Raw genomic sequence first — 55,803 nt, 5'->3', positions numbered from 1 at the left:
CTACTTCGGCGGGCTGGCGGCCCTGGCGGCCCTCGAACTCATCGACTGGCCGGTGGCCCTGGTCATCGCCGCCGGACACTTCCTGGCGAGCAACCACCACAACAAGCTGCTGGAGGAGCTCGGCGAGGCGATGGAGGAGGCCTAGCCGGTCAGCTCCCCGCGACGGCGTCGTCGAAGCGCAGGGTGACCCGGGTCCCGGCCGGGGTACGCAGCGTTTCCACGCCGTCGGCCAACCCGCTCATCAGCGTGAGCCCGCGTCCGCGGCGGCGGCTGCGCAGGCTGGCCGACGAATCGCCGACCCACCGGCCGGTGTCGCTGACGGTGACCGCGACGGTGCCCCGATGTAGGAAGGCCTCGATGGACACCGTCTGACGTCGCTCAGCGCGGCTGCCGTGTTCGATCGCATTGGTGACGGCTTCACCGGTCGCCAACAGGATGTCCGTTTCCCGGCGCGGCTCGACGACGATGGTGTTCAGCCAGTCCCGCAGCTGTTCGCGCGCGACGGGAATCTGAGCCGGCGCGGCCGGCACCACGGTGGCGAAGCTGCCCGCGGCCAGGTGGCTGGGCCGTAGCGCGAGCACCACGACGTCGTCGCGGTAGCCGGACGGCGGGGTCATCCGGGACAGCAACTCCGCACAGATCTGTTCCACCGGCAGCCCGGCGCACTGCGCCGCGGCCGCCCGGAGCCGCTCGAATCCGTCGTCGAGCGTTTCGCCGGGCCGTTCGATGAGTCCGTCGGTATAGAGCAGGATCAGCCCACCCGCCGGCAGCTCGGCCGTCGCGGTGTCGCGGGGCGGTTCGTCCGCCGCGCCGGGGGCGCCGTTTCCCGTCACCGACACCGGGGCACGCCGGCCGGACTCCAGATAGACCGCGCGACCGTCGGGCAGCACCAGCAACGGGTATGGATGTCCGGCGCAGCTGTAACTGACGGTGGCGGCGCCGTCCCGGGCCTCGGTGTCGATCTGCGCGTACGCCACGGTCGCGCAGCGCGCGCCGTCGACGCTGGCGGCGTATCGGTCCAGCGCTCCCAGCACCGCGTCCGGCTCGCCCGCGGTCAGCGCGGAGGCGGCGACGGCCGCGCGCAACCTGCTCATCACGATCGCAGCGGCCAGTCCGTGGCCGACCACGTCGCCGACCGAGATCGCGATCCGGCCCGGATGGTCCAGCGGGGTGACCGAGTACCAGTCACCGCCGACCCGCATCGCCTCCCCCGCCGGCTGGTAGACGGCCGACACCACCGCGGCGGTGGAACCGCGATCCAGGTCCAGCAGGTGCTCTTGGAAGTCGATCGCGATCTCGTGTTCGCGCGCCATCAGGCGCACCCGGTCCGCGGCGGCGGACGTCAGCTCGGCCATCCGGGCGAAGGCGTCGAGTTCGGCGGCGTCGAATTGGCGCGGCGACGGCCACAACAACGCCAGCACGCCCAGGATGCGGCCGGAGCCGTCCCGCAGCGGGTGAGCCACGCAGGCGCGGATGCTGGCCGCGCTGTCCTGCACGGCGTGCTCGTAGCGCGGCGGCAGCTCGAACGTGTCGGTGACGACCATCGACTCACCGGTGCGCGCGACGTCTGCCCCGATCAACGGGGCGTCGAGCGCGACGACGTGGTAGCGGTCGCGGAACTCCGCGGGCAGGTCGCCGGCGTATTCGAACCGCAGGTACTGCTCGCCGTCGACCACCCCGATCGCGACGGCACCGGCGTCGCCGGAGCCGAAAGAGGAGCCCAGCAGGGCGTCCATGATTCCACCGACCGAGGTGGTGGCCTGCAGCGCCGAGTCGAGGTGCACCAGTTCCGACGCCAGGGTCGACTGCGCCTCGCGGCGCTGCCGGTCCCGCTCGCGGCCGACCGCGGACAGTCTCGACGCCAACCGATCGATCAGCTCCTGGGACCGAAACGGCTTGGGCAGGTAGTCGTCGGCCCCGCCTGCGTAGCCCTCGTTGACGGCTTCGGCGCCGGCCCGGGCGGACAGCATCAGGATCGGCGTCGCCGCCAAGTCCGGGTCGGCGCGCACCGCGGCGACGAATCCGAAGCCGTCGAGCCCCGGCATCATCACGTCGGTGACGATCGCGTCCGGGCGCAGGTTCCGCGTCGCGGCCAGCGCCGACTCGCCGTCGCCGACCAGAACCGTCTCCCACCGCGCCGACAGCACCCGGTCCAGGTGCGCCCGCATGTCGGCGTTGTCGTCGGCGATCAGCACCAGCTGGCGGGTCGTTCCGGGCGCGACGGGCTCGGCGATCGTCGTCACCCATTGACTGGCCTCGGCGACATACGGATTGGTCTCGTCCAGCCCGGCGGGCGACGGCTCGACGACCGCGCCGGAGACCGAGCGCGGCACCCGGATGGTGACGGTCGTCCCGCGGTCCACTTCGCTGTCGATCGCCACCGTGCCCCGTTGCAGTTCGACCAGCCCGCGGACCAGGGACAACCCGATCCCGGTGCCCTCGACGCTGCGGCCACGAACGTTGTCGGCCCGGTAGAAGCGCTCGAACAGCAGCTTCTGGTCCTCGGCGCCGATCCCGACCCCGGTGTCGCGCACGGCAATCACACAGTCCCCGGACTCGGCTCGCACCTGCACCGAAATCGTGCCCCGCAGCGTGTATTTGACCGCGTTGGACAGCAGATTGAGGACGATGGTCTCCCACATGCCCGGATCGAGGTCGGCCAGCGCCGGCGCGCAGTCCAGCTCCAGCTCGAGTCCCGCCCGGTGGCACAGCTCGGCGAACGACGACGCGATCTGCGCGGTGAGCGCGCCGACGTCGGTGCGCATCAGCTTCGCGTTGGCCCGGCCGGCCTCGATGCGGGAGAAATCCAGCAGCGAATCCACCAGGCGCTGCAGACGACGCGCGTTGCGTCCCGCGGTGGTGAGCCGCTCCGCGAGGACGCTTTCCGGCGCGGCGTCGGATAGCGCGTCGTCCAGCGGTCCGAGCAGCAGGGTCAGCGGGGTGCGGAACTCGTGGCTGACGTTGGTCAGAAACGCGGTCTTCGCCCGGTCCAGTTCGGCCAGCTCATCGGCGCGATGCCGTTGCTGCTCGTAGGAGGCGATCGAAGCGAATGTCGACGTCAGCTGGTCGGCCAGCAGCTGGCAGAAACCCTGAAACTGCGTGTCGAGCGGGCGCCGCGGGCTGGCCCCGATCACCAGTGCTGCCGCGGTCGAGGCCTCCCCGAGCGGCAGCACCAGGGCCTCCTGCGGACAGTCGGCGCCCAGGACGTCGTCGATGCCGGGGATCGCGTGCGCGACGTCGTCGATGACTTTGACCTCGGCGCGGGACCGCGCCGCATCCCACTCGGTCAGCTGCGCCAATCGGTCCGGCAACAGCGCCCGTACCGCCGGCGTCGCGCCGCGCAGCGTGATGCCGCCGCGCGCGCCGGCGTCGGCGTAGACGGCGATGAACGACAGGTCGGCGGGCTGTGAGGCGCACACCTTGACGGCGACACCGACCGCGTCGTCGACGCTGCGGCTACCGACGATCGCGGAGGCGACCGTGTTGAGCAGGTGCAGGCGGCGCTCACTCAGCACCCGATCGGTGGTCTCGTAGGAAGGGCAGAAGATGCCGAAGGGCTTGCCGTCGGCGCCCATCAGCGGGCTGTAGGTGAAGGTGAAGAACCGCTCCACGCGGCGCCCGGCGGTCACCATCGGCAACATCAGGTCCCGCGACCAGGTCGCCTCACCGGTCGCGATGACGCCGGCGAGCATCGGGCCGATCGAGTCCCAGATGTCCCACCACACGACGCGGCCGGGCTGGGCAAGGGAATCCGGCTTGTCGCCGAGGATCTCGATGTAGGCATCGTTGTACACCACGAACAGGTCCGCGGTGTCCAGCCACAGCACGAGCGGGAACCGAGACGCGAGCGTCGTGGCGACCGCCGCCCGCATCTCGCCCGGCCAGTCCCGCGGCGGTCCCAGGGGGTGGGCGTCCCAATCGAATTCGGCGAACCGCCGGCCCATCTCGCCGCCCAATGACACAGCAGCGGCCAGGTCAGCCGGGAGTCGCGACTCCATCACTGTCGTCTTCGTTGCAGCGCCGCGGACAGCGTCGGGTAGATGTCGAACACCCGGTCCAGCTCGGTGACCTGCATCGGCCGCAACACCTGGTCGTGGTCGGCGACCAGCCGGACCGACGTTCCGCCGGATTTCGCATCCTCGTGGCAGTCGAGCACCGCGTTCAGCGCCGCGCTGCCGAAGAAATCAACAGCCAGCAAGTCGATCACCACCGGTCGGACCGGCCGCGCCGAGGCCAGCCCGAGCGCGGTGGTCAAGTGAGCGGCAAGCTCACCGACGCTACTGGAGTCGACATCGCCTTTGACGCTCACGATCACTACGTCGTCGTGGGCCTCGTGCTCGACCGCCAACAACTTCATGCCTTTCGCCGCAGCCTACGTAGGGATCTGCTGCCGCTAAGCCCGACGACGCGGCGGAGATGCGCGGTCGCGCATCGCAGACACCCCGAGATTAACCCGTACCCGAACTGCCCGTTTACCGATTCGTTGGTTACCCAGTGGGCTCAGGGGGAATCCTCTCGTGCACTGTCAGCAGCAAATGGTCGAACTGGCTCTGCAGGGCCGCCGCCGGCGACGGAAGCGTGGCCACCTCGCGGAGTAACTGCTTGGCCAGCGCCCGCAATTTCACGTTGGTCTCCTGCGACCGCCACTGCAACACGCTGAACGCGTGCTCGGCGCTGACCCGGTACACATACATCAGCACGCCCTTGGCCTGTTCGATGGCCGCGCGGCTCTCGAACAGGTCGGGCAGCGCCTCGTCGAGCACCTCTTGGCGGGTCTCGTCGAACGTGTTGGTGAGGTCGATGTAATAACCCTCGGTGCCCAGCACGGCGCCCGACTCATCCAGCATGCGGTCGGCGACGACGATCGCGTCGTGCACCGCGCCCGCGGTGTCGATGAACCGGTGCCGGCTCGAGAACGACTCCTCGGATTGCAGGGCGTAGTCGAGCAACTCCTGGACATGCGCTCGGTCGTCGGGATGCTTGTGCGACAACAGCAGTTTGGTCGTCGGTACGACCTCCCCCGGCTCGTAGCCGTGCATCCGGGCGACCTCGTCGGACCATTCCCAGCGTTGCCCCACGAACCAGAAGCGGAACGCTCCGATGTTCAGATACCCGGGGGCCGGCTCGCCAGGCTCGGAAAATCGAACACCGTCCCCGTTTGATGACGATTCCCCTGTTCGCCTGCGCTGTTGCACGTTTGCATTTTTCCACTCCGGGGATGCCCTCGGCTACTGCCCCGGCGGAAATGCCCGTCAACCATGTCACTCGGTCCGGGGTGGGGGTAACGTCGCGTGCGGACCCATCCATACGACGCGGGAGCGCACGCCGAGTGCGCTGAGAGGACGGCTCGGGGCCGTCGACCGTAAGAACCTGACCGGGTAATGCCGGCGTAGGGAGATAAAAATGACTGACGTCCTTTCCGAAACCGTCGACGCTTCGGTGACCACCGGCTCGATCGCGGGCAGCAGCAAGGCCTACCGCGAGATCGAGGGGCCGGACGGCGTGACCCTGCGGGTGCCGGTGCGACGCGTGCACCTGTCCACCGGCGACGACTTCGACCTGTACGACACCTCGGGGCCCTACACCGATCCGGGCGCGACGATCGATCTGCGGGCCGGGCTGCCGGGGCGGCCCGGCGTGGTCCGCGATCGCGGCACCCAGCTGCAGCGCGCCCGCGCCGGCGAGATCACCGCCGAGATGGCCTACATCGCCGCCCGCGAGGGCATGCCCGCCGAGCTGGTGCGCGACGAGGTCGCGCGGGGCCGCGCGGTGATCCCGGCCAACCACAACCACCCCGAGATCGAACCGATGATCATCGGCAAGGCGTTTGCAACCAAGGTGAACGCAAACATCGGCAACTCGGCGGTGACGTCCTCGATCGCCGAAGAGGTCGACAAGATGGTGTGGGCCACCCGGTGGGGCGCCGACACCATCATGGACCTGTCCACCGGCAAGAACATCCACGAAACCCGCGAGTGGATCCTGCGCAACTCGCCGGTGCCGGTCGGCACCGTGCCGATCTACCAGGCGCTGGAAAAGACCAAGGGCGACCCGACCGAGCTGACCTGGGAGCTCTACCGCGACACCGTGATCGAGCAGTGCGAACAGGGCGTGGACTACATGACCGTGCACGCCGGCGTGCTGCTGCGCTACGTGCCGCTCACCGCCAAGCGGGTCACCGGCATCGTGTCCCGCGGCGGCTCGATCATGGCGGCGTGGTGCCTGGCGCATCACCGGGAGTCGTTCCTGTACACCAACTTCGACGAGCTTTGCGAGATCTTCGCCCGCTACGACGTCACCTTCTCCCTCGGTGACGGGCTGCGGCCGGGCTCGATCGCCGATGCCAACGACGCGGCGCAGTTCGCCGAGCTGCGCACCCTGGGCGAGCTGACCAAGATCGCGAAATCCCATGGCGTGCAGGTGATGATCGAGGGCCCGGGCCACGTCCCGATGCACAAGATCGTCGAGAACGTGCGGCTGGAAGAGGAGTGGTGCGAGGAGGCCCCGTTCTACACGCTGGGTCCGCTGGCCACCGACATCGCGCCGGCCTACGATCACATCACCTCCGCGATCGGCGCGGCCATCATCGCGCAGGCGGGCACCGCGATGCTCTGCTACGTCACACCCAAGGAACACCTCGGGCTGCCGGACCGCAAGGACGTCAAGGACGGGGTGATCGCCTACAAGATCGCCGCGCACGCAGGCGATCTGGCCAAGGGGCACCCGCACGCGCAGGAGCGCGACAACGCGCTGTCCACGGCGCGGTTCGAGTTCCGGTGGAACGACCAGTTCGCGCTGTCGCTCGACCCGGACACCGCGCGGGAGTACCACGACGAGACGCTGCCGGCCGAACCCGCCAAAACCGCTCACTTCTGCTCGATGTGCGGCCCGAAGTTCTGCTCGATGCGCATCACCCAGGACGTCCGCGACTACGCCGCCAAACACGGCCTCGACAGCGAGGAAGCGATCGAGGCGGCCATGTCCGAGGGCATGGCCGAGAAGTCGCGCGAGTTCGCCGAGCACGGCAACCGGGTGTATCTACCGCTGGCCCAACAGTGATCGCAAGCGCGGCGCAGCCGGGCGCTGCGGGTCGCCGCCAATTAGCCGCGGTGATCGCAAGCGCGGCGCAGCCGGGCGCTGCGGGTCGCCGCCAATTAGCCCAGTGACGTTCCTGCCGCTGCCTGCGCCGGGCACGACGCCGCGGCGGGTGCTGTCCATTGCCGGATCGGACTCCGGGGGCGGCGCGGGCATCGAAGCCGACATGCGCACGATGGCGTTGCTCGGGGTGCACGCGTGCGTCGCGATCACCGCGGTGACCGTGCAGAACACGTTGGGCGTGCAGAGTTTTCACGAGGTGCCCGGTGATGTCGTCGCCGGCCAGATCGAAGCCGTGGCCGGCGACATCGGCATCCAGTCCGCCAAGACCGGGATGCTGGCGTCGCCGCGCATCATCGACACCGTGGCCACCACCTGGCGCCGGCTCGGGTTGACGGTTCCGCTCGTCGTCGATCCGGTGGCGGCTTCCATGCACGGCGATGCGCTGATGGCGCCGGCCGCCCTGGATTCGCTTCGCGACCAACTGTTTCCGTTGGCGACGCTGGTGACACCAAACCTGGATGAGGTGCGGCTGCTGGTCGACATCGACGTGGTGGACCCGCCGTCGCAGCGGGCGGCGGCCAAGGCGTTGCACGCGCTGGGCCCGCAGTGGGTTCTGGTCAAGGGCGGTCACCTGCGGTCATCGGATCGCAGCTGCGACCTGCTCTATGACGGCGCCGATTTCCACGAGTTCGACGCGGAGCGCATCGACACCGGCAACGACCACGGCGGCGGCGACACGCTTGCCAGCGCCGTGGCGTGTGCGCTCGCGCACGACTTCGCCGTACCGGAGGCCGTCGAGTTCGGCAAGCGATGGGTCACCGAGTGTCTGCGCGCCGCCTACCCGCTGGGCCATGGCCACGGCCCCGTCTCCCCACTGTTTCGACTGTCATGAATTTGGATCAGATCGCGGGCATCGCGCACCAACCCGACGGCGCACCGAAGGGCGTGGTGGTCCTGACCCACGGCGCCGGTGGCAACCGGGATTCCACTCTGCTGCAACAGGTTTGCGATGAATGGGCGCAGCGCGGCTGGCTTGCGGTGCGCTACAACCTGCCCTACCGGCGCCGCCGGCCCAGCGGCCCGCCGTCGGGTTCGGCCGCCACCGACCGGGCCGGCATCGTCGAGGCCATCTCGCTGTGCCGCGGCCTCGCCGACGGCCCGCTGATCGCCGGCGGACATTCCTATGGCGGGCGGCAGACGTCCATGGTGGTTGCGGCCGGCGCGGTCGCGGTGGACGTGCTGACGCTGTTCTCCTATCCGGTGCATCCCCCGGGCAAACCCGAACGCGCGCGCACCGAGCACCTGCCCGATATCACGGTGCCGACGGTGTTCACGCACGGCACGTCGGATCCGTTCGGCACGCCCGACGAATTGCGCGGCGCCGCCGCGTTGATCACCGGAACGACTGCCGTCGTCGAGATCGCCAGTGCCCGCCACGATCTGCGATCCAAGACGTTGAATGTGCCGGCGCTGGCCGTCGATGCGGCCCTGCAACTGCTCGGCCGCGATTAGACAGTTAAAACTGGACAGTTTTGACTGTCTAATCTAGGGTGGTGTCGTGGATGGCATCAGCGACTCCGCCGTGGCGGCGGCACGCGATATCCGGGTGGTGTTCAGCCGGCTACGGCGCCGGTTGAAGGACATCGCGGTCGACGGGCTGACCCCGTCGCAGACGGCGGTGCTCACCCGGCTGTGGAAAGACGGGCCGTCGTCGGCCAGCGCATTGGCCGGCGCCGAGCAGGTTCGCCCCCAGTCGATGGCCACCATCCTGGCCGCCCTGGGCCAACGCGGGCTCGTTAAGCGCGCGCCGGACCCGAATGATGGTCGGCGCCAAGTGGTTTCGCTGACCCCGGCGGGAAAGCGGCGCGCTGAAAGCGACCGCCGGGCCCGCGAGGAGTGGCTGGCCCGCACCATCCAGGAGCGCTACACCGAGACCGAGCGGCGGGTCATCGTCGACGCGCTGTCCCTGCTCGAGCGCTTGACCGAACAATGAAAGGACAGGTGCCACAATGGAAGTAGGACTGCACTTCATCGACTTTCTACCCGGAGACCCGGCCAGGCTGGGTCCGACGCTGGCCGACGCGGCCAAAGCCGCCGAGCAGGGCGGCGCGACGCTGTTCACGCTGGCCGACCACTTCTTTCAGATGGAAGCCATGGGACGCGCGGAGGATCCGTTTCTGGAGGGGTACACGTCACTTGGCTTTTTGGCCGGACAGACGGCGACAATCGAGCTGAGCCTGCTGGTCACCGGTGTCACCTACCGGTATCCGGGGCTGTTAGCCAAGGCGGTCACGACGCTGGACGTCTTGTCGCAGGGGCGGTCGATGTTGGGGCTGGGCGCGGCCTGGTACGACCGGGAACACGCCGCCCTCGGCTTTCCGTACCCGCCGGTGAGCCGGCGCTTCGAGATGCTCGAGGAAACGCTGCAGATCTGCCGGCAGATGTGGAGCGACAACGACGGCCCGTACCAAGGCAAGCACTATCAGCTGGCCGAGACAATCTGTGCGCCCCAACCGATTCGGCGTCCCCCGGTGCTGATCGGCGGGGACGGTGAAAAGAAGACGCTGCGTCTGGTCGCGCAATACGCCGACACCTGGAATTCCACGGTGACCGAAGTCGACGCGATCAAGCACAAGATCGAGGTGCTCAACCGTCATTGCGAGGCGGTCGGCCGCGACCCCGGCGAGATCCGCAAGACGGTCGGCTACTTCGTCAATCCGTTCGAGGATCTGGACGGATATTTCCGCACGGTCGAGGGTTATGCCGGACTCGGCGTCGAGCTGGTGAATGCCGGTCCGTTCCCCGGTAATCCGGATCCGGTCGGGTTCATCCGCCGTCTGGGCGACGAGGTGATTCCACGGCTCGCCGAAATAGGTTGATAATGATAGTGATTCGTTATCCGGGATAGCGGGAGTAACAGGCGTCCGCGTTGCCGGTCACGCCGCCGCGGAACGCCGCGATCCGGGTGAAGCCGGCCGGCACGCTGGTGCCGTCCGCGTCACTGGCCACCAGGCGGTTGGTGAGCAGGCCGGCGACCGCCTCGTCGAGATCGCCGGCGGTCAGCAGCAACTGGTTGTGCGAGGGCAGGTCGATCGGCTCGGCCATCTTGCGATGTGCCACACCCGTCAAGCATGCGGTCCGCAGCGCGGTCCACGGGCTCTGCATCGGCAGGCCGCGCTCGTGCTGCACCGCCAGCGCGTATCTCGACATCACGATGGACAGTGCGGTGTCGTCGCCTTGCGGCAGGGTCTGCTGCTTTTCGTCGGCGACCGTGCCCATGGCGGCGAGCCCGGGCAGGTCGATCACGATGGTGTTGCTGCCCGGGCAGTAGGACGCCGGCGGGGTGGCCTTGGCGTCCGGGCAATCGGCCGGCTGGTAGGACAGCGCCGGCGGGTTGGTCGGGGCGAAGATCTTTCCGAGCAGCTCCGCCAGATTCGACAGGGTCTCCTGATTGATCGGCACCTCGCCGGTCTCCGGTGCCCCGGAGTTGTCCACCCGCAAGGCGTTTGGCAGATCGCCGCGGCGCTGCTCGATTTCGTGGCGGTCGATCGCCGCACATGCCGAGGCGCCGTTGAGGAAGCCCATCTGGAAGGCGCTGATGCGGTCCAGGGCCGACCCGTGCGCGTCGTCGTTCTCGGTCTCGCTGTCCATCACCGGATCACGGGTGGTGATGATCCCCGCCAGCACGTGGTCGAGCCCGTCCGCGGTGCTCAGCGTGAAGCGCGGCGACTTGCCGTCGGCGACCCAGTAGAGATAGACGCCCGCGAAGCAGTCGGCCTGCTGCTCGCGGACGATGGTCGCGTCCCGTCGGGTCACCAGCTTGGCCATCTGCTGCAGCGCATGGCCGAATTCGTGTGCCAGCACGCCGGTGACGGACATGTCACCGAAGTATTTCTGCGCGACGGGCATGAATACGCCGCGGTCCCAGGCGATCAGGTTGCACTTGCCGGTGTAGAAGGCGTTGACGAGCTTGTAGGTTTCGTTGTGGCACACGATCGGGCTGCGCGGATCGCTGGAGTTGTAGGACACCATCTTGCTGACGGGAACGAATTTGCCCTTCAGCGATTGGTCGTACACCGACTGCCAGTAGTCCTCGATGTCGTTGACCGACAACAGCGCCAGGTTGTCGATCGGCCCGTTGTCGGTGTTTAGCACCTTGCCGGTGGGAGTGGGCGCGTTCGAACGGATTCCGCTGGGTCCGTTGGTCGCGGGCAGTCCCCCGACCAGAAAGGGGTCGTTGAGCGTCGACAACGCACGCCCGTCGACGAACGTCGTGCAACCGGCCACCACGAGCACCGCCGCCGCCCATACGAATGCCGTCCTGAGCGCAGCGCTATTCATGACCAACCTCATCCCGACCGGCTACAGGGCAGCATCAAGGAAACTCATCCTAGAGGCACCGAACCTACACGGCAGCGGGAATCGACAGGCCCAGCAAACTTGCGCGAAGGCACTAGAAAGGCGGTGGATCGCCATCACCTTCGGTGGGCGGGGCGGGACCGAAGCGGGCGGCCTCGCGCTCTTGACGTTCCGGTTGGCGGGCATGGTGGTTTTGCCGCCGCTCGGCGGCGATGCGTGCGGCCCGGTTTTGGGCGCGGGTGCGCTCGCGTTTGGGCATCATGGCGGTGCGGTCGGCGCAGCGTTCGGGTCTGGGGGCAGGTGCGGGCGCCTCGCCTGTGCGGGCGCACAGCTGGGGAAACAGCAGCGCGCTACCCGGGGTGGTGACGTAGGTCTGCCCGTCGGGCAGGCTCCAGATCACGGTCCCGTCGGGCAGCTGGCGGTCGCGCCAACCCCAGAACGTCTTCATCAGATGGTGAAGACGACATAGCGCCTTCAGATTCGAGGCGTGCGTCGCGCCGCCGTCGGCGTAGGGGATCGTATGGTCCACATCGCACTCGGTCGCCGCACGATCACAGCCCGGGGCCCGACAGGTCAGATCCCGGCAGCGCACGAAGTCGGCCAGCGCGGCCGAGGGCGTGTAACGGTCCTCGGCGCCTGTCGGTGTCGTTAGTGGTACCAGCCGCGCCGACTTGGCCAGCTCGGTGAGCACCTCGGCCGGGATAAGCCCCTCGACGCCGGGCAGGACACCCGGCGTCGGTACCCTGCGCTCAAGGCTGGCCTGCTCAGCGATCACGTGAATCACGACATTGCTCGTAGCCTTGCCCGCACTCGGCTGACCCGCGGCACACTCGGCACGCGCACAGCCGCACACCAGCCGCGAACTTCCGGCGGCCAACGCCCCCAACGCATCAGCGCGCCGCTGCGCAGCGGTACGCGGATCAGCCGGACACACCGTCGCGGCCAACGCATTCAGCCGCCGATCCAACGCCTGCCCATCGGCCCCTAGGACGCTGCCCTCCACATAGGCCATCCCCGACTCATTGGCCAACACATCCACATAGCGGTCGGCGACCGCGTCCTTGGCGCGGCGCACCGCATCGGCATCCACCAATGCGACGACCCGATCCACCGCGGCGGCCAACCCGCCATTGGTCAGCGAGGGACGCCGCGACAGCACCACCGCTAACCGCGCGTCGACCCGGGCCAGCACCTCGGCATCGGTGATCAGATCGGTGCGAAACACGATCGTTTGAAACGCCCGGTAGTCGATATCGCCGTTCTGAAAAGCCTTGCCCACCTGGGGCAGCCGATCCCGCATCGCCATGGCGTAGCGCAAATAACTGTGGCCCATCGCTACACTGCACCCCGACGCCGCACCCACCTGCGCGGCCACCGCATCCCACGCGTCCGCCGACCAGTCCGCACGCTCCCCTGACTCGCGGCAGCGCAATACCAGCAAGTCACCGGCGGCCACCAGTCGCTCGGCGGCCGCCCGCGCCTCCGCGCGCCCCGCCTCACGCACCCGATCCAGCAACACCGCCGACTCCGACGCCTCCCGGGACGCACACCGCCATCCGAACATACGTTCGATATTAGCGCGATCCACTGACTGAAGCTGCCGCGTTGACTCATCTGAAATGCGCGCGAAAGGCCTCTTCGTTGCCTCACGGAAAATGCGCGCGTGCGGCGCGCCTACCTGATCAGTCAGCGATGACCTCAGTAGGCCCGTTTGATGGGGTTGACATTGGCCGAGCGCAGGGCAGTGAGCGAAACGATCGCGATCCGTTACTCACTGGCGGACAAACGGGCAAAGGGCATCATTCTCGACGAGTTGTGCGCCATTACCGGTTGGCACCGCAACCATGCCCGCAAGGCGCTCAAGACGGCGTTGCAGCCCAAACTGGTATCACCGAGAAGTCCGCGGCCATCGAAGTACGGACCGGATGTCATTGCCGCACTGACGGTGTGTTGGACGGTGCTGGGCATGCCGGCCGGCAAGCGGCTGGCGCCGATGTTGGACGAGCTGGTAGCGGTGTTGCGCCATTTTGGGGAGCTGGTGATCGATGAGGACACCGCCGCGCTGTTGGTGTCGATGTCGGCGGCGACCATCGATCGTCGGCTGGCTCCCGAACGGGCCAAACAGCAGCTCAAGGGACGACCCGCCACCAAGCCGGGATCGCTGCTCAAAAGTCAGATTCCGGTGCGGACCTGGGCCGACTGGGACGACACCCAACCCGGGTTCGTCGAGATTGACCTCGTCTCCCACGACGGCGGCAACACCTCTGGCCAGTTCGCGTTCACGCTGACGGTCACCGACATCGCCACCGGCTGGACCGAGAACCGCTCCGTGCCCAACAAGGCCGCCAAATGCGTCTTGGCCGCCCTCAATGACATCGCCTATAAGATGCCGTTCCCGATCCTGGGGGTGGACTCTGACAACGGATCGGAATTCATCAACGTCTACCTGCTGCAATGGTGCAAAAGGCACCAGATCACCTTTACCCGCGCGCGCCCGGCCAACAAGAATGACAGCTGTCACGTCGAGCAGAAAAACTGGGCGGTGGTCCGCACCATCGTCGGCTACCACCGCTACGACACCGCAGCAGAACTGTTGTTACTCAACGAGATCTGGCAACTACAGTCCAACTGACCAACTACTTCTACCCGCAGCAGAAACTGATCTCCAAGGTCCGCCACGGCGCCAAGGTGTCCAAGAAATACGACACCGCGGCCACCCCGTTTCACCGGGCGATCGATCACCCCGCCATGACCGTTGCCTGCATACAAGCCCTGGCCCGAACCCACGCGCTGATCAACCCCGCCGCCACCCAACGCCAGATCCAGGCCCTAACCGCCCAACTCCACAAACTGGCCACCAGCAAGGCCGGACCCGCCATCAAAGCCGCAGTTCCCAAACGCGCACATCCACACGAGGCAACGAATCCACCTTCGCGCGCATCTTGACGTGAGGCAACACGGCTGCTTGCAGGGTCGCCAGTTGTGGATAACCGGGGCCGCGGCCGAAAGGTTGTGATCGTCTCCACCTGTTCGACGGCCTACCGCGAGCGCACGACCTGCCACTCAAAACGGCCGCGCCGTCACGGCACCCGGCTGCGATGCCTCTTGTTGTGTGGCGGCACGCCGTTGACCCCGCCGATGGACTCCGCGTAGCTGCCGACCGCGAACCCGACGCCAGAACCCATGACGGCCAACGCGTCCCGGTTGATGTTGTCGACGGTGTCGCGTGGGCTCTGGACGTTCGGATCGAACGGCACGCCGGCCTGGCCGCCCCACAACCGCGCCTGCACAGGGGTTTTCGGCTGAGACGATCCCGTGGTCATGCCGCCCACGGGCACACCCGCGATCATGAAGGGGTGGTAGTCGGCCCTGGTGTCCAACGGCATGTCCGCCGGCCGCTTGCCGGCGAGGTTCAGATAGCCGGACAGGGTGCGTTCGATGCCGGCCGAACCCTCGGGCACGTCCGCCGGCGAGACGCCTGGCCCGGGCGGCCCGGACTGATCGCCGTCGTCGGTGAAGAATCCGGCGTTCGGCGAACCCAGCATGGTGAAGTTCAAGTACAGCGCGATGTCATTCAGTTGGTCGCGGTCCATGCCGAACACGTAGTCCAGCACGCCGTTGCGGCCGCCTTCGTCTGCGCCCCAGAACACGAACCGCACCGCGTTGTTGACCGGAGCGAGCGGGCCCAGTTGCAGCGCCGTCTCCAGCACGGCGGCCACCCCGGAGCCGTCGTCGTTGATCCCCGGCCCGGCGCGCGAGCCGTCCAGGTGCGCACCCACCAGGACAACGTCATGGGCCGACCCGGTCTTGGTCTGCGCCAAGACGTTTCGGGAAGTGATCTTGACATTCTGCGCGTCCAGCACCAGACGTATCGGTGAGGTGGAGCCCGTCAGCGCGGCGGCGCCGGAGGGGCCCAGCACTGCGACCGGCACGGTCAGCTGCTTGAAGTAGCCCGTGGTGAACAGCGTGGGTGGAACTCCCCGACCGGTTGGGGAACTGAGCACGATCAGGGCGCTCGCACCCTTGGCCACCGCGATGTTCTGTTTGTCGACCACCGAACACTGGGCGTCATCGACGACGGCGATCGCGCCCTTGGGCACGACGGCCGGGTAGTCGTTGGGCGCGCAACCCGACGGCCGCGTCGGCCGGACCGGCGGGCCGGTCAGGCCGCCGGGCGGCGTCTGAACCAGCAGCGAGGCCTGGTCGACGGGGTAGGTGCGGCCCGCGACGGTCACCGCCGGCTTACCCAGCGACACGGTGTAGAGTCGGTCGAACTGCGGTGTCTGCACGTCGAAACCCTTGTCGCGCAGTGCTTTAGCGACGTAGTCCACGCTGGCGTTGAAGCCCGGGGTTCCGTCCGCGCGGTTGCCGCCATTGGCGTTCGCGATGTTCTGCAGGGCACGCAGGTGCGTCAGCATGCCCTCGGCGTTCACCTTTTTGGCCAGACTGTGTCCGAGGTCCGGCGTCGCCGTCGGCGTGCCCGGGCGCGTCGCCGAACAGCCCGCCAGCACGGCGATCAACAGCAGAGTCGCACCCAGCCGGGAGATCATGATTTGTTGAGCACGTGCCGGGTCCGGTCGGCCATGGCGGGGACGCCGTTGTGGCCGCCGAGGTCTTGGGCGTAGAGGCCGATCGCGTAAGCCACACCGCCACCGTTGATTCCCAGCGCGGTGCGGTCGACGTGGTCGAGGGTGTCGGTTTTCTGGTGGTAGTTGGGATCGAACGGCTGGTCGGCCGTGCCGCCCCACAACTTGGCCTGGTCGGCGGACATCTTGCCCTCGGCGCCCGAGAACAGGCCGCCGGCGGGGATCCCCGCAAGGGTGAATCCGTCGTAGTCGGACCGGCCGTCGAACGAGGTGTCCTGCGCGGTTTTTCCGGCCGACTTCAGGTACGCGACCAGTGTGCGCTCGATGCCGGCCGAACCCTCGGGTACCACCGGCTGGCCGCGAGCGTCCATCGGCAGCGACTGGTCGCCGTCGTAGGTGAAATAGCCGGGGTTCGGCGACGCGAGCATGTCGAAGTTCAGGTACAGCGCAATGTTTTTCAGCGCCGTCAGGTCCAGCGACTCGACGTAGTTGCGCGACCCGATCAGCCCGAGCTCCTCGGCGCCCCAGAAGCCGAACCGCACCGCGTTGCGCACCGACGGCGAACTCCCCAGCCGCACAGCCGTTTCCAGCACCGCGGCCACGCCCGAGCCGTTGTCGTTGATCCCGGGTCCGGCGGGCACGCTGTCCAGGTGCGCCCCCGCCATCACCACATCGGTCGCCGAGCCGGTCTTGGTCTGTGCAATCACGTTGCGGGCCCGGAAGCTTTGGGCGCTGGCGTTGAGCTTGATCGTGGTGGGCCCCGGCTGTCCGCGCAGCTGCACGCCCACCGACTTGGTCACGCTCAGCACCGGCATCTTCACGTCGGTGGCCGGCCCGAGAGTGCCGCCCATCTCTTGCTCGTCGACGTTGTCGGCGATGATCATCGCCGCGGCGCCGCGCTGTGCCGCGGCGTCTTCCTTCTGGGCGAATGGGCAGGTGCCGCGGTCGACCAGCACCACCGCCCCCTGGACCGGCAGGTTTGCGTAGTCGGGGGCCGCGCAGCCGATGTTGTTCGCCGGCACGGCGACCAGCGGCCCGCTCACCCCGCCCGGCCCGGTGCCCAGGCTGAAGTCCAGTGCGTGGGCCTCCACCGGCTTGCCGCCGACGGTGAGTTCCGGCTTGTCGGCATGGAACACGCGCGCCGAGAATTCGGGGGTCTGCACATCAAATCCACTGCCCCGCAGCACGTTTGCTACATAGTCGACGCTGGCTTCATATCCGGGTGTGCCCACCGCCCGGGTGCCGTTGTTAGCGTTGGCGATGTCTTGCAGCTTCGACAGGTGCGCCATCATCGCGTCGGTCGTGACCTTGTCGCGCAGCGCCGAGGCAAATGCTCCCGCGTCGGCGGGTGTTTGCTGCGAGTCGGCCGACCGATGGAAGCAGCCGGTGGAGAATGCGGTCAGAGCGACCACGGCGACCAACGCCGGAATCGTCGTGGATTTGTTCACCATCGCGCCCCAGGTTAGACCGCGGCCGCGGGGGCCCGGTTCAGGACACGGCGCTATCAGACATACAGCGCGGTGAAAGGCGCAACGGGGATGTTGCGCACCACGAACCAGGCCAGCACCAGCGACAGCGTGACGACGGCGGCCCAGCGCCGGTGCTGCCAGCCGCGGATCCGCCGGCCCACCACGCGCCCGTAGGTCCAGGAGAAGTACGTCCACACCAACAGCACGACAGCCGCCAGGCCCAAAGCGTTGAACCTGGCGGCCGCCAACAGATTGCCGTGCATAAGCGAATACACCATGCGTAAGCTGCCGCATCCGGGGCAGTCGATCCCCAACAACGCTTTGGTGGGGCACACCGGCAGGGGGCCGTGTGGGGTGGTCGGGTCACCCGCCCAGATGGCGGCGCACATCAGCGTCGTGGATGCGGCCACCACCAGTGGTGCACCCAGATTCGCGTGCGCCGCCCCCCAGCGGGTCACCATGATCGGGCCTTAGAACATCGCGGCGAGCGCCGCGTTGGTGTTCGTGTTCAACGCACCGACCGCCAGCAGGATGCCGTAGATGACGCCCACGACGACGCCGATCACCACCGACCAGATCACCCATTTCTTGGCGCTTTCGGCGGACGCCTGCGCCTCCGCGTAACGGCCCTGCGCCCACAACCCATTGACCTGGCTCGACTTGACGATCGCGACGATCCCGAAGGGCAGACAGCAGAAGAGGGTGGCCAGGATCGACCACACCAGATAGTTATTCGGCGCTTGGCCGGCTGGCGGCTGTGGCGGATAACCGGGCGAAGGCGGCGGATAATCGGGCGGCGGAGGAGGGGGTTGTGTCATGGATTCTCCAGTCAAGAGAAGTTAGCTGACGTAAAGCGGTGCTAACCATACCCGAGCGGGCTCGGATCGGCACTAGCAATGAAGAAATCTTGTTTCGGCGCCCCCGGCCGCACAGGACGGCAGCGCCACCGCGTAAGCCTAAAGTCGGAATTGTGGCGCCGCCTCAACATAATTCGGGACACTGCGCGACGACCGGCGTGCCACTATCATTTTCCTGGGCCTCTACGGGTTGTGCCGAGGAAGGATGCCCACACAGACAATTGCCTGCGGAATGTGTTGCTTTACTGCGACATAGCCCTACTATTCCGTGTTTAGAAGCGGCCGTTAAGGAGCCATTCATGTCTGATTTCAGCAACGTGCTGAGGGCGGCGACGGCGACGGCGCTCACCGGCGGTTTGGCCTTAGCGGGCGGCGGCCCGGCGAGCGCGGATCCGGCCGGCACCGGGAACGCTTCGGATATCAATGCGCTTGCGGCCTCGCTGTCGAAGGGCTACGGCCTGAACAACTGCACCGCCCAGAACATCGACCGCAGCACACAACTGGCGGTGCTCACCTGCGGGCAGAGCCCCGACCCGCACGGCCCGGTGCAGGCTAAGTACGTGCTGTTCACCAATGCCGACAACCTGGCTACCTCGTTCAAGGCCACCATCAAGGAAGACGTCCTGACCCCGTGCGGGGACGCCGGCCAGTCACCGTCCAACTGGCACAAGGACGGTTCGGCCGCCAGCGCCGGGCAGGCGGCCTGCGGCACCTACCGAAACGGCGCCGAGATCATCTGGACCACGGACGCCAACAACACGCTGAGTTACCTGCGCGCATCCAACACCGATGTGGCGGCGCTCTACCAGTGGTGGCGCGCCAACGGGTGAGTCTCCCGCTGTGCGGCAACCGATTCCGTGGACCGACAACCAAGAAACGTTCACCCCTCTTTATTTCCATCAACCGCAGGGAGTCAGGAAAATGTCACATTGGAGCACCGCGCTGCGAGTCGTATCGGCCGCAACTTTCACAGGCAGTTTGGCTTTCGCGGGCGTTGGCGCCGCGAACGCCGAACCCAACACCGGTAACGCGTCGGACATGAACACGCTGGCCGCCTCGCTGTCGAAGGGCTATGGCCTGAACAACTGCAAGCCGCAAGAGCTCTCCGAAACCGGGGAACTGGCCGAACTGGTGTGCGGGCAGAGCCCCGACTCCAACGGTCCGGGATCCGGTGTCTACGCGCTCTTCTCCAACAGCACGAATCTGGGCTCCGCCTTCAGTTCCACCATCAAGGACGTGTCCCTGGCCGCGTGCGGGGACGCCGGGGCGTCGCCGGGAACCTGGAAGCAGAACGGCCAGACGGGCGGCCAGATCGCTTGTGGCACCTATAAGAATTACGCGACGTTGACCTGGACCACCGACGCCAAGAACGTCTTGGGCCACCTGACCGCGACCAACTCCGATGTGAGCGCGCTCTACCAGTGGTGGCGCACCAACGGCTGACGTCTACAGCTGAGCCGCAATAAGATCCGCCACCGCACGCATCCCGGCGGCGTTCGGGTGTAACGGAGCGGGCCGTCCCGGCAGCGGGACACCGAAGCGGGCCGGCAGCGTCGTCCACGGCTCGGCCGACCATGCGTGATGCTCGCGACCCGCCGCGCCGGCGCGGATGATCTCGCAACCGGTCGCCGCGGCGGCGTCGGCCGTCATCATCTCCAGCGTGGCGGCCACGTGCCGGCCCAGGTCGGCATCGGCGTCCGACAGCGGCTCCGCCGGCACGCCCGGCGGCGGCAGCATCGTCAGATAGTCGACGAAGAAAATCCGTGCCCGGGCGGATCGCTGACGCAACGCGCGGCCGACCGCGCACAGCGATTCAAACACCGCGTCCAGGGCGCGATCCCGCGCGTCGCGATCCAGCAGTTCGGCGATGCGGTCCCCCAGCAGCGGCACGTGACGCAGTGGACGCGGCAGCGACGCGGCCATCAACAGCGGAACGTAGCCGACGTCGTTGCCACCGATGGTCACCGTGACCAGGCTCTCGGTGCCGTCCAGCGCGGCGATCTGCGGTGGTGCCCCGCGTTGGCGCTCGGCGAGCACGTGCGCGGTGGTCGCCCCGGAGAAGGTGACGTCGACCAGGTCGTGCTGGTATCGCTGCGCGATCAGGTGCGCGTAGTTGCGCGCCGAGCGGCCCGACCAGCGCGGAGCCCCCGCGGCGCGGGGCCGGATGCCCGGACCTGCGGCCATCGAACTGCCCAGCGCGACATAGCGACTCATCGCTGCGGGCTCGACGCCTGCGCCCAGAACCGCTTCGGTATCCGTCCGGCGCGCCGGGCCAGGTATCCGGCGGTGACGGCGGCCGACATCGCGGCGGCCATCGCGGCCGGATCGGCGGCCCTGGTCACCGCGGTGGCCAACAGCACTGCGTCGCAACCCAATTCCATCGCCAGCGCGGCGTCGCTGGCGGTTCCGATGCCGGCGTCGAGCACCACCGGGACGCCGGCCCGGGCGACGATCATCTCGATGTTGTGCGGATTGGTGATGCCGAGGCCGGTGCCGATCGGCGAGCCCAGCGGCATGACCGCCGCGCATCCGGTGTCCTCGAGGCGGCGCGCCAGCACCGGATCATCGTTGGTGTAGGGCAGCACGACGAACCCGTCATCGACCAATTGCTCTGCAGCTCGCACCAATTCGACGGCATCGGGCAGCAGCGTGCGCTCGTCGGCGATCACCTCGAGCTTGATCCAGTTGGTGCTCAGCGCCTCGCGCGCCAACTGGGCGGTGAGCACCGCTTCGGCCGCGCCGCGGCATCCCGCGGTGTTGGGCAGCGGCGTGATGCCCAGCCGGTTGAGCAGATCGAGCAGCCCGGTGCCGCCCTCGGCGTCGACCCGGCGGATGGCGACGGTGGTCAGTTCGGTGCCCGAGGCCACCAGCGCCTCCTCGAGCACCGCGAGGTTGCTCGCTCCCCCGGTCCCCATGATGAGCCGCGACGCGAAGCTGCGGTCGCCAATCGTCAGTTTTGAGTCAGCCACCTTGCACCGCCGTCACGATCTCGAGCCGGGCACCGTCGAAAAGTTCTGTGGCCCAACGTGATCGCGGTATCACCGCGTCGTCCATGGCGACGGCGACGCCGCGATCAGGAAAACCCAGGGAATCCAGCAGCGCGGCGACCGTGGTGTGCGCGTCGACGTCGACTTTCTGTTCGTTGACCAGAACGATCATGGGTGTGCTCCCACCGGGGCCAGTTCGGAAACGATCTGCTCTGCCGTCCAGGGCGCCAACAGGAATCCCGACCGGCCGTGGCCGGCGGCGACCAGCGTCCGCGCATCCAGGCGATGCACCAGCGGCAGATTATCGGGGGTCATCGGGCGCAGCCCGGCGGCGCACTCGGCCAGCTCGTATTCGCCCAGCGCCGGCAGCACCGCGCACGCGTCGTCGAGCAGGTCACGCACCCCCGACACCACCGGGGCGGTGTCGCGCCCGTGCTCGTATTGGGTGGCCCCGACCACCACCCCGTCGGCGCGTGGCACCAGGTACACCTGCCGTCCGTGCACGCGGGCGCGAACGACCCGCTGCGGCAACGGCATACAACCCTTGCGCCACCGCAGGCGCAGCACTTCGCCCTTCACCGGCCGCACCGGCAGGCCGGGCCACAGGGCCGGCGCGTCGATGCCGTTGGCGATCACCACCGCGTCGCCCTCGGCGTCCGACAGGTCGCGCACCGGCGGCGCCCACGCCACCCCGAGGCGCTCGCACTCGGCGCCGAGAGCCTCCACCACCGCGCGGTTGTCCACGGCCAGTTCGGTGGGCGCCCGGAAGCCGTGCCGGATGCCCTGCGCCAACAGGGGTTCGACGTCGCGGGCGGCCGACTCCCAGACCACCGGATGGCCCTGGGCGGACAACCATGCCGCGACGGTGCGCAGGTCCTCGGCATCGGCGCGGTCGACGGCCACCACCAGCGACTCGCGCGCGGTGACCACCTCGGCCGGCAACCCGTCCAGGAAGCCCTCGCGCCACAGCCGCAACGACTCCAGGCCCAGCCGCAACAACCGCTCTTCGCCGGGCCAGCCCTCGCTGTGCGGTGCCAGCATGCCGCCGGCGACCCAGGATGCGCCCTTGTGGTCGCTGCGGTGCACCCGCACCGACCACCCGGCCTGCGCGGCGCGGCGCGCCACCGCGAGGCCGATGACGCCGCCGCCGATGACCGCCAGGGACCCCAGCGGGGGTCCCGAGGGCATCCCGGTCATTGTCGAGCCTCCCTTCGCCGGCATTACCCGGATCAGGTGTGACGGTAAGGACAGGTCCGGATGGGTCCGGCTGTGCCCACTCTCAGCCCCGCAGTCACTCGACTACCCGGGACTCCCGTGTCTAGTAGTTCTCTTCGGCTCCACGCTAGCGCGCTAGCGTCTCGGTGTGCAGCGTCCCTTTGATAGACGACTTTCCGTTCTGGCCACCGCGCGGCTGTATCTGTGCACCGACGCGCGCCGTGAGCGCGGCGATCTGGCCGAGTTCGCCGACGCCGCCCTGGCCGGCGGCGTGGACATCATCCAGCTGCGCGACAAGGGATCGGCCGGTGAGCAGCGGTTCGGCCCGCTCGAGGCGCGCGAGGAGCTAAAGGCGTGCCGGATCTTGGCCGACGCGGCCCGCCGGCACGGCGCCTTGTTCGCCGTCAATGACCGCGCCGACATCGCCCGCGCGGCCGGCGCCGACGTGCTGCACCTCGGGCAAGGCGACCTGCCGCCGGCCGTCGCGCGCGACATCGCCGGGCCGGACGTCCTGCTCGGGTTGTCCAGCCACGACCGGGAGCAGGCCGCCGCCGCGGCGGCGCTCGGCGACGCGGACTACTTCTGCGTGGGGCCGTGCTGGCCCACGCCCACCAAACCGGGCCGCCAGGCGGCGGGCCTGGGACTGGTGCGGGCCGCCGCCGAATTCGGCACCGACAAGCCGTGGTTCGCGATCGGCGGCATCGACGAGCAGCGGCTGCCCGAGGTGCTCGACGCCGGCGCCCGGCGCATCGTGGTGGTGCGGGCGATCACCGCAGCCGCCGACCCGCGGGCCGCGGCGCATCGGCTCAGCTCGGCGCTGGCAGCATCGAGCTGAGCCGGCGGGTCAGCTGCGAGGGCTCCTGGCCCGCGTCGCCGGGCGTGCACCATACGAAGACGCCGGCCTCGATCTCGATCGTGCGCGGCAGGTATTGCCGTCGCTCGTCGCCGTCGTCCAGCGGCAACACCGCCGGCGCGGTGCGCAGCCGCTGCCAGCTGGCCGCGAAGCCGGGATGCAGCGGCAGGTCGGCCACCTCGGTTTCGGCGACCCAGCGCATCTCGGCGCTTTCCCGGTTGGGCACGGTGTGCAGCAACTCGTCGGCGTCGGCGACGACGGTGGTGTAGCTCCACTGCGTGCCGGCGATCCCGGCGACCTCGGCCGTGACCACGGTCGCGCGCACGGCCAGCCGCTCACCGACCAGCCCGGCCTCCTCGTTCGCTTCCCGGACCGCGGTCTCCTCCGGCGTCTCGTGGCTGTCCCGGGCGCCGCCCGGCAGCCCCCACGTCCCGCCCTGGTGGCTCCACACCGCGCGATGCTGCAGCAGCACCGCGGGGGTGCCGTCAGGTTGCGGGGCCCGCAGCAGCAAACCCGCCGCGCCGAAGCGACCCCAGTAATGGGCGCCGCTGTCGGAGATCACCCAACCGTCACCGTCGCCCTGCACGGATTCAGGATATGCAGACTTGGTTTGGGCGTCGTCAATTGCGTCGGCCTCCACCCATCCACCCGAACATGCTCTTAGACTTCGCTTATAGAGGTCCGTGCAGCGAAACGAAATGGCCGAGAGATGAGGGCTGATAAGACGTGACGGTTGAGCTGGCGCACCCGTCGACCGAGCCGCAGGGATCGCGGTCACCGGCCGAACCGGCTCATCCACGCTGGTGGTTCATCTCGACGACGCCGGGCCGCATCTTGACCATCGGGATCGTGCTGGCCACGCTCGGCGGGATCAGCGCCTTCGCCACGTCGACCACCATCAACCACCGGCAGCAGGTGCTCACCACGGTGCTCAACCACACCGAGCCGCTGTCCTTCGCCGCCGGGCGGCTCTACACCACGCTGTCGGTCGCCGACGCCGCCGCGGCCACCGCGTTCATCGCCGAGGCCGAGCCGCAGCCGGTTCGCCAGCGCTACGAGCAGGCGATCACCGATGCGTCCGTCGCGGTGACCCGCGCCTCGAGCGGCCTCACCGACGAGCCACTGGTGCAGCTGCTGGGCCGGATCAACGCCGAGCTGGCCGTCTACACCGGACTGATCGAAATCGCCCGGACCAACAACCGCGAGGGCAACCCGGTCGGGTCGTCATACCTGTCGGAGGCGTCGGGGCTGATGCAATCGACGATCCTGCCCGACGCGGCCAAGCTGTATCAGGCGACGTCGCAGCGGGTGGACGCCGAGACCACCGCGTCGACGCAGATACCGGCGCCGGTCATCATGGTGGTCGGCGCCACCGTGATCTTCGGTGCGTTCTCGCACCGCTGGCTGGCGCGGCGCACGCGGCGCCGAATCAACCCGGGCCTGGTGGTGGGTGCACTCGCTATTCTCGTCATGGTGGTTTGGGTTGGGACTGCGCTGACCATTTCTACGACGGCCAGTCGTAGTGCGAAGGACACTGCCGCGGAATCCCTCAAGACCGTCACCAACGTCGCGATCACCGCCCAGCAGGCGCGCGCCGACGAGACCCTGTCGCTGATCCGTCGCGGCGACGAGGAGAAGCGCAAGCAATCGTTCTATCAGCGCATCGATTCCATGCACCGCCAGCTCGACCAGTACATGTCGCGGAGCGACGCGGTCGACAAGCCGGATTTGGAAGGCGCCGATCAGCTGCTGCTGCGCTGGCGGCAGGCCAACGACCGGATCACCTCGTACATCTCGGTGGGTAACTACCGGGCCGCCACCCAGGTGGCGCTGGGCAGCAGCGAGGAGGACTCCACACCGGCGTTCGACAAGCTGGACGACGAGCTGGTCAAGGCCATGGACCAGGGCCGCATCCACCTGCGCAACGACGTCATCAACGCGCGCAGCGGGCTGTCCGGCGCCCAGGTCGGCGGCGTGGTGCTCAGCCTCGGCGCGGCCGTCGCGGTGGCGCTGGGCCTGTGGCCGAGGCTGAAAGAGTATCGATAATGATCCGCCTGCCCCTGCTTCGCCGGGCGTGCACCGTGGCCGCCGCCGCGGTCGTGCTGGCGGGTTGCGGACACACGGAATCGCTGCGGGTGGCCAGCGTGCCGACATTGCCGCCGCCGACACCGGTCGGCATGGAGCAGTTGCCGCCCCAGCCGCCGCTGCCGCCCGACGGTCCGAATCAGAACTGCGACCTGACGGCCAGCCTGCGGCCCTTCGCCACCAAGGCCGAGGCGGACGCCGCGGTCGCCGACATCCGCGCCCGGGGCCGGCTGATCGTCGGGCTCGACATCGGCAGCAACCTGTTCAGCTTCCGCGACCCGATCACCGGTGAGATCACCGGTTTCGACGTCGACATCGCCGGCGAGATCGCGCGCGACATCTTCGGCGCGCCGTCCCACGTCGAATACCGGATCCTGTCGTCGGACGAACGGGTCACCGCGCTGCAGCGCTCCGAGGTCGACGTCGTGGTCAAGACCATGACCATCACCTGCGACCGGCGCAAAGAGGTGAACTTCTCGACCGTCTACCTCGACGCCAACCAGCGCATCCTGGCCCCGCGCGACTCGTCGATCGTCAAGGTCGCCGACCTGTCCGGCAAGCGGGTCTGCGTGGCAAAGGGCACGACGTCGCTGCACCGCATCCAGCAGATCGACCCGCCGCCGGTGGTGGTGTCGGTGGTGAACTGGGCCGACTGCCTGGTGGCGATGCAGCAGCGCGAGATCGACGCGGTCAGCACGGATGATTCGATCCTGGCCGGGCTGGTGGAAGAGGACCCCTACCTGCACATCGTCGGGCCGAACATGGCCACCCAGCCCTACGGCATCGGGGTCAATCTGAACAACACCGGATTGGTGCGGTTCGTCAACGGGACGCTGGAACGGATCCGCCGCGACGGCACGTGGAACACGTTGTACCGCAAGTGGTTGACGGTGCTGGGGCCCGCGCCCGCCCCGCCGGTACCGAGGTATCTGGACTGATGGCCGAGCCGGACAAGCAATCCGAGCAGGCGGAATCCGGCCCGGAAGACGTGGCGGACGTGGGCCCGGGCACCCAGCCGGCCGACGTCCAGACCGGCGGTGCGGCGACCGGGCGGCTGCAGGCCACCCAGGCGCTGTTCCGTCCCGACTTCGACGACGACGATGACGACGACTTTCCGCACATCTCGCTAGGCACCCTGGACACCGATCCGCAGGACCGCATGACGGTGGCGACGCGATCGCTGCCGGCGGTCCGGCAGCTCGGCGGTGGCCTGGTCGAGATCCCGCGCGGACGCGATATCGATCCGCGCGAAGCCCTGATGACCAATCCGGTGGTGCCGGAGTCCAAGCGCTTCTGCTGGAACTGCGGAAAACCCGTCGGCCGATCCAGCAAGAAGGCCAAGGGCACGTCGGAGGGTTGGTGCCCATCCTGCGGCAGCCCGTATTCGTTTCTGCCGCAGCTCAATCCGGGCGATATCGTCGCCAACCAGTACGAGGTCAAGGGCTGCATCGCGCACGGCGGCCTGGGCTGGGTGTATCTGGCGGTCGACCACAACGTCAACGACCGGCCGGTGGTGCTCAAGGGCCTGGTGCACTCCGGCGACGCGGAGGCGCAGGCGATCGCGATGGCCGAACGACAGTTCCTGGCCGAGGTGGTCCACCCGCAGATCGTGCAGATCTTCAACTTCGTCGAGCACGTCGACCAGCACGGAAATCCGGTCGGCCTCATCGTCATGGAATACGTCGGCGGTCAGCCGCTGCGGCACGGGAAGGGTGAGAAGCTACCCGTCGCCGAGGCCGTCGCCTACCTGCTGGAAATCCTGCCCGCGCTGAGCTATCTGCACTCCATCGGCCTGGTCTACAACGACCTGAAGCCGGAGAACATCATGCTCACCGAAGAGCAGCTCAAGCTGATCGACCTGGGCGCGGTGTCGCGGATCAATTCGTTCGGATACCTGTATGGCACACCGGGTTTCCAGGCGCCCGAGATCGTGCGGACCGGCCCGACGGTCGCCACCGACATCTACACGGTGGGCCGCACGCTGGCCGCGCTCACGCTGAACCTGCAAACACGCAACGGCCGCTACGTCGACGGGCTGCCCGAGCACGACCCCGTGCTGAGCACCTACGACTCCTTCCGACGCTTGTTGCGCCGCGCCACCGACCCCGACCCGCGGCGCCGGTTCTCGAGCACCGAGGAGATGTCCGCCCAGTTGATGGGTGTGCTGCGCGAGGTGGTCGCCTACGACAGTGGGGTGCCGCGACCCGGCCTGTCGACCATCTTCAGCCCCAGCCGCTCGACATTCGGGGTGGATCTGCTGGTCGCCCACACCGATGTGTACCTGGACGGTCAGGTCCACTCGGAGAAGCTGACCGCACGCGAAATCGTTACCGCACTGCAGGTTCCGCTGGTCGATCCGGCCGACGTCGCCGCTCCCGTTCTACAGGCGACCGTGCTGTCCCAGCCGGTGCAGACGCTGGACTCGTTGCGCGCGGCGCGGCACGGGACGCTGGACGCAGACGGCGTCGAGGTGTCCGAGTCAGTGGAGCTGCCGCTGATGGAGGTCCGCGCGCTGCTGGATCTCGGCGACGTGGCCAAGGCCACCCGCAAGCTCGACGACCTGGCCGAGCGGGTCGGCTGGCAATGGCGCTTGGTGTGGTACAAGGCCGTCGCCGAGCTGCTCACCGGCGACTACGATTCGGCCACAACGCATTTCATCGAGGTGCTGGACACGTTCCCCGGCGAGCTGGCGCCCAAGCTGGCGCTGGCCGCCACCGCCGAATTGGCCGGCGACGTCGACGACCACAAGTTCTACGAGACGGTGTGGAAGACCAACGACGGCGTGATCTCGGCCGCGTTCGGATTGGCCAGAACGCTGTCCGCGGAAGGCGATCGGGCCGCCGCGGTGCGCACGCTGGACGAGGTGCCCGCCACCTCCCGGCACTTCACCACCGCGCGGCTGACCAGCGCGGTGACGCTGCTGTCCGGCCGGACCAAGAGCGAGATCACCGAAGAGGACATCCGCGACGCGGCGCGGCGGGTGGAGGCGCTGCCGCCCACCGAGCCCCGCGTGCTGCAGATCCGCGCGCTGGTGCTGGGCTGTGCGATGGACTGGCTGGAAGACAATAAGGCCAGCACCAACCACATCCTCGGGTTCCCGTTCACCGAACACGGATTGCGGCTGGGCGTCGAGGCGTCGCTGCGCAACCTGGCCCGCGTCGCCCCGACCCAGCGGCACCGCTACGCGCTGGTCGACATGGCGAACAGGGTGCGGCCCACCAGTACGTTCTAGTGTTTCGTCGGCCTTCGTCTGGGCTTGGCTTGTCGTCGAGCGTGAATCCTTGGCGGGGATATCGCGAAAACCCCGCCGTCAGTGCACGCTCAACGCCGTCAGCGCACACTCGCGGCCGCCAGCGCGGCTCGCACACGACGCAGGATGCCGGCGGGACGGTCCTCCGCAACGATCCGGACGACGATCCACCCCATCCGCTCGAGCATCTCGATTCGTCGAATGTCTTTGACGTACTGCCGCCGGTTCACCCGATGATGGTCACCGTCGTATTCGACGGCCACCATCCAGTCCTCCCAGCCCCAAGTCGAGATAAGCGACGGGAATGCCGTCCACGTCCAGCACAGGTATCTGGGTCTGTGGCCGCGGCAGGCCCGCGTCGATGAGGAGCAGCCGCAGATAGCTCTCCCGAGGGGATTGCGCTCCCGCGTCGATCAGCTCGAGCGCGGCCTCCAGCCGCCGCAGGCCGGACGAACGAGGGTGGCGTCGGGCGACGCTCAGCACGTCATCGACCTTGAAACCCGTTGCGCGGGCGAGCGCGTCCAGCCGAACGACGGATGACCGGACTGCTCCGCGGCGCCCGATGTCGAAGGCGGTGCGCTCGGGCGTCGTGACGGAGCGGCCGGCGATGATTTGCGTTTCGCCGACCGCCAGCGCGGCACGGCGCGTCAGGATGCCCTCGGGCGGACGGGGGTTGGCATACATCAGCTCGACCGGGATGTCATCAGGAATCCATTTGGCGCCGTGCAACGCCGCGGCGGCCGCTCCGGCGATGGTCCCGCTGCGTCCGGACCACAGCCATGCCGCGCTGATGCGCAGTTCGAGGGAAAGCGGAACGTCATTCAGGAGGTAGACGTTGGGAAACACCGCCCGGTAGTGAGCGCGCAACTGATGCCTGCTCAACGCCCGAGATGCCAGTGCTTCGCTGCCGATAAACGGTTCGCTCATAGCCCGCATGCTGCGAACGACCGCAGATCGACCGCCGGCCGCGAGTTAACCGATGCACAGGGTCAGGCCTACCAGGGCTTCGGTGTGCATTCAGGACTTCGAGCGTGCTCCCAGGGCGGGGGTAATCGCGAAAACCCCGCCGTCAGTGCACGCTCAACCGCCCGCACGGGCGTCGCAAGGAAATCTCAAGAAGGCTTCGGCATAGTTGATGCATGGCGGGGCAGTCCAGGCAGTGGCTGACCACGGCCCGGGTGCTGCGCCGGGCCGGGTTCGGGGTGACCGGACCCGAGGTCGACGCCGCCGTCGGCCGGGACTGGCCCGGCCACGTGGACGCGATGCTGGCCACCAACCCCGACGCCGATCCCGGCGCGGTCGCGACCCCGATGCCCACCCTGACCACGCCGACCCCGCCCGGCAAGCGCGCCACGCCCGCCGCGCGCAGGCAGTACAACCAGCAGATCACCGAACAGTTGAGTGTGCTGTCGGATTGGTGGATACGTCGCATGGTCGGCGTGCGGCAGCCGGTGCACGAAAAGCTGACCCTGTTGTGGCACAACCACTTCGCCACGTCGGCGCAGAAGGTCCGGGTCGCGGCGTACATGGCCGCACAGAATCAGAAACTGCGCGCGGGGTCGCTGGGCGATTTTCGCGCCCTGGCGTACGCGATGCTGACCGACGCCGCGATGCTGCGCTGGCTGGACGCGCAGAGCAGTACCGCCAAGGCACCCAACGAAAACCTGGCCCGCGAGTTCATGGAGCTGTTCGCGTTGGGACATGGCAACGGCTACACCGAGAGCGACGTGCGCAACGGGGCGCGGGCCCTGACGGGATGGGTGATCGGCGCCGGCGGCACGACCTCGGTGGCCCCCAAACGCCATGACGCGAGCGCCAAGACGCTGTTCGGGCGCAGCGGCAACTTCGATGCCGCCGGGTTCTGCGACACCGTGCTGGCGCAACCCAAATCGGCCGAATACGTCGCGGGACGGCTGTGGCAGCAACTGGCCTCCGACGATCCGGCGCCGCCGCCCGTGCTCGAGCGGCTGGTCGCCGCGTACGGGCCCAGCCGCGACCTGCGCGCGCTGACCCGGGCGATCCTCACCGACGACGAGTTCACCGGCAGCCGCGCCGCGGTGGTCAACACCCCGGCCGAATGGCTCGTCGGGGTGATCCGGGCGCTGCGGGTACCGGTCGATAACCCCAAGCGCCTCAAGATGATTGACGCGACCCTGCGTACGCTGGGTCAGCGGCCGTTCTACCCGCCCAGCGTCGGGGGCTGGCCCAGCGGCCAGGTGTGGCTGTCCACCGCCAGCGCCGACGCCCGCCTGCGGGCGGCGACCGAGTTGGCGCACGCCGGCGACCTCTCGGGCATCGAGAGCGCCGCCGCCGGCGACCGCATCGACGCGGTCGGTTACCTGATCGGTGTCGGCGCCTGGTCGGACCGCACCGTGAACGCGCTGCGGCCGCTGACAGGCCAACCGGCGCGGTTGGTCGCGGCCGCCGTCAACACTCCCGAATACCTGACGTCGTAGCGAGAACGCCCATGCCCGAGATGAACCGTCGCAAATTCCTGATAGCCAGCGCGGGAGCCGGCGCGGCGGGGCTGCTCTCCTCGGCCGTGGCGGTCAACTGGCCCGACCTGATGCGCGCGGCGCGGGACCGGCCGCTGGCCGACGGCGCCGGCGTCCTGGTGATCGCCACGCTGTACGGCGGCAACGACGGGATCAACACCGTGATCCCCTACGCGGACAACGCCTATCACGACGCACGGCCCGAACTCGCCTACGCCCCAAGCGATGTCCTGCACCTCGATCAGCAGCTTGGCCTCAACCCGGCGATGAGGGGGCTGGCCGGGCTGTGGAACCAGCGGCGGCTCGCCATCGTGCGCGGCGCGGGCTACCCGAAGCCCGACCACAGCCACTTCCGGTCCATGGACATCTGGCAGACGGCGTCGCCGGCCGAGCCCGTGTCGACGGGCTGGATCGGCCGCTGGCTCGACGCCACCGGCGACGACCCGTTGCGGGCGGTCAACATCGGGGCGGTGCTGCCCCCACTGGCCGTCGGCGCCAAGTGCACGGCCGCGGCGCTTTCGCCGGGCGGTGGGCCGGGCAAGGCGGAGACGTTCGACGCGGTGATGGCCGCGCTGGGCAGCGACGACCCCGACGACACGCCGGCGATGGCCGCGGTGTGCAAGGCCTACCGAGCCGCGCGCACGGCCGACACCACGTTCGCCTCGGTGAAACCCGCGACCAAGCAACATAATTCACTGTCCGCCCAGCTGAGCGTGGTGGCCCAGGCCATCAAGGCCCGCGTCCCCACGCGGGTCTACACGGTGCAGTTGGGCGGCTTCGACACCCACGCCGGCGAGCGCGGGACCCAACAGCGTCTGCTGCAGACGTTCGACGAGGCGGTGACCGCGTTCGTCCAGGAGATGGCCGGCCGCGATGTGGTGCTGATGGCGTACTCGGAATTCGGGCGCCGGGTTCGCGCCAACGCTTCGCAGGGCACCGATCACGGCACGGCCGGTCCCGTCTTCGTCGCCGGTACCCCGGTCAACGGCGGGTTCTACGGCGAGCAGCCCAGCCTCACCGACCTCGACAACGGAGACCTGAAGTACACCACCGACTTTCGGGACATCTACGCCGAGCTGCTGGCGCGCACGGTCGGGGCCGATCCCACGCCCGCGGTGGGCGCCGGCCGCAACAGGCTGGGCTTTTTATCCGCCTAGCACGTGCACGCAGTCACGCGCGATGGCCAGCTCCTCGTTCGTCGGGACGACCAGGACGGCGATCGGTGAATCGTCGGCGGAGATCTGGCGTGCCCCCTTGCCGCCGCCCAGGTTGCGGCGCTGGTCGAGCACGATGCCCAGCTCCTCCATACCGGCCACCGCGTCGCGGCGCACCGCCGGGTCGTTCTCGCCGATCCCCGCGGTGAAGCTGATGACATCGGTGTGCCCCAGCACCGCCAGATAGGCGCCGATGTACTTGCGCAGCCGATGCGTGAACACGCTGTAGGCCAATTGCGCTGACTCGTCGCCGGATTCGATCATCGTCCGCAGCCGGCGGAAGTCGCGCTCGCCGGACAGGCCCAGCACACCGGAACGCTGGTTGAGCATCGACTCGACGTCGTTCACCCCCATCTCGGCCGCATGCGAGAGGTAGCCGACGATGCTCGGGTCGATGTCGCCGCTGCGGGTGCCCATCACCAGACCCTCCAGCGGCGTCAGGCCCATCGAGGTGTCCAGGGGCCGGGTACCGGCGATGGCCGAGGCGGAGCAGCCGTTACCCAGGTGCAGCACAATCTGTTTCAGGCCACCGACCGAGCGGCCCAGGAACGCCGCGGCCTGCTCGCTGACGTAGCGGTGCGACGTCCCGTGAAACCCGTACCGGCGGATCCGGTAGCGCTGGGCCAGGTCGCGATCGATGGCGTAGGTGGCCGCCGCGGGCGGCAGGTCGTGAAAGAAGCCGGTGTCGAACACCGCGATGTGGGCGGTGTCGGGCAACAGTTTGCGCGCGACCTCGATGCCCTTGAGGGCGGGCGGATTGTGCAGCGGGGCGAGCTCGGACAGTTCGTGCAGCCGGCCGATCACCGCGTCGTCCAACAGCGTGGGTTGATAGAAGGTGTTGCCGCCGTGCACCACCCGGTGGCCCACCGCGACGATGCCGCTCGCCTTCAGGTCGATACCGTCGTCGGCCAGCGTGTCGAACGCGCGGCGTAGCGCCGCGTCGTGGTCGGGAACCGACGACGACTCCTCTCCGATCCGCTCGACGAGGCCGGTTGCCCGCGCGGCACCCGAATCGGGGTCGACCACTTGGTATTTCAGGGATGACGAGCCGGAGTTGATCACCAGCACCAGGCGCGTGTCGCCACTGTCCGCCACGGCTACCCCTGCGCCTGGATCGCAGTGATGGCCACGGTGTTGACGATGTCTTCGACCAGCGCGCCCCTGGACAGATCGTTCACCGGCTTGCGCAAGCCCTGCAGCACTGGCCCGATGGCAAGCGCGCCGGCACTGCGCTGCACCGCCTTGTAGGTGTTGTTGCCCGTGTTGAGGTCGGGGAAGATCAGCACAGTGGCTCGGCCGGCCACCGGTGAGTCGCGCAATTTGGTCGCCGCGACCGACGGCTCGATCGCGGCGTCGTACTGAATGGGTCCCTCAACCGGCAGGTCGGGGTTGCGTTTCCGCACCAATTCGGTTGCCGTCCTTACCTTGTCGACGTCCGCGCCGGTGCCCGAGTCGCCGGTCGAGTACGACAGCATCGCCACCCGCGGTTCGATGCCGAACTGCGCGGCGGTGCGCGCCGACGAGATCGCGATGTCGGCCAGCTGCTCGGGCGTCGGGTTCGGGATGATCGCGCAGTCGCCGTACGCCAGCACCCGATCGGGCAGGCACATCAAGAAGATGCTGGACACCGTCGAGACGTCCGGGACCGTCTTGATGATCTCGAACGCGGGCCGCACGGTGTGGGCGGTGGTGTGCGCCGCGCCGGACACCATGCCGTCGACATAAGAGTTGTGCACCAGCATGGTGCCGAAATAGGTGCTGTCGCGCATGGCCTCGCGGGCCTGCTCGACGGTGACGCCCTTGGCCTTGCGCAACTCGGCGTATTGGTCGGCGAACTCGTCGCGCAGCGGACTGCTGCGCGGGTCGATCACCGTGGCATCGACCAGGTCGACGCCGAGTTCCCCCGCACGCTGGCGGATCCGGGCCTCGTCGCCCAAAATGGTCAGGTCGGCGACACGGCGCTGCAGGACCCGTCCGGCGGACCGCAGGATCCGGTCGTCGTCGCCCTCGGGAAGCACGATGTGCTTGCGATCCGCGCGCGCCTGCAGCGTCAGCTGGTGAATGAACATCTGCGGCGTGGTGACCGTGGGTATCGGAATGGCAAGCTGCGCAAGCAGATCGGTGATGTCGACGTGAGCGTCCATCAGCTCCAGCGCGGTGTCGATCTTGCGCTGCGAGGTCGCCGTGACCCTGCCCCGCGCCGACGCCGCCGCGCTGGCGGTGTCGTAGGTGCCCAGCACGGTGGCGACGATCGGCAGCCGCAGCCGAAGACCCGCGACGAGCGCGGCGATAGACGGGTGCAGCGTGAAGCCGCCGTTGAGCACGATGCACGATAGCGACGGAAAGCCTTCCGCGGCATGGGCGCTGGCGACGGCGAGCACCACGTCCGAGCGGTCGCCGGGGGTGATGACGGCGATGCCGTCGCGCAGCCGTTCCAGGACATGGTCGGCCGTCATCCCGGCGACCAGCACGCCGGTGACCTCGCGTTCACGCAGCGACTCCTCGCCGCTGACCGGCGTTCCGCCGACCGCCTTCTCCAGCTCGGCCACAGTCGGCGCCGACAGCAGCGGCTCGTCGGGCAGCACGTAGCTGCGCTGGGCGAATCTGCCCAGGGCCGCGGCGATGTCGGTCAGCCCGGCCGGATCGCAGCGGTTGGCCACCACCGCCGCGGTGTGGGCGTGCTGGGCATCCAGCTCGGCCAGGCAGACGTCGATGACGCTGGCGATCTCGGCGGCCGTGCGACCCTTGCCGCTGACCGTCAGCAGCAGGGGCGCACCGAGATTGACCGCGATGCGCGCGTTGGTGGAAAGTTCCGCGGGCCGCGTCACGTCGGTGTAGTCACTGCCGACGATCACCACGACGTCGCACGCCTCGGCGACGGCGTGATAGGCGTCGACGACGCTGGCGAGGGCGGCGTCACCGTCGGCGTGCAGCTGCTGATAGGTGACGCCGACGCACTGCTCGTACGACAGGCCGGCGGTGGTCCGCGTCAGCAGCAGTTCCAGGATGTAGTCGCGCTCGTCACCGTCTGAGCGCGTAATGGGCCGGAACACACCGACTTTCGCGACCGTCGCGGTCAACCGGTGCAGCAGTCCGAGCGCGATGGTCGACTTGCCGGTCTCCGGCTCGGGGGCGGCGATGTAGATCGCTGTCACTGAACCGACAGAGGGCCCGAGACCATTCGCCCGTCCCTCAGGCCAGCCGCCGCAGCCGCGGCGCCAGGTCCTTCTCGAAGAGCTCCAGGAACCGGCGTTGGTCGTGGCCGGGCGCGTGGAACACCAGATGGTTGAGGCCCCATTTCACGTACTGGCCGACCTTTTCGACCGCCTCGTCCGGGTCGGACGCCACGATCCAGCGCTTGGCGACCTGCTCGATAGGCAGCTCGTCGGCGGCCTTCTCCATCTCCAGCGGGTCGTGAATGCTGGTCTTCTGCTCGGCCGTCAGCGACAGCGGCGCCCAGAACCGGGTGTTCTCCAGCGCCTTGTCCGGGTCGGTGTCGTAGGAGATCTTGATTTCGATCATCCGGTCGATGTCGTCGGGATTCTTTCCGGCGGCCTCCGCACCCTCCCTCATCGCGGGCATCAGCTTGTCCTTGTACAGCTCCTCGCCCTTGCCGGAGGTGCAGATGAAGCCGTCGCCGGCCCGACCCGCGTACTTGGCCACCTGCGGGCCGCCCGCGGCGATGTAGATCGGGATGCCGCCCTCCGGAACGTCGTAGATGGAGGCGCCCTTGGTGTGGTAGTACTCGCCCTCGAAGTCGACGCGGTCGCCGAGCCACAGTTCGCGCATCAGCCGCACCGATTCGCGCAGCCGGGCATAGCGTTCCTTGAACTCCGGCCACTCGCCCTCGTATCCGGTGGCTATCTCGTTGAGCGACTCGCCGGTGCCCACGCCGAGGAAGATGCGGTCCGGGTACAGGCAGCCCATCGTCGCGAACGCCTGCGCGATGACGGCGGGGTTGTAGCGGAAGGTCGGGGTGAGCACCGAGGTGCCCAGCACCAGCCGCTTGGTGCGCTCGCCGACGGCGGTCATCCAGGCGAGCGAAAACGGGGCGTGTCCGCCCTCGTGCCGCCACGGCTGGAAGTGGTCACTGACGGTGGCGCTGTCCATGCCGTGCCCTTCGGCGGCGACAGCGAGTTCGACGAGCTCGCGTGGTGCAAATTGTTCAGCGGACGCTTTGTATCCGAGTTTCAGTTCAGCCACCTGTTCTTTCTACTCCTGTGCTGGATCGCAGGCGCGGCTGAGCCGGGTTCACACCTACACTCGCGGGCATGCGATCGGCGCCGACTCTCGTTCAAGTGACCGACACGGTGTACCTCGCCCAAGGCGAGGCCGTTAACTGGACCCTGGTAGTCGACGGCACCGGTGTGCTGCTGATCGACGCCGGGTATCCCGGCGACCGCGAGGACGTGCTGTCGTCGCTGCGGCAGCTGAGCTATGGCCCCGGCGACGTGCGCGCCGTCCTGCTCACCCACGCCCACATCGACCACCTGGGCTCGGCGATCTGGCTCGCCAACGAATACGGCACCGACGTGTACTGCCATGCCGAGGAGGTCGGACACGCCAAGCGCGAGTATTTGGAACAGGCGTCGGTTTTCGATGTCGCCCTTCGCATTTGGCGGCCACGCTGGGCGGCCTGGGGTCTGCACGTGCTGCGCAGTGGCGGCCTGATTCGCGATGGCATCCCGTCCACCCGGCCGCTGACCGCCGAGGTGGCCGCCGGCCTGCCGGGCCACCCCAGTGCGGTGTTCACCCCCGGGCATACCAGCGGACACTGCTCGTATGTGGTGGACGGCGTGCTGGTCAGCGGCGATGCGCTGATCACCGGCCACCCGCTGCTGCGCCGCGGCGGGCCGCAGCTGCTGCCCGCCGTGTTCAGCCACAGCCAGCAGAATTCGCTGCGCAGCCTCGACGCGCTGGCCCTGCTGGACACCGAGATCTTGTTGCCCGGGCACGGCGACGTGTGGCGCGGTCCGATCCGGGAAGCGACCGCACGCGCCATCGCGCTGGCCCAGTGACCGTTCTGGCGAAACCCCCTGTGAATTCAGGGCTTTGCGTGTGAATCCTTGGTCTTCAGCGTGAACCTACGGCGGGCGTTGCTCGGCGTGTCGCCACCAAGGATTCACACCGAAAGTCGACGGTTCACACTCAACCGGCCAAGCCGAGGACGGGTGACTGCGGCGGTGTCAGATCAGCCACTTCTCGAAGGCGATCGGCAGGAACGGGCCCCACGACGGCAGCGGGTCCGGCGCTATCCGGGTGTACCCCGTCGCGTCATAGAGCGCCTCGGCCTCGGGCTGCCGATTGCCGGTGATCAGGTAGAGCCGCCGATACCCCCGCGCCCGGGTCTCGGCCTCCAGCGCGGCCAGCAGCGCCCTGGCGTAACCGCGGCGCCGGTGCGCGCCGTCGGTCCAGATCCGCTTGAGCTCGGCGGTGTCGGGGTCGTAGCGGCGGAACGCGCCGCCGGTCACCGGCACGCCGTCCACGACGCCGATCAACAGGCCGCCGTCCGGCGGCGCCAACTCGGCCTGCGGCACGGGCAGCCAGGTCAGGTGGGTGCTCGGCGTGCCGCCGTAGCGCTGCGCATACTCGACGGCCAGTTCGGCCAGCAGCGGTTGCGCCAGCGGGTCGTCGTGAGTTGCCGACACGAACCGCAGTTGGCCGTGCGGCGGGCTTGGATGCGGCATCACCACCACTCAAACGCGTGTCGCGGTGACGTATTCCGGGATGAACTCCGAATCACCGGGCCCCGTCCGTCGCCGCCTGCCCAGCCCCATCGCGCCCAGCAACTCGGCGATGCCAAGCCCGGCCGTTTCCCAGCCATTCGACGCCAAATACTCTGGTACATAGTGGTATTCGCCGGGATAGGTCAGGCTGGCCAGGTCAACGTCCAGGCCGCGCTGGCGCCAGCCGTCGACGAAGGCGCGCTCGGCCCCGAGCTGCAACGGATTCCACGTCGGCATGTGATCGGCAGTGAACCGACTGCCCGCCGCGCTCGCGGCGGTGACACAGTTGAGCAACTGATTCTGCTCGGCCGGCGGTAGATACCCGACGAGCAGCTGCTCGGCGACCCAGGCCGTGGGCTGCGCGGCGTCGAACCCGACCCGGCGCAGCGCGGCAGGCCAATCCTGGTGCAGGTCAACGCCGATCGCACACCGGTGGGTGGCCAATTCGGCGTCCAGCCCGCGCAGTACCTCGGATTTGAAGTCCAGCACCCGCGGTTGATCGATCTCATAGACCGTGGTCCCGGGCGGCCACCACAGCCGGTACGGCCGAGTGTCCAAACCCGACGCCAGGATCACCACCTGCCGGATGCCCGCGCGGACCGCGTCGGCCAGGAATTCGTCGACGAATCGGGTGTGCGCCGCCAGCGCGTCCATCAACGCCGTCATCGCCGGGTCGTCGCCGTCGTCCTCGGCGAACACGTGGTCCTTGATCGCCCGGGTCAGGTAGTCGATTCCGACGGCGGACAGCAGCGGCTCGGCGAACGGGTCGTTGAGCAGGCCCTTGTTGGTGGCCACCGCCCGCGCGGCGGCTCCGAAGGTCGCGGTCACCGCCACGTCGGCCCTCTGCGCCATCGTCGCCTCAGACGCCGGAGCGACGCCGCAGGGCCAGCCCGGCGGCCGCCCGCCAGCCCAGCAACAACAGCGCGGTGACCGTCGTCGCCACCAGCACGAAACTCGCCGCCACGCCCGCGGAACTCGCCTTGCGCAGCAGCATGCCCACGACCACGGTGGACAACCACGTGATCACCCCGGTCGGTACCACGGCGGTCGGCCGCCGCCACCCGCGGGAGATCACCCAGCCGACCACGGTGCCGGTGAGAAATGGCCACGCCGTCACGGCGATGCCAATGACGTCGAGGCCTTCGTCGTGGCTGCGGCGCCCCACGGCGCAGAACACCAACACCCCCACGACGTCCACCGCGAGCCAGGCCGGCCGCTGGAGCCTAAGCATGCAGGCAGACTACCGGGACGCGGCGCGATCCTTGACCGCGCAGCCGCGGTGAACCTAGATTCGTCGGAAATGAATCTTCATTCACTCAGCGGGCCGGCGGTGGTGACCGGCGGCCCGACGATGGCAGGCTGATCCCATGAGCACCAAGACGCCACCCGCCTTCGACCGCGACGACCCGCTCGGCCTCGACGCCTCGCTATCCAGCGACGAAATCGCGGTGCGCGACACCGTCCGGGAATTCTGCGCCGAGCACGTCCTGCCGCACATCGCGGAGTGGTTCGAGATCGGTGATCTGCCGGTCCGCGAACTGGCCAAGGGATTCGGCCAGCTCGGCCTGCTGGGCATGCACCTGGACGGGTACGGCTGCGGCGGCGCCTCCGCCGTGCACTACGGGCTGGCCTGCGTGGAGCTGGAGGCGGCCGACTCCGGCCTGCGATCGATGGTTTCGGTCCAGGGGTCGCTGGCAATGTTCGCGATCTGGAATTTCGGGTCCGAGGAACAGAAGCAGGAATGGCTGCCCGGCATGGCCGCCGGCGAGTTGCTCGGCTGCTTCGGGCTGACCGAACCCGACGTCGGTTCCGATCCGGCCGCGATGAAAACCCGTGCGCGCCAGGATGGTTCGGACTGGGTGCTCAACGGCCGCAAGTTGTGGATCACCAACGGCTCGGTCGCCGACGTCGCGGTGGTCTGGGCCGCCACCGACGACGGCATCTGCGGCTTCGTCGTGCCCACCAAGACACCGGGGTTTTCCGCCAACACGATCCACCACAAGCTGTCGCTGCGGGCCTCGATCACCAGCGAGCTGGTGCTCGACGACGTGCGGGTGCCCGCCGACGCGATGCTGCCCGAGGCCAAGGGCCTGCGCGGTCCGCTGTCGTGCCTGTCCGAGGCCCGCTACGGAATCGTCTGGGGCTCCATGGGGGCGGCCCGCTCGGCGTGGCAGGCCGCGCTGGACTACTCGACGCAACGCACCCAGTTCGGCCGCCCCATCGCCGGCTTCCAGCTGACCCAGGCCAAGCTCGTCGACATGGCCGTCGAGCTGCACAAGGGTCAGCTGCTGTCGCTGCACCTGGGCCGCCTCAAGGACAGCGTCGGGTTGCGTCCCGAGCAGGTCAGCTTCGGCAAGCTCAACAACACCCGGGAGGCGATCAAGATCTGCCGGACCGCGCGAACCATACTGGGCGGCAACGGAATATCGCTGGAATACCCCGTCATCCGGCACATGGTCAACCTGGAGTCGGTGCTGACGTACGAGGGCACGCCGGAGATGCATCAGCTGGTCCTCGGCCAGGCGTTCACCGGCAGCGACGCCTTCCGCTGACGCCGAGCACAATGGCCGCACGCCTGCAGTACACGTCCGAGCATCACCAGTTCCGGGACCTGGTACGCGATTTCGTGCAACAGACGGTCGTGCCCAATCACGAGACGTGGGAACGCGACGGCCAGTGGGACCGCTCGCTGTTCGTCGAGGCGGGCAAACTCGGGCTGCTGGGCTTCTCGGTGCCCGAGCATCTCGGCGGGCCGGGCGTGTGCGACTTCCGCTACAACGCGATCGTGATCGACGAGCTGCAGCGCGCAGGCGCGGCCGCCGAGGCCATCGCCTTCACGCTGCAAAACGACGTGGTGCTGCCCTACCTCACCGACCTGACCACACCGGAGCAGCAACAGCGCTGGCTGCCCGGCGTGGTCACCGGCGAGACGGTGCTCGCCATCGCGATGACCGAGCCCGGCACCGGCAGCGATCTGGCCGGAATCCGCACCACGGCAGTGCCCGACGGCAACGACTACGTCGTCAACGGCGCCAAGACGTTCATCTCCAACGGGCAGATCGGTGACCTCTTCGTCATCGCGGTGCGCACCTCGCCGGACCGCCACCACGGGCTGTCGCTGCTGGTCGTCGACCCAGCCACGCCCGGCTTCTCCCGCGGCCGCAACCTGGAGAAGATCGGCCTGCACGCCCAGGACACCAGCGAGCTCACCTTCACCGATATGCGGGTGCCGAAGGCCAATCTGCTCGAGGGCGAGGGCAAGGGCTTCTACCAGCTGATGAAGAACCTGCCCCAGGAGCGGCTCGCGCTCGGCGTGGGGGCGGTGGCCGCCGCCGAAGGCATCCTGGCTGAAACCCTCGACTACGTGCGTGACCGCACGGCGTTCGGCTCACCGATCGCCAGCTTCCAGAACAGCCAATTCGTGCTCGCCGAGCTGGCGACCGAAATCGACATCGCCCGAACCTATCTCGACGACTGCCTGGCCGAGCACCTGGACGGTGAGCTGACCGCCGCGCGCGCCGCCCGGCTGAAGTGGTGGACCACCGACCTGCAGGTGCGTACCGCCGATCGTTGCCTGCAGCTGCACGGCGGGTACGGCTACATGCGCGAGTACAGCGTGGCCCGCGCCTTCGTCGACGCCCGGATCCAGACCATCTATGGCGGCACCAACGAGATCATGAAGACGATCATCGCCAAGGACCTGGGCATCTGATGGTCACCGATTACAGCGAGCTGCCCGCCGCGGAGGCCGTGCGTGCGGCCCGGGCCGGCTCGCGGCGCCGCCAGGTGCTCGATGCCGCGGTCAAGGTGATGGGCCGCAACGGGTTTCACCAGATGTCCATGCAGGATCTGGCCGCCGAGGCCAAGGTGAGCGTCGGCCTGATCTACAAATACTTCGGTAGCAAGGAGCACCTACTGCTCGCGACGATCGTGCGGATCCAGGACGCGTTCCGCGATCAGCTGGCACCGGTCATCGCGGCCGCCGGCGCCGACGTCGTCGACCAGTTGACCGCGGGCGTGCGCCGCTACATCGAGATCGTCGACGAGAACCTCGACGGCGTGGTGCTGACCTACCGAGAGAGCCGCACCCTCGGGGCCCCGGGCCGCACCCAGATCAAGGACCTCGAAATCGCCACCGCCGCACCGCTGCGCTCGGTGATCGAGGCCGGCATCGACCAGGGCATCTTTCGCCGCGTCGACGTCGACCTGACCGTGTTCGACATCATGCTGCTCGCCCACGGCTGGGCGCTCAAGCACTGGCACTTCGGGCCGATCTACAGCATCGACCAATACATCACGCTGCAGACCCGCCACGTGCTGACCGGCTTGATTGCCGACGACCGCCGCGCCGGCTACGCGCACGTGCTGAAATAAGGGTCATGAGAATCACCGCCCGCCCGATTCGCGCCACGGTCGCGCTGCTGGCCCTGGGCGCCGTCGCCGGGATGCCCGCGGCGGGCGCCGATTCCACGCTGCCCGCGATGACCTCCAGCGGCGCCGGGCCGATCATCGGCGGCGGCTCGACCGCCGCGCAGGGAATCTCGCAGCAGCTCTTCAGCTTTGCCAACCCCAGTGCGGTCCAGGAGGTGGACGGCTCGGACGCGGCGCAATTCATCACGGCGGCGGCCGGGGCCGCCAACCAGCAGCTCGCCGGCCCCTTCTCGCTGCTGCGCCGGGCGTTGACCTGCCAGACCAACAACGCCGGATTCGGCGCCCGCGCCTACCGGCGCAGCGACGGGCAGTGGGGCGGCGCGATGCTGGTAGCGGCCAAGAGCGCGACCCCGAACGTCGACAGCCTGGTCGCCTGCGCCAAGACCAACTGGCGCAGGACGTCGGCCGGCGGCGAAGCCGCGATGTGCGACAACGGCTGGACGACCCCCACCTCCTACGAAAGCCGCCGTGGCGAGACCTATTACATCCTGCTCGCCGGCACCGCCGCCGACTTCTGCAGCGACCTGAACGCCAAGTACAAGAGCGACGCCAACGCGTGGCCGTTCTAGGCCCAGGCGATGCGCCGCCGAGCGGCCGGTGAAACCGATTGCCCGCTCGATGGTTTCGCCGCGGCGTGGCCCCGCCGATTTGGCCGCCGATTTGAATTCATATCCGGCGAGTGCCCACAGCTGTCGAGCAGCGGGAAATTAGCGTCCCAATATAGCCGCGATGACTTAGCCGCGCAGGATATTTCCAATTCTTCCCGGGTCGCGATTTTGCTGAAATTCCATTCGCGCCGAGGCGGCCGCATCCCGCCGGCGATCTCGGCTCATCCGTTTGACGAATGAGGCGGCGATATTCGCGAAATCCCTTATCTACGAGTCGTTGAGCACGTAAGCTAGCCCACGTCGGGCATCAGACAATCGTCTCCCAGACGAAGGGGGTTCTTATGTCACGTCGTACCGGCAAAATTGTCCTCGCCTTGGTCCTCGCTCTCGCAGCGCCAATGACCTCGGCGTGCACGGTTCCGCTCGTTATCGATTGCGGACCCGGTTTGACCTGCACCGGCGGATAGCCGTGCAGTAACCGAACGGGCCGCAATGTAATTTGCGTCTTTTCGTTCGGATATACCTTCGCGTTTTAGCGAAGTCCAACAGGTGACCGGCCGGAGCCGCGACATGGGTCGCTGATCCAGCATGACTCCGGCCGGGATCCTGTACCACACAAGGCATTTCGGTCAGCCGGCCGCGGCTTTGGCGCGCAGCGCGCACGAGAAGCGCCCAGAATCGATCCCTTGCAACGGCTTTCGCCCTGTGCGTCCCTTCGGCCGCTTGTGGCTGTCGCGCGGCGCTTCCGTGTCCGGAGAATGCCTCGCCTTTCTCCCCGGTGGCGTCGTACGGTGGACATGCGCTGGGAAGATGATTCCCAGGCCCACGCGTGAAGAAGGGACAGGCATGTCGCGCCATCGTGTCGTCATCATCGGAAGCGGTTTCGGCGGACTGTCCGCGGCCAAGGCGCTGCGGCGGGCCGACGTCGACATCACCGTGATCTCGAAAACGACCACGCACCTGTTCCAGCCGCTGCTGTATCAGGTGGCCACCGGAATCCTGTCCGAGGGCGACATCGCGCCGACCACCCGACTCATCCTGCGCCGCCAGCACAACGTGCGGGTGCTGTGGGGCGACGTCTCGGCCATCGACCTCACCGCGAAGACGGTCAGATCCCACCTGATGGGCATGGATACGGTGACGCCCTACGACAGCCTAATCGTGGCCGCCGGCGCGCAGCAGTCCTACTTCGGCCACGACGAGTACGCCGCCTTCGCACCCGGAATGAAGAGCATCGACGACGCCCTGGAGTTGCGGGGCCGCATCCTCGGCGCATTCGAGGCCGCCGAGGTCGCCACCGATCCGGCCGAACGCAAACGCCGGCTGACCTTCGTGGTGGTCGGGGCAGGGCCCACCGGCGTCGAGCTGGCGGGCGAGATCGTCCAGCTGGCCGAGCGCACCCTGGCCGGGGCATTCCGGACGATCACCCCCAGCGAATGCCGCGTCATCCTGCTGGATGCGGCGCCCGCGGTGCTACCGCCGATGGGTCCCAAGCTCGGCCTCAAGGCGCAACGGCGGCTGGAGAAGATGGACGTCGAGGTCCAGCTCAACGCGATGGTCACCGCGGTCGACTACATGGGCATCACGATCAAGGAGAAGGACGGCGGCGAACGCCGCATCGAATGCGCGTGCAAGGTGTGGGCGGCCGGGGTGCAGGCCAGTTCGCTGGGCGCGATGATCGCCGAGCAGTCCGACGGTACCAAAACCGACCGCGCCGGAAGGGTGGTCGTCGAACCCGACCTGACCGTCAAGGGACACCCGTACGTCTTCGTGGTGGGCGACCTGATGTCGGTGCCCGGCGTCCCCGGCATGGCGCAGGGCGCGATCCAGGGCGCCAAATACGCGGCCACCATCATCAAGCAGGCCGCCAAGGGCCACGACAATCCGGCCGAACGCAAGCCGTTCAAGTACGTCAACAAGGGCAGCATGGCGCTGATCTCCCGCTACAGCGCCGTCGCGCAGGTCGGCAAGGTGGAGTTCGCCGGATTCGTCGCCTGGCTGGCGTGGCTGCTGCTGCACCTGTACTACCTGATCGGCCACCGCAACCGCATTGCCGCCATGTTCGCCTGGGGCATCTCGTTCCTGGGCCGCACCCGCGGCCAGATGGCCATCACCAGCCAAATGATCTACGCCCGACCCGTGGTGGACTGGCTGGAGCGTCAGGCGCAGGACGGCACCCTGGCCGCGGCCGAACACGTCGACTCGGCCGAGAAACAGGCCGGCTAGCTCAGGGCCCGATCGATGTCGGCGATCAGATCGTCGGTGCCCTCCAGCCCGACAGAGATGCGCACCACGCCGTCACCGAGCCCGATCGCCGCGCGGCCCTCCGGGCCCATCGCCCGGTGCGTGGTCGTCGCGGGGTGTGTGACAAGGGATTTGGCGTCGCCGAGATTGTTCGAGATGTCGATCAGCTGCAGCTTGTCCAGCACCTCGAAGGCGCGGCCCATGGCCCCGCTGTCCGGGCAGTCGAGCGCGAAGGTGATCACCGTTCCCCCGCCGGACATCTGGCGCTTGGCCAGGTCGTATTGCGGGTGGGAGGACAGGTACGGGTAGCGGACCCAGCTCACCGCCGGATGGCTCTCCAGGAATTCGGCGATCCGGAAGGCCGAGGAATTGCTGTGCTCCACCCGGACCGCCAGCGTCTCAAGCCCTTTCACCAGCACCCAGGCGTTGAACGCGCTCATCGCCGGGCCGGTGTGCCGCATCAGCTTTTGCACCGGGCCGTCGATGTAGTCCTTGTCGCCCAGAATGGCCCCGCCGAGCACCCGGCCCTGGCCGTCGATGTGCTTGGTGCCGGAGTACACCACCACGTCGGCCCCCAGCGGGATACCCTGCTGCAGCAGTGGTGTGGCAAAGACGTTGTCCAACACCACTTTTGCGCCCGCGGCGTGTGAAAGTTCGCACACCGCGGCGATGTCCACCAGCGACTGCATCGGATTCGACGGCGTCTCGAAGAACACCGCCGTGGTGGGCACCGACAGCGCCTGCTCCCACTGCGCCAGGTCGTCGCCGTCGACGAAGACGGTTTCGACGCCCCAGCGCGGCAGGATCTCGCTGCACACCACGAAGCACGAGCCGAACAGGCTGCGCGAGGCGACCAACCGGTCCCCCGCGCCCAGCAGCGCGCCCAGCGAGGTGAACACCGCGGCCATGCCGCTCGCGGTGGCGAAGGCCGCGGGCGCCCCTTCGAGCAGGCGCAGCCGCTCCTCGAACATCGTCACCGTCGGGTTGCCGTAGCGCGAGTAGACGAAGTGGTCCACCTCGCCGGTGAACGACTGCTCCGCAATCGCCGCCGACTCGTAGACGTAGCCCGACGTCAGATACATCGCCTCGGCGGTCTCGTCGAATCCCGAACGCAACAGCCCGCCGCGCACGCCGATGGTCGCCTGGCTGACTCCCTCGGGCAGCGCCGCGGGCGTGCGAACGGAGTCGTCGTCGGCTGGGGTCATCGCCGGTTCAGCCCTGTTTCCAGGGCAATCCGATGGCGCGCCAGCCCGTCTCACCCCGGTGGCCGTTGGCGTCGAGCTGGCCCTCGAAGCCGTCCAGGATGTTGTAGGCCGGCGTGATGCCGAGCTGGGTCGCCACCTCGGCGGCGCCGATGGAACGGTTTCCTGAGCGACACAAGAACAGCACCGGCCGCTCCACGTCCGCTTCGCCCGGCGCCACCTGCTCGCGCAGCTGGTCGCCGAAGTTCGCGTTGTGCCGTCCGTCGGACGTGTTCCACTCCAGGAACAACACCTCCCGGCCGAGGCTGGACAGATCGGGCACACCGACGAATCGCCATTCGGCGTCGGTCCGCACGTCGACCAGCACGGCGTTGGGGTTGTCGCTGAGCAGCTTCCATGCGTCCAGGGGAGAGATGTCCCCGGCGTAGGAGTGTGCGCGCTCTGTGCTCATGCTCGTATTCCCTCGTTGCTCGTTGTCAGCCACACTATCCGCGCCCGAGCGGTCAAGCCCCGGCCGGATTCCCCCCGTACCCGCAGCGATACCTGACCTGAGATGGTATCGAGGCGCGGGGGCGGTGGCTTCGCGCGGGATGCCGTGCGGGGTTCAGCCCTGTGACTTCGGGGCGGCCAGCCGGCCGGCGACCTGGCCGGCGCGCTCGCGGGCGGCCGCCACCTCCGGCGCGGTCGCCAACGCCCGGAAGCCGCGCCCGAGCACCCGCAGGTCACTTTCGGGCACGCCGAGCGCTCCGGTCAGCGCGGCGGGGTCGTGCGAGTCGACCGGGTCGATGACGCGCGCGGCGGCCGGCGACACCATCATGGTGTCGACCGGCAGCCCGAGGATGGTGCGGGCCTGCAGTTCGAACGCCGAGAGCCGCTGGCTGCGCAACGTCACCCAGGCGCTGTCGGTCGGGCGCGACGTGACGTCGGCGAAGTACACCTCGTCGCCGTTGATCATCAATTCGACCGCGAAGACGCCGCGCCCGCCCAGCGCCTTGACGATCCGCGCGGCGATCGACTTCGCGGCGTCCGTGGCCGCCGCGCTCATCTTCTGCGGTTGCCAGGATTCCAGCACCTGCCCGGCGGAGCCGCGATGACCGATAGGCGAACAGAATTCGATCGCCGGACCGGCGGGGCCTTCGGTGCGCACCGCCAGCAGCGTCACGTAGAACTCGACCTCGACCACGGTCTCGGCCAGCACCCGCGGCTGTCCGGGGCCCGCGTGCGCGCCGGTCGCGCGTTGCCACGCCGGCCCGAGGTCGTCGCGCCGCGCCGCCACCGACTGCCCCGGCCCGGTCGGCCCGGCCACCGGCTTGACCAACAACGGATACCCGGCGTGCGCGCCCACCGCCTCCAATTCGGCCAGCGACCCGGCGAACCAGAACGGCGCGGTGGGCAGCCCCAACTCGTCGGCGGCCAGCCGGCGCAGGCCCTCGCGGTCCGCGCTGAGCCGCACGGCGCGGGCGCTGGGCACCAGCTCGGTGTGGTCGACGCCGGATCCGGCGGCCAGGGCGTCGAGGGCCCCGGCGGCGACGGCGTCGGTCGCGGTCACCACGAAGTCGGGCTGCAGCCGCCGCAGCGCCGCCGCCAGCTCCGCGGCGTCGGTCAGGGGGAGCACCAGAGCCTGATCGGCCACCCCGTGCGCGGGTGCGTGCGGGTGCGCGTCGACGGCGATCACCCGGGCGCCGAGGCGTCCCAGGTCGATCGCCAGCTCCCGGCTGATCTCGCCGGCCCCCAGCAGCACCACCGTCGGCCTGGCGTCGGAGGGGGCGTCCGGCTGGGCTTCGGCGCGCGCGGCAGGCTGCTGGGGCACGACGAGAGCCGTCGTCTCGTCGTCTCGTCCGTCGGTCACGCCGTCAGTCACGGCTCAAGGATAGGTCGGTTCCTGCGGTGCACCGTCGCGCCGCCCGCTGACGATGCGGCCCGCGTGGCGGGGTGCTGAGGAAGCGGGCCACCCTGCCTAGGGCTGGCCCGGGAGTAACTGCACCATCAGGCCGTTGGCCTCCGCCAGCAGCGCGCCCTCGGCGTCGACCAGCTCCGCGGACACGAACGCTTTGCGCCCCTCGGTGCTGGTGACCCGTCCACGCACCACCAGCGGCGCGTCGATCGGGGTGATCTTGCGGTAGTCGACGTGCAGGAACGCCGTGCGGCTGATCGGCCGGTTCGAGGCGTGCGACACCATCCCGAACATGTGGTCGAACAACAGCGGCAGCACGCCGCCGTGCACCGCGTAGTTGCCGCCGACGTGGAACCGGGTGAAATGGCCCTGCATTTCGCAGCCGTCGGGCTCGTAGCGCGTCAACGTCCACGGCGGCAGCAGCAGGCTGCCCATGCCGGGCAGCCCGGGCGTCCGCCCGGCCGGCGCCCGGCCCTCCACGGCGGCCTGAAACGGGCCCAGCAGCTCCGTCAGCGCAGCGACGCGGTCGGCCGCGTCGTCCCACGTGGCGTCGTCGGGGTCGGCCGACACGGCGAGATCCTGCAGCCGCCGCATGGCCGCCACGAACCGTCCGAAGCCCGGCCCGGGGTTGGCCACCCCGTATTCGGGAAAGCCGCCGTGATGTTCGTATTCTGGGTCGAGGTCTTTGGGATCCTGGGCGGCGTCCGTCACGGACGGGCCGCCAGGACGTCGCGGCGCACGATAGTCTGTTCGCGCCCGGGCCCCACGCCGATGCACGAAATATGCGCTCCGGCAAGCTCTTCCAGCCGCAGCACGTAGTCGCGCGCCTTGGCCGGCAGGTCGTCGAACTCCCGGGCGTGCGAGATGTCCTCCCACCAGCCGGGCAGCTCCTCGTAGATCGGTTCGGCGCGCCCCAGATCGCTCTGCGTCATCGGCATCTCGTGAATGCGTTTCCCGTCGATCTGGTAGCCGACGCACACCGGAACGGTCTCCAGGCTGGACAGCACGTCGAGCTTGGTCAAGAAGAAGTCGGTGATCCCGTTGACCCGGGTGGCGTACCGCGCGATGACGGCGTCGAACCAGCCGCAGCGCCGGCGCCGGCCGGTGGTGACGCCGAATTCGCCACCGGTCTTGGACAGGTATTCGCCGTTCTCGTCGAACAGCTCGGTGGGGAACGGGCCCGAACCGACGCGGGTGGTGTAGGCCTTGAGGATGCCCAGCACCGCGGTGATCCGAGTGGGGCCGATACCCGAACCCACGGCCGCGCCGCCCGCCGTCGGATTCGACGACGTCACATAGGGATACGTGCCGTGGTCGACGTCGAGCAGGGTGCCCTGCGAGCCTTCCAGCAGCACGGCCTCGCCGGCCTCGAGCGCCTGATTGAGCAGCAGCCGGGTGTCGGCGATGCGGTGCTTGAAGCCCTCGGCCTCCTCCAGCAGGGCCTCGACCACCTGGTGGGGATCCAGCGCCTTGCGGTTGTAGATCTTGACCAGGATCTGGTTCTTCAACTCCAGCGCGGCTTCGACCTTGTGCGTCAACACTTCCCGATCGAGCACGTCGGCGACCCGGATGCCGATGCGTGCGATCTTGTCCTGGTAGCAGGGGCCGATGCCGCGGCCGGTGGTGCCGATCTTCTTGTTCCCCATGTAGCGCTCGGTGACCTTGTCGATGGCCACGTGGTAGGGCAACAGCAGGTGCGCGTCGGCGGAGATGAGCAGCTTGGAGGTGTCGACGCCGCGGTCTTCGAGGCCCTTGAGCTCGTCCAGCAGCACGCCGGGGTCCACCACCACGCCGTTGCCGATGACATTGGTGACACCGGGCGTGAGCACCCCCGACGGGATCAAGTGCAGCGCGAAGTTCTCCCCGGTGGGCAGCACGACGGTGTGCCCGGCGTTGTTGCCGCCCTGGTAGCGCACCACCCACTGAACGCGCCCACCGAGCAAATCGGTGGCCTTACCTTTGCCCTCGTCGCCCCATTGGGCGCCGATGAGGACGATTGCCGGCATGACACGCTCCAACCTGATCTCGCCTGCGTATTGTGGTCCAGCCGGTGACCCACCCTAGCCTGGCGACCGTGCGGGCCGCCGATGGCCAGCTCAGGAGCCGGGCAAATCAGCTTAAGCCAGGACGTGGCGAACTCACCCGTACGGCGCCCCGACCGCAGCGCTGGCCGGCGCAGGCGGCTTGGCCGCGCACACGCCGGTCCTGGTCGACGCGTCCAGCATCAGGCACAGGCCGTTGGCGCCACGAGCGCTCTTGGTGCCCGACCAACTCGGATGCACGGGCTTCCCGTTCCAGCTGATCAGCGTCCAGCCATCGTGGGGGCTGCCCTGGATCACCACGATGCCGGTATTGGGCAGCGGATCGAAAAGCAGGAGCAACGGATCGGGATTCTTGACGCTCATCATCGTTCCGAGGCCGATGGCGAATTCGCTGGAGAACGCCACCTCGGTGATCCTGCCGCTCGCGGAGCGGACCGGGTTGGCAACGGCCCTGCCGTACATCGTCTGGAGCACGTCGTTGAAGCGGCCGACGTTGCTCGCGGCGTTGCCGTACACGGTGTCGAGCGCGCCGTTGAAACGCCGGCGGAATTCGAACCCGTTGGAATCGGTGGAGCCGGGAGCCAGCATCGGCACGACGCGCAGTCCGAGCATCCAGGCGACCGGGGCCAGCAGGTATGCCAGCCCGCCGAGGCTGAACTGCGGCTGGCCGTTGAAAGCGCCGGCGTCGAGCTCGTTGAGCCCCGGCAACACCTGCGGGTTCATGCCCAACACGGAAGCCAACGGCGCCGCGGTCTGCTGCGTCCTGACCAACTGCGACGCGAAGATGGCGGCGACCGGGCCCCTCGCCGCGAGAACGCCGGCGACGGTCTGCGCCTGTTGCTGACCGAGCGCGGTGAGGGAGGCGCCGGGCGGCGCCGTGTCGATCAGGCTCGCGGCATTGGCCGTCGACTGCCCGTGTCGCACCAGGTCGATCACGATCGATTCGTCCGCCGAGGCTGTCGCGGATGCACCGCACAGCAGCACAATCGAAAGCAGCACGGCGCCAACGGGGTACAGCGGCTTCGTCAGCACCGGAGGCGGTTGGGGCCGGCACCGAGCAATGCGGTTCGCGCGGTTGACAAGATGGCGGTAAGTCGGCGAATGGTCATTCTCCGTTCCCTCAACCACTCGTGGCGGGATTCCGCGCAACGTCGGCCCTGTGGCAGGAGTAAAGTATCCGCTTGTTTCCCGGCGGCGCTGCAACAACTTTCGCAGTCCGACACCATGTTGTGACTGTGTCGTTATGGCGAGACGTTTCGACATCTAGCCTCATGACACGCCGAAAATGTTGGAAGACAACGGCATTGGCCGTTTCTTGATTGGATAGGCTGTGACGCAAGGAGATCGAGCCGACGCGCTTCTTCTGTTCGGCCAGCGGCGCACCTACCGGCCGTTGCGGGGCATGCCAACCCACCGCGTGGTCGGTGACACCGATATCGATGCCGCGATCGGCCCATACCGGCGGCTGATCGTGCTGGGCGGCGACGCCGAGCTGGCCGCGGTGCTCACCCGGCTGCTGCGCGCCGAGCGGCTCGACGTCGAGGTGGCCTACGTGCCACGCCGCCACACCCGGGCCACCCGGATCTACCGCCAGCCGGCCGGATTCCGGGCGGCGCGGCGGGCCCGGCGCGGTGCGGCGCGGCGGGTGCCGCTGATCCGCGACGAGACCGGGTCGGTGGTCGTGGGGCGGGCCGGCTGGCTGCCGGCCGACGGCGCGCGGTCGATCCACGGCGAGGCGGTGGTCGACGACACCACGTTGTTCGACGGCGACGTCGCCGGGGTGTGGGTCGAGCCGACGCTGACCATGCCGGGGTTGCGCGCGGCGATCGTCGGGCGCCTGTGGCCCCGCTGGGTCACCGGCCGCGCCGCCCAGCTGGGCAGCACCGGCGTCGCCGTGGTGCGTGACGGCGTCGCCGTGCCGCGCGCCGCGCGCCGCTCGGCGTTCTACCGCAACATCGAGGGCTGGCTGCTGGTCGGCTAGTTTCGATCGGTGAGCTTCCCCTCCTCCCGGCGCGAATCGGTACGACCCAGCCCGATCTTCCTGGGCCTGATCGCGCTGACGGGTGCCGGCGCCGCGCTGGCCTGGTCGGCCGGGATCAGCACGCGGCCCCTCGCTTATGTCGGGGTGTTCGTCTTCGTGATCGCCGGCTGGCTGGTGTCGCTGTGCCTGCACGAATTCGGGCACGCGGTGACCGCCTGGCGGTTCGGCGACCACGATGACGCCGTGCGCGGGTACCTGACGCTGGACCCACGCCGCTACGCCAATCCCGCGCTCTCGCTGGTGCTGCCGATGGTGGTCATCCTGCTGGGCGGGATCGGCCTGCCGGGCGCGGCGGTCTACGTGCGCACCTGGTTCATGACGCCCGCCCGGCGCACCATGGTCAGCCTGGCGGGCCCCGCGGCCAACCTGGTGCTGGCCATGCTGCTGCTCGCGGTGACGCGGTTGTTCTTCGACCCGGCGCACGTCGTGCTGTGGTCGGGGGTGGCGTTCCTGGCGTTCCTTCAGCTCACCGCCGTGTTGCTGAACCTGCTGCCCATCCCGGGCCTGGACGGGTACGACGCCCTGGAACCGCACCTGAGTCCCGAGACCCAGCGCGCGCTGGCGCCGGCCAAGCAGTGGGGCTTCGTCATCCTGCTGTTCCTGCTCCTGGCACCCGTGCTCAACCGGTGGTTCTTCGGCGTCGTGTTGTCTTTGTTCGACCTGTCCGGCGTGCCGGACGTCCTGGTGGGTTGGGGCAACGCGCTGACCCGCTTCTGGAGCCGCTGGTTCTGACCCTTGCCATATATGCGCCATTGCGCATATATTTCGCGCCATGGGCGCAGGCCACAACCACACCCCCGCCGAGACGGACGACGCTCGGCTGATCCCGCGCATGATCATGGCCGCGGCGATCCTGGCGGCGTTCTTCGTGGTGGAACTGGTCACCTCGCTGCTGATCAACTCGATCGCTTTGCTGGCGGACGCCGGCCACATGCTGACCGACGTGGTCGCCGTCTTCATGGGCCTCGCCGCCGTCACCCTGGCCCGCCGCGGCAGCGCGTCGCCCGCCCGCACCTACGGCTGGCATCGCGCCGAGGTGTTCACCGCCGTCGCCAACGCCGGGCTGCTGATCGGCGTGGCGGCGTTCATCCTCTACGAGGCCGTCCAACGGCTCAGCGAAGCTCCCGCCGTCCCCGGCGTGCCGATGATCGTGGTCGCCCTGGCCGGGCTGGCCGCCAACTTCGTCGTCGCGCTGCTGTTGCGTTCCCACTCGTCGGGCAGCCTGGCGGTCAAGGGCGCCTACATGGAGGTCGTCGCCGACACCGTGGGCAGCCTGGGCGTGCTGATCGCCGGTGTGGTCACCGTGACCACGCACTGGCCCTACGCCGATGTGGTGGTGGCGGTGCTGGTCGCGCTCTGGGTGCTGCCCCGGGCCGTCGCGCTGGCCCGCGACGCGCTGCGGATCCTGTCCGAATCGTCGCCGGCCCACATCGACGTCGAGGAGCTGCGCACCGCGCTCGGCGCCGTCGACGGGGTGATCGACGTGCACGACCTGCACGTGTGGACGCTGTCCCCCGGCAAAGACATGTGCACCGCGCACCTGATCAGCGCCGGCGATTCCGCGCGGGTGTTGCACGACGCGCGCGCGGTGTTATCGGCGCGCGGGCTGGAGCACGCCACCGTGCAGATCGACTGCCCCGACGACACCGATTGCTCGGACAGCTTCTAGCGCGTCACAGCCCGAGCGCCGCGCGCGCCCCGGGGTCGCAATCGTCGAGCAGGTCCAGGCAGCGCGAGTACTCGTCGGTTTCACCGATCGTGTCGGCGGCGCGCGCCAGGGCCGCCACACACCGCAGGAAGCCGCGGTTGGGTTCGTGCGAATACGGCACCGGGCCGAAGCCCTTCCAGCCGTTGCGGCGCAGCTGGTCCAGGCCGCGGTGATAACCGGTGCGGGCGTAGGCGTAGGCGGTGATGGCCTGGTCGTCGGCCAGGGCCTGCTCGGCCAGCGCCGCCCAGGCCACCGACGCCGTCGGATGGGCGGCCGCGACGATGCCGGGCTTCTCACCGGCCACCAGTTCCGCCTCGGCATCGGCGTCTCCGGGCAGCAAGGTCGGGTCGGGTCCCAGAAGATCTCCCATCGGCGTCATGGCTCTATTCTGCAGCTCGCTCCTTTTGCCCGCGTGACGCACCTCGGCCAGCGCCCCGAGCCGGGTACTCGGTCGCTAAGCTCTGCAACTACCCCACGAAGCGGGAGGACAGTAGTACTCATGCCCAACCCATCCGAACCCGACCGCGGCGGCACGCCGAAACGGCCCGGGTTCGACCCACGCGAGTCTCGCAACGAACCGAGCGACGAGTGGGGGGCCGAGTCCGGCTTCGACAGCGGAGACGACGCCACCGAGAGCGTCCCCATGGTCCCCAGCGACTCCGAGACCGAGACCGTGGTGATCAACAGACCCGACCCGCACAGCGGCCCGCAGGAAGTACCGGACGGGCCGCAGCGCGAACGCCGGTTCACCGCGCCGGGCTTCGACGCCAAAGAAACCGCGATCATCTCCACCACGCCGGAGCCCGCCACCGAGGTCTTCGCGACGCCGCCGGGACAGGACGGCACCGCACAGTTCGGGATCCCGCCGAAACCCGCTGTGCCGCAATCGATCCCACCCCGGCTCGGCGGTAAATTGCGCACTTCGCGGCAGATCAACTGGGGCTGGGTCCTGGCCCTGGTGGTGATCGTGCTGGCGCTGGCGGCGATCGCGATCCTGGGCACGGTGCTGCTGACCCGGGGCAAACACACCAACGTGTCGCAGGAAGACCAGGTGCGGCACACCATCCAGAACTTCGACGTCGCGATCCAGCGGGGCGACCTGACCACGCTGCGCACCATCACCTGCGGCACCACCCGCGACGGCTACGCCGACTACGACGAGCACGCCTGGGACGAGACCTACCGGCGGGTGTCGGCGGCCAAGCAGTACCCGGTGATCGCCAGCATCGATCAGGTGGTCGTCAACGGCCAGCACGCCGAGGCGAACGTCACCACGTTCATGGCCTATGACCCGCAACTGCGCTCCACCCGCAGTATGGATCTGCAGTATCGCGACGACCAGTGGAAGGTCTGCCAGTCCGCCAGCGGCTAGCTGTCGTGACCTGACACGTTGTTGTCAGGCGGCGAGCCGGCTGATTGGTGGTCGTCCGCCCAATGCG

51 protein-coding genes, 2 pseudogenes and 1 riboswitch (1 of these 54 only partly in view) are annotated in these 55,803 nt (G+C 68.6%); of the genes and pseudogenes, 25 read left to right on the top strand and 28 right to left on the bottom strand.

What is annotated here, in order from left to right; genetic code table 11:
- Positions 1-145, top strand: partial view of a hypothetical protein gene (locus ACYQ8K_RS15905; protein WP_459970419.1) — the 3' portion only. 131 nt of this gene lie to the left of the window's left edge; the window shows 145 of its 276 coding nt (coding positions 132-276); its start codon lies off the left edge, out of view; its stop codon occupies positions 143-145.
- Between the two features lie 4 nt (positions 146-149).
- Here the strand turns inward: ACYQ8K_RS15905 and ACYQ8K_RS15900 are convergent, their stop codons facing one another.
- From ACYQ8K_RS15900 to ACYQ8K_RS15890, 3 genes are all read right to left on the bottom strand, one after another.
- Positions 150-3,998: a SpoIIE family protein phosphatase gene (locus ACYQ8K_RS15900; protein ID WP_459970368.1), complete on the bottom strand. Its 3,849-nt coding sequence runs from the start codon at positions 3,996-3,998 to the stop codon at positions 150-152.
- Positions 3,998-4,357: an STAS domain-containing protein gene (locus ACYQ8K_RS15895; RefSeq protein WP_459970366.1), complete on the bottom strand. Its 360-nt coding sequence runs from the start codon at positions 4,355-4,357 to the stop codon at positions 3,998-4,000. The genes ACYQ8K_RS15900 and ACYQ8K_RS15895 overlap by 1 nt, the downstream gene beginning before the upstream one ends.
- A 130-nt stretch (positions 4,358-4,487) precedes the next feature.
- Complete coding sequence (locus ACYQ8K_RS15890; RefSeq protein ID WP_459970364.1) at positions 4,488-5,195, bottom strand: PAS and ANTAR domain-containing protein; 708 nt, start codon at positions 5,193-5,195, stop codon at positions 4,488-4,490.
- A 107-nt stretch (positions 5,196-5,302) separates the two neighbouring features.
- Positions 5,303-5,413: riboswitch (TPP riboswitch) on the top strand.
- Between ACYQ8K_RS15890 and thiC the strand changes: the two genes are divergently transcribed.
- From thiC to ACYQ8K_RS15865, 5 genes are all read left to right on the top strand, one after another.
- Positions 5,404-7,059 (top strand): phosphomethylpyrimidine synthase ThiC, encoded by a 1,656-nt coding sequence (gene thiC, locus ACYQ8K_RS15885; protein WP_459970362.1) that lies wholly within the window; start codon positions 5,404-5,406, stop codon positions 7,057-7,059. Its footprint overlaps the riboswitch before it by 10 nt.
- Positions 7,060-7,162: 103 nt before the next feature.
- Entirely contained in the window at positions 7,163-7,990 is an 828-nt protein-coding gene (thiD, locus tag ACYQ8K_RS15880; protein ID WP_459970360.1) for a bifunctional hydroxymethylpyrimidine kinase/phosphomethylpyrimidine kinase, read from the top strand.
- Complete coding sequence (locus ACYQ8K_RS15875; RefSeq protein WP_459970358.1) at positions 7,987-8,610, top strand: alpha/beta hydrolase family protein; 624 nt, start codon at positions 7,987-7,989, stop codon at positions 8,608-8,610. Before thiD ends, ACYQ8K_RS15875 begins: the two co-directional genes overlap by 4 nt.
- A 46-nt stretch (positions 8,611-8,656) precedes the next feature.
- Positions 8,657-9,091 (top strand): MarR family winged helix-turn-helix transcriptional regulator, encoded by a 435-nt coding sequence (locus ACYQ8K_RS15870; protein ID WP_459970357.1) that lies wholly within the window; start codon positions 8,657-8,659, stop codon positions 9,089-9,091.
- Between the two features lie 16 nt (positions 9,092-9,107).
- Positions 9,108-9,977, top strand: a complete 870-nt coding sequence (locus tag ACYQ8K_RS15865) for an LLM class F420-dependent oxidoreductase (RefSeq protein ID WP_459970355.1) — start codon at positions 9,108-9,110, stop codon at positions 9,975-9,977.
- Positions 9,978-9,993: 16 nt separating this feature from the next.
- On the opposite strand, the gene ACYQ8K_RS15860 is transcribed toward ACYQ8K_RS15865, so the two are convergent.
- Positions 9,994-11,439: a neutral zinc metallopeptidase gene (locus tag ACYQ8K_RS15860; RefSeq protein WP_459970353.1), complete on the bottom strand. Its 1,446-nt coding sequence runs from the start codon at positions 11,437-11,439 to the stop codon at positions 9,994-9,996.
- A gap of 112 nt (positions 11,440-11,551) precedes the next feature.
- Entirely contained in the window at positions 11,552-13,021 is a 1,470-nt protein-coding gene (locus ACYQ8K_RS15855) for an HNH endonuclease signature motif containing protein (protein ID WP_459970352.1), read from the bottom strand.
- A gap of 150 nt (positions 13,022-13,171) precedes the next feature.
- Between ACYQ8K_RS15855 and ACYQ8K_RS15850 the strand changes: the two are divergent.
- Positions 13,172-14,403, top strand: a pseudogene (locus tag ACYQ8K_RS15850) (DDE-type integrase/transposase/recombinase).
- A 134-nt stretch (positions 14,404-14,537) separates the two neighbouring features.
- Here the strand turns inward: ACYQ8K_RS15850 and ACYQ8K_RS15845 are convergent.
- The 4 genes from ACYQ8K_RS15845 to ACYQ8K_RS15830 are packed head-to-tail and all read right to left on the bottom strand — an operon-like array spanning position 14,538 to position 18,330.
- Positions 14,538-16,007, bottom strand: coding sequence for a M28 family peptidase (locus ACYQ8K_RS15845; RefSeq protein WP_459970350.1), 1,470 nt, complete (start codon positions 16,005-16,007; stop codon positions 14,538-14,540).
- Positions 16,004-17,494: a M28 family metallopeptidase gene (locus tag ACYQ8K_RS15840; RefSeq protein WP_459970349.1), complete on the bottom strand. Its 1,491-nt coding sequence runs from the start codon at positions 17,492-17,494 to the stop codon at positions 16,004-16,006. Before ACYQ8K_RS15840 ends, ACYQ8K_RS15845 begins: the two co-directional genes overlap by 4 nt.
- A 53-nt stretch (positions 17,495-17,547) precedes the next feature.
- The gene (locus ACYQ8K_RS15835; RefSeq protein ID WP_459970347.1) at positions 17,548-17,973 is read right to left on the bottom strand and encodes a DUF2752 domain-containing protein; all 426 of its coding nucleotides are present in this window, start codon (positions 17,971-17,973) and stop codon (positions 17,548-17,550) included.
- Between the two features lie 9 nt (positions 17,974-17,982).
- Positions 17,983-18,330, bottom strand: coding sequence for a CD225/dispanin family protein (locus ACYQ8K_RS15830; protein ID WP_459970346.1), 348 nt, complete (start codon positions 18,328-18,330; stop codon positions 17,983-17,985).
- A 338-nt stretch (positions 18,331-18,668) separates the two neighbouring features.
- On the opposite strand from ACYQ8K_RS15830, the gene ACYQ8K_RS15825 reads away from it, so the two are divergent.
- The gene (locus tag ACYQ8K_RS15825) at positions 18,669-19,199 is read left to right on the top strand and encodes a serine/threonine protein kinase (protein ID WP_459970345.1); all 531 of its coding nucleotides are present in this window, start codon (positions 18,669-18,671) and stop codon (positions 19,197-19,199) included.
- A gap of 91 nt (positions 19,200-19,290) precedes the next feature.
- Positions 19,291-19,812: a serine/threonine protein kinase gene (locus ACYQ8K_RS15820; RefSeq protein ID WP_459970344.1), complete on the top strand. Its 522-nt coding sequence runs from the start codon at positions 19,291-19,293 to the stop codon at positions 19,810-19,812.
- Positions 19,813-19,815: 3 nt separating this feature from the next.
- On the opposite strand, the gene ACYQ8K_RS15815 is transcribed toward ACYQ8K_RS15820, so the two are convergent.
- From ACYQ8K_RS15815 to thiO, 4 genes are read right to left on the bottom strand one after another with little or no spacing between them, the layout of a single operon-like run.
- On the bottom strand, positions 19,816-20,583 hold the full coding sequence (locus ACYQ8K_RS15815; RefSeq protein ID WP_459970342.1) for an SGNH/GDSL hydrolase family protein: 768 nt from the start codon (positions 20,581-20,583) through the stop codon (positions 19,816-19,818).
- On the bottom strand, positions 20,580-21,338 hold the full coding sequence (gene thiG, locus ACYQ8K_RS15810; RefSeq protein ID WP_459970341.1) for a thiazole synthase: 759 nt from the start codon (positions 21,336-21,338) through the stop codon (positions 20,580-20,582). Before thiG ends, ACYQ8K_RS15815 begins: the two co-directional genes overlap by 4 nt.
- The gene (gene thiS / locus ACYQ8K_RS15805; RefSeq protein ID WP_459970340.1) at positions 21,331-21,528 is read right to left on the bottom strand and encodes a sulfur carrier protein ThiS; all 198 of its coding nucleotides are present in this window, start codon (positions 21,526-21,528) and stop codon (positions 21,331-21,333) included. Before thiS ends, thiG begins: the two co-directional genes overlap by 8 nt.
- The gene (thiO, locus tag ACYQ8K_RS15800) at positions 21,525-22,544 is read right to left on the bottom strand and encodes a glycine oxidase ThiO (protein WP_459970417.1); all 1,020 of its coding nucleotides are present in this window, start codon (positions 22,542-22,544) and stop codon (positions 21,525-21,527) included. Before thiO ends, thiS begins: the two co-directional genes overlap by 4 nt.
- Positions 22,545-22,719: 175 nt before the next feature.
- Here thiO and thiE point away from each other — a divergent pair, with 175 nt between their 5' ends.
- On the top strand, positions 22,720-23,406 hold the full coding sequence (gene thiE, locus ACYQ8K_RS15795) for a thiamine phosphate synthase (protein WP_459970338.1): 687 nt from the start codon (positions 22,720-22,722) through the stop codon (positions 23,404-23,406).
- On the opposite strand, the gene ACYQ8K_RS15790 is transcribed toward thiE, so the two are convergent.
- A complete protein-coding gene (locus tag ACYQ8K_RS15790; protein ID WP_459970336.1) occupies positions 23,378-24,010 on the bottom strand; it encodes an NUDIX hydrolase in 633 nt (210 codons plus the stop codon). The two genes, thiE and ACYQ8K_RS15790, sit on opposite strands and share 29 nt — an antisense overlap.
- 140 nt (positions 24,011-24,150) lie before the next feature.
- Between ACYQ8K_RS15790 and glnX the strand changes: the two genes are divergently transcribed.
- The 3 genes from glnX to ACYQ8K_RS15775 are packed head-to-tail and all read left to right on the top strand — an operon-like array spanning position 24,151 to position 28,741.
- Positions 24,151-25,470, top strand: coding sequence for a protein kinase G-activating protein GlnX (glnX, locus tag ACYQ8K_RS15785; RefSeq protein ID WP_459970334.1), 1,320 nt, complete (start codon positions 24,151-24,153; stop codon positions 25,468-25,470).
- The gene (locus tag ACYQ8K_RS15780) at positions 25,470-26,447 is read left to right on the top strand and encodes a glutamate ABC transporter substrate-binding protein (RefSeq protein ID WP_459970332.1); all 978 of its coding nucleotides are present in this window, start codon (positions 25,470-25,472) and stop codon (positions 26,445-26,447) included. Before glnX ends, ACYQ8K_RS15780 begins: the two co-directional genes overlap by 1 nt.
- Positions 26,447-28,741, top strand: a complete 2,295-nt coding sequence (locus ACYQ8K_RS15775) for a serine/threonine-protein kinase PknG (RefSeq protein ID WP_459970330.1) — start codon at positions 26,447-26,449, stop codon at positions 28,739-28,741. The genes ACYQ8K_RS15780 and ACYQ8K_RS15775 overlap by 1 nt, the downstream gene beginning before the upstream one ends.
- Before the next feature lie 98 nt (positions 28,742-28,839).
- Here ACYQ8K_RS15775 and ACYQ8K_RS15770 read toward each other — a convergent pair.
- Positions 28,840-29,686, bottom strand: a pseudogene (locus ACYQ8K_RS15770) (hypothetical protein).
- Between the two features lie 212 nt (positions 29,687-29,898).
- Between ACYQ8K_RS15770 and ACYQ8K_RS15765 the strand changes: the two are divergent.
- The gene (locus tag ACYQ8K_RS15765) at positions 29,899-31,215 is read left to right on the top strand and encodes a DUF1800 domain-containing protein (protein WP_459970328.1); all 1,317 of its coding nucleotides are present in this window, start codon (positions 29,899-29,901) and stop codon (positions 31,213-31,215) included.
- A gap of 11 nt (positions 31,216-31,226) precedes the next feature.
- On the top strand, positions 31,227-32,411 hold the full coding sequence (locus ACYQ8K_RS15760; protein WP_459970327.1) for a DUF1501 domain-containing protein: 1,185 nt from the start codon (positions 31,227-31,229) through the stop codon (positions 32,409-32,411).
- Here ACYQ8K_RS15760 and ACYQ8K_RS15755 read toward each other — a convergent pair.
- Genes ACYQ8K_RS15755 through fgd form a run of 3 tightly spaced genes read right to left on the bottom strand, consistent with a single transcriptional unit; the run spans position 32,400 to position 36,671 of the window.
- Positions 32,400-33,536 carry an acetate kinase gene (locus ACYQ8K_RS15755; protein WP_459970415.1) on the bottom strand — a complete coding sequence of 379 codons (1,137 nt, stop codon included), beginning with the start codon at positions 33,534-33,536 and terminating at the stop codon, positions 32,400-32,402. The genes ACYQ8K_RS15760 and ACYQ8K_RS15755 overlap by 12 nt on opposite strands.
- A gap of 29 nt (positions 33,537-33,565) precedes the next feature.
- On the bottom strand, positions 33,566-35,623 hold the full coding sequence (pta, locus tag ACYQ8K_RS15750) for a phosphate acetyltransferase (protein WP_459970325.1): 2,058 nt from the start codon (positions 35,621-35,623) through the stop codon (positions 33,566-33,568).
- A 37-nt stretch (positions 35,624-35,660) separates the two neighbouring features.
- On the bottom strand, positions 35,661-36,671 hold the full coding sequence (fgd, locus tag ACYQ8K_RS15745; RefSeq protein ID WP_459970323.1) for a glucose-6-phosphate dehydrogenase (coenzyme-F420): 1,011 nt from the start codon (positions 36,669-36,671) through the stop codon (positions 35,661-35,663).
- A 68-nt stretch (positions 36,672-36,739) separates the two neighbouring features.
- Between fgd and ACYQ8K_RS15740 the strand changes: the two genes are divergently transcribed.
- The gene (locus tag ACYQ8K_RS15740) at positions 36,740-37,486 is read left to right on the top strand and encodes an MBL fold metallo-hydrolase (RefSeq protein ID WP_459970322.1); all 747 of its coding nucleotides are present in this window, start codon (positions 36,740-36,742) and stop codon (positions 37,484-37,486) included.
- Positions 37,487-37,654: 168 nt separating this feature from the next.
- On the opposite strand, the gene ACYQ8K_RS15735 is transcribed toward ACYQ8K_RS15740, so the two are convergent.
- Genes ACYQ8K_RS15735 through ACYQ8K_RS15725 form a run of 3 tightly spaced genes read right to left on the bottom strand, consistent with a single transcriptional unit; the run spans position 37,655 to position 39,425 of the window.
- Positions 37,655-38,158: a GNAT family N-acetyltransferase gene (locus ACYQ8K_RS15735; RefSeq protein ID WP_459970320.1), complete on the bottom strand. Its 504-nt coding sequence runs from the start codon at positions 38,156-38,158 to the stop codon at positions 37,655-37,657.
- A gap of 6 nt (positions 38,159-38,164) precedes the next feature.
- Positions 38,165-39,046, bottom strand: a complete 882-nt coding sequence (locus ACYQ8K_RS15730; RefSeq protein WP_459970318.1) for an SAM-dependent methyltransferase — start codon at positions 39,044-39,046, stop codon at positions 38,165-38,167.
- 7 nt (positions 39,047-39,053) lie between these two features.
- Positions 39,054-39,425, bottom strand: coding sequence for a DUF3054 domain-containing protein (locus ACYQ8K_RS15725; protein WP_459970316.1), 372 nt, complete (start codon positions 39,423-39,425; stop codon positions 39,054-39,056).
- A gap of 136 nt (positions 39,426-39,561) precedes the next feature.
- On the opposite strand from ACYQ8K_RS15725, the gene ACYQ8K_RS15720 reads away from it, so the two are divergent.
- The 5 genes from ACYQ8K_RS15720 (at position 39,562) to ACYQ8K_RS15700 (ending at position 45,459) form a co-directional block, all read left to right on the top strand.
- Positions 39,562-40,746, top strand: coding sequence for an acyl-CoA dehydrogenase family protein (locus ACYQ8K_RS15720; RefSeq protein WP_459970314.1), 1,185 nt, complete (start codon positions 39,562-39,564; stop codon positions 40,744-40,746).
- A gap of 11 nt (positions 40,747-40,757) precedes the next feature.
- Positions 40,758-41,906, top strand: coding sequence for an acyl-CoA dehydrogenase family protein (locus ACYQ8K_RS15715; protein WP_459970313.1), 1,149 nt, complete (start codon positions 40,758-40,760; stop codon positions 41,904-41,906).
- Positions 41,906-42,568 carry a TetR/AcrR family transcriptional regulator gene (locus ACYQ8K_RS15710; RefSeq protein ID WP_459970311.1) on the top strand — a complete coding sequence of 221 codons (663 nt, stop codon included), beginning with the start codon at positions 41,906-41,908 and terminating at the stop codon, positions 42,566-42,568. The genes ACYQ8K_RS15715 and ACYQ8K_RS15710 overlap by 1 nt, the downstream gene beginning before the upstream one ends.
- A gap of 5 nt (positions 42,569-42,573) precedes the next feature.
- Positions 42,574-43,194: a hypothetical protein gene (locus ACYQ8K_RS15705; RefSeq protein ID WP_459970309.1), complete on the top strand. Its 621-nt coding sequence runs from the start codon at positions 42,574-42,576 to the stop codon at positions 43,192-43,194.
- 885 nt (positions 43,195-44,079) lie between these two features.
- A complete protein-coding gene (locus tag ACYQ8K_RS15700; RefSeq protein ID WP_459970307.1) occupies positions 44,080-45,459 on the top strand; it encodes an NAD(P)/FAD-dependent oxidoreductase in 1,380 nt (459 codons plus the stop codon).
- Here the strand turns inward: ACYQ8K_RS15700 and ACYQ8K_RS15695 are convergent.
- The 6 genes from ACYQ8K_RS15695 to ACYQ8K_RS15670 all read right to left on the bottom strand — a co-directional run bounded on the left by ACYQ8K_RS15695 (position 45,456) and on the right by ACYQ8K_RS15670 (position 51,614).
- Positions 45,456-46,682: an O-succinylhomoserine sulfhydrylase gene (locus ACYQ8K_RS15695; RefSeq protein ID WP_459970305.1), complete on the bottom strand. Its 1,227-nt coding sequence runs from the start codon at positions 46,680-46,682 to the stop codon at positions 45,456-45,458. The two genes, ACYQ8K_RS15700 and ACYQ8K_RS15695, sit on opposite strands and share 4 nt — an antisense overlap.
- A gap of 7 nt (positions 46,683-46,689) precedes the next feature.
- Positions 46,690-47,130 carry a rhodanese-like domain-containing protein gene (locus ACYQ8K_RS15690; protein ID WP_459970303.1) on the bottom strand — a complete coding sequence of 147 codons (441 nt, stop codon included), beginning with the start codon at positions 47,128-47,130 and terminating at the stop codon, positions 46,690-46,692.
- A gap of 153 nt (positions 47,131-47,283) precedes the next feature.
- On the bottom strand, positions 47,284-48,540 hold the full coding sequence (gene purT / locus ACYQ8K_RS15685) for a formate-dependent phosphoribosylglycinamide formyltransferase (protein ID WP_459970301.1): 1,257 nt from the start codon (positions 48,538-48,540) through the stop codon (positions 47,284-47,286).
- A gap of 96 nt (positions 48,541-48,636) precedes the next feature.
- Positions 48,637-49,284: a PaaI family thioesterase gene (locus tag ACYQ8K_RS15680; protein WP_459970299.1), complete on the bottom strand. Its 648-nt coding sequence runs from the start codon at positions 49,282-49,284 to the stop codon at positions 48,637-48,639.
- The gene (locus ACYQ8K_RS15675; RefSeq protein ID WP_459970297.1) at positions 49,281-50,579 is read right to left on the bottom strand and encodes an adenylosuccinate synthase; all 1,299 of its coding nucleotides are present in this window, start codon (positions 50,577-50,579) and stop codon (positions 49,281-49,283) included. The genes ACYQ8K_RS15680 and ACYQ8K_RS15675 overlap by 4 nt, the downstream gene beginning before the upstream one ends.
- Positions 50,580-50,711: 132 nt before the next feature.
- Complete coding sequence (locus ACYQ8K_RS15670; RefSeq protein ID WP_459970295.1) at positions 50,712-51,614, bottom strand: histidine phosphatase family protein; 903 nt, start codon at positions 51,612-51,614, stop codon at positions 50,712-50,714.
- A gap of 403 nt (positions 51,615-52,017) precedes the next feature.
- Here ACYQ8K_RS15670 and ACYQ8K_RS15665 point away from each other — a divergent pair, with 403 nt between their 5' ends.
- The 3 genes from ACYQ8K_RS15665 to ACYQ8K_RS15655 are packed head-to-tail and all read left to right on the top strand — an operon-like array spanning position 52,018 to position 54,325.
- Positions 52,018-52,596, top strand: coding sequence for a peptidase M50 (locus tag ACYQ8K_RS15665; RefSeq protein WP_459970413.1), 579 nt, complete (start codon positions 52,018-52,020; stop codon positions 52,594-52,596).
- A 9-nt stretch (positions 52,597-52,605) separates the two neighbouring features.
- Complete coding sequence (locus ACYQ8K_RS15660; protein ID WP_459970293.1) at positions 52,606-53,388, top strand: site-2 protease family protein; 783 nt, start codon at positions 52,606-52,608, stop codon at positions 53,386-53,388.
- Between the two features lie 40 nt (positions 53,389-53,428).
- Complete coding sequence (locus tag ACYQ8K_RS15655) at positions 53,429-54,325, top strand: cation diffusion facilitator family transporter (RefSeq protein ID WP_459970292.1); 897 nt, start codon at positions 53,429-53,431, stop codon at positions 54,323-54,325.
- A 4-nt stretch (positions 54,326-54,329) separates the two neighbouring features.
- On the opposite strand, the gene ACYQ8K_RS15650 is transcribed toward ACYQ8K_RS15655, so the two are convergent.
- Positions 54,330-54,743 carry a DUF3151 domain-containing protein gene (locus ACYQ8K_RS15650; RefSeq protein ID WP_459970290.1) on the bottom strand — a complete coding sequence of 138 codons (414 nt, stop codon included), beginning with the start codon at positions 54,741-54,743 and terminating at the stop codon, positions 54,330-54,332.
- A 120-nt stretch (positions 54,744-54,863) separates the two neighbouring features.
- Between ACYQ8K_RS15650 and ACYQ8K_RS15645 the strand changes: the two genes are divergently transcribed.
- Complete coding sequence (locus ACYQ8K_RS15645) at positions 54,864-55,736, top strand: Rv0361 family membrane protein (RefSeq protein WP_459970288.1); 873 nt, start codon at positions 54,864-54,866, stop codon at positions 55,734-55,736.
- The last annotated feature ends 67 nt before the right edge of the window (positions 55,737-55,803 follow it).

The sequence above is a fragment of the Mycobacterium sp. MUNTM1 genome, assembly GCF_054660795.1.
Note: the sequence above shows the minus strand (reverse complement) of the source record. Positions and strands in the feature narration are given on the sequence as shown.

Excerpts from the sequence above, each read along its gene's own strand:
- ACYQ8K_RS15840 (WP_459970349.1), bottom strand. The coding sequence starts at position 17,494 with ATGGTGAACAAATCCACGACGATTCCGGCGTTGGTCGCCGTGGTCGCT.
- ACYQ8K_RS15650 (WP_459970290.1), bottom strand. The coding sequence starts at position 54,743 with ATGACGCCGATGGGAGATCTTCTGGGACCCGACCCGACCTTGCTGCCC.
- ACYQ8K_RS15690 (WP_459970303.1), bottom strand. The coding sequence starts at position 47,130 with ATGAGCACAGAGCGCGCACACTCCTACGCCGGGGACATCTCTCCCCTG.
- ACYQ8K_RS15815 (WP_459970342.1), bottom strand. The coding sequence starts at position 20,583 with ATGAGTCGCTATGTCGCGCTGGGCAGTTCGATGGCCGCAGGTCCGGGC.
- ACYQ8K_RS15865 (WP_459970355.1), top strand. The coding sequence starts at position 9,108 with ATGGAAGTAGGACTGCACTTCATCGACTTTCTACCCGGAGACCCGGCC.
- ACYQ8K_RS15765 (WP_459970328.1), top strand. The coding sequence starts at position 29,899 with ATGGCGGGGCAGTCCAGGCAGTGGCTGACCACGGCCCGGGTGCTGCGC.
- ACYQ8K_RS15645 (WP_459970288.1), top strand. The coding sequence starts at position 54,864 with ATGCCCAACCCATCCGAACCCGACCGCGGCGGCACGCCGAAACGGCCC.
- ACYQ8K_RS15720 (WP_459970314.1), top strand. The coding sequence starts at position 39,562 with ATGAGCACCAAGACGCCACCCGCCTTCGACCGCGACGACCCGCTCGGC.
- ACYQ8K_RS15725 (WP_459970316.1), bottom strand. The coding sequence starts at position 39,425 with ATGCTTAGGCTCCAGCGGCCGGCCTGGCTCGCGGTGGACGTCGTGGGG.
- ACYQ8K_RS15895 (WP_459970366.1), bottom strand. The coding sequence starts at position 4,357 with ATGAAGTTGTTGGCGGTCGAGCACGAGGCCCACGACGACGTAGTGATC.
- ACYQ8K_RS15665 (WP_459970413.1), top strand. The coding sequence starts at position 52,018 with ATGCCAACCCACCGCGTGGTCGGTGACACCGATATCGATGCCGCGATC.
- ACYQ8K_RS15705 (WP_459970309.1), top strand. The coding sequence starts at position 42,574 with ATGAGAATCACCGCCCGCCCGATTCGCGCCACGGTCGCGCTGCTGGCC.
- ACYQ8K_RS15715 (WP_459970313.1), top strand. The coding sequence starts at position 40,758 with ATGGCCGCACGCCTGCAGTACACGTCCGAGCATCACCAGTTCCGGGAC.
- ACYQ8K_RS15845 (WP_459970350.1), bottom strand. The coding sequence starts at position 16,007 with ATGATCTCCCGGCTGGGTGCGACTCTGCTGTTGATCGCCGTGCTGGCG.
- ACYQ8K_RS15835 (WP_459970347.1), bottom strand. The coding sequence starts at position 17,973 with ATGGTGACCCGCTGGGGGGCGGCGCACGCGAATCTGGGTGCACCACTG.
- ACYQ8K_RS15780 (WP_459970332.1), top strand. The coding sequence starts at position 25,470 with ATGATCCGCCTGCCCCTGCTTCGCCGGGCGTGCACCGTGGCCGCCGCC.
- ACYQ8K_RS15730 (WP_459970318.1), bottom strand. The coding sequence starts at position 39,046 with ATGGCGCAGAGGGCCGACGTGGCGGTGACCGCGACCTTCGGAGCCGCC.
- ACYQ8K_RS15695 (WP_459970305.1), bottom strand. The coding sequence starts at position 46,682 with ATGACCCCAGCCGACGACGACTCCGTTCGCACGCCCGCGGCGCTGCCC.
- ACYQ8K_RS15710 (WP_459970311.1), top strand. The coding sequence starts at position 41,906 with ATGGTCACCGATTACAGCGAGCTGCCCGCCGCGGAGGCCGTGCGTGCG.
- ACYQ8K_RS15830 (WP_459970346.1), bottom strand. The coding sequence starts at position 18,330 with ATGACACAACCCCCTCCTCCGCCGCCCGATTATCCGCCGCCTTCGCCC.
- ACYQ8K_RS15855 (WP_459970352.1), bottom strand. The coding sequence starts at position 13,021 with ATGTTCGGATGGCGGTGTGCGTCCCGGGAGGCGTCGGAGTCGGCGGTG.
- ACYQ8K_RS15775 (WP_459970330.1), top strand. The coding sequence starts at position 26,447 with ATGGCCGAGCCGGACAAGCAATCCGAGCAGGCGGAATCCGGCCCGGAA.
- thiS (WP_459970340.1), bottom strand. The coding sequence starts at position 21,528 with ATGATCGTTCTGGTCAACGAACAGAAAGTCGACGTCGACGCGCACACC.
- ACYQ8K_RS15825 (WP_459970345.1), top strand. The coding sequence starts at position 18,669 with ATGTCTGATTTCAGCAACGTGCTGAGGGCGGCGACGGCGACGGCGCTC.
- ACYQ8K_RS15655 (WP_459970292.1), top strand. The coding sequence starts at position 53,429 with ATGGGCGCAGGCCACAACCACACCCCCGCCGAGACGGACGACGCTCGG.
- ACYQ8K_RS15900 (WP_459970368.1), bottom strand. The coding sequence starts at position 3,998 with ATGGAGTCGCGACTCCCGGCTGACCTGGCCGCTGCTGTGTCATTGGGC.
- ACYQ8K_RS15820 (WP_459970344.1), top strand. The coding sequence starts at position 19,291 with ATGTCACATTGGAGCACCGCGCTGCGAGTCGTATCGGCCGCAACTTTC.
- ACYQ8K_RS15860 (WP_459970353.1), bottom strand. The coding sequence starts at position 11,439 with ATGAATAGCGCTGCGCTCAGGACGGCATTCGTATGGGCGGCGGCGGTG.
- ACYQ8K_RS15740 (WP_459970322.1), top strand. The coding sequence starts at position 36,740 with ATGCGATCGGCGCCGACTCTCGTTCAAGTGACCGACACGGTGTACCTC.
- ACYQ8K_RS15875 (WP_459970358.1), top strand. The coding sequence starts at position 7,987 with ATGAATTTGGATCAGATCGCGGGCATCGCGCACCAACCCGACGGCGCA.
- thiO (WP_459970417.1), bottom strand. The coding sequence starts at position 22,544 with ATGCCCTCGGGACCCCCGCTGGGGTCCCTGGCGGTCATCGGCGGCGGC.
- ACYQ8K_RS15760 (WP_459970327.1), top strand. The coding sequence starts at position 31,227 with ATGCCCGAGATGAACCGTCGCAAATTCCTGATAGCCAGCGCGGGAGCC.
- ACYQ8K_RS15700 (WP_459970307.1), top strand. The coding sequence starts at position 44,080 with ATGTCGCGCCATCGTGTCGTCATCATCGGAAGCGGTTTCGGCGGACTG.
- thiC (WP_459970362.1), top strand. The coding sequence starts at position 5,404 with ATGACTGACGTCCTTTCCGAAACCGTCGACGCTTCGGTGACCACCGGC.
- ACYQ8K_RS15675 (WP_459970297.1), bottom strand. The coding sequence starts at position 50,579 with ATGCCGGCAATCGTCCTCATCGGCGCCCAATGGGGCGACGAGGGCAAA.